Genomic DNA, 55990 nt, shown 5'->3' with positions numbered 1-55990 from the left:
TGCGTGCCCTGGGCGGTCGGTGCGCAGCTCAGGGCGGACGCCCGTACGACGGTGGCCGCGTCCTCGCCCTTGGCGACGGCGAGGACCACGGCGGACGGGGCGTACAGGCTCGCGGGCTGTGCCTCGGCGATGCCGGTGGCGCCGGCCAGGGAGAGGAGGGCGGCGGCGGAGACAGCAGCGGTGCGGTAGCGCACGACAGTACTCACTTTCAATTCGAAGGGTGGATGCAGCATTTGGCTGCGGTGTGTCGGCTTGACGCTCCCGAGTCTCTCCGGTGTGAAGGCGGCGCGCACATCGGTGACCGATTTACGGACACCCTGTTCGAACACAGGCGACCGAATGGTCGTTCTGGCTGCTCAGGTGGGCCGTGTCCCTTCGCAACCGGGTGCGGACGGAGGGTGATACCGGGCGAGGCGTGCCGATGGCAGGCCGTTGACCTGCCATCGGCCGCGCGGGGTTCACCGAACGGCCATCCAGGCTGACCGGATACTGCCGTTCCGTATCCGTGGGCCCGGGGTCGGTCACCGGTTGCAGCGCCGGGGGTGGGCTTCGATAGTGGGAGAGGCCGGTGCGCCGCTGGCACTGGACCACAGGCAGGCCGGCGGCGGTTCATTGGAACCAGGGCGTGAAGTCGTCCTCAGGCCCGGTCACCGGTGTCTTCACCTCCCTCACAGCCTCACGAGAGGGGCACTCCCATGCGCAATCGCACCCACGCGCGCCGGCTTCTGACGGTGCCGACCGTCGTTCTCACCGGGAGCCTCGTCCTGTTGCCCGATGCCGCGGTCGCACAGGCAACAGCGGCCGCCTCCCCGGCCCGGATATCGGGAACCTTCCAGCTCGTGAACGCGCAGACCGGCAAGTGTGCGACGGTCGCGGGCGGGGTCTCCGCCGCCAACAACCTCGAACTGGTCCAGTACACCTGCGACACACACCCCTCGCGCCGCTGGCGCATCCCCGCCTCGAGCAGCACCTCCCAGCAGATCATCAACCTGCAGACCGGCAAGTGTGCGACGGTCGCGGGCGGGGTCTCCGCCGCCAACAACCTGGAACTGGTCCAGTTCACCTGCGACACACACCCCTCGCGCCGCTGGCGCATCACCAACGGCGACAGCTCCGGCTCCTTCCAGCTCGTGAACGCTCAGACGGGCAAGTGCGCGACCGTAGCGGGCGGAGTCTCGCGGGAGAACAACGTCCCACTGGTCCAGTTCACATGTGACACGCACCCGTCACGCCGCTGGGTGCTGCGCACCGGAGTGCCCATCGACTGAGGCGGCTTCAGCGGCACAGGGCCGTGTCCACGAGACTCTCGACACGCTTCGTGGTTGCGGAGTCCGGCGGAACGATGGTTATCGCGACGCTGGCGGCGCGGCCCCCGTCGGTGACTCCGCCCCGGGTCTCGTATCCCGTGATGTCGCCACCGTGGCCCCAGTAGACACCGCCGCACGACAACGGCCTGCTCATGAGCCCCAGTCCGTAGCCGGCGCCGGTGTCCCCGATGGGGACGGTGGTGCGCATCTCGGCGAGCTGGGCCGCCGGGAGGAGGCGGCCGGCCAGGAGTGCGGTGAGGAACCGGTTGACGTCGGAGTTGGTGGAGATCAACTGGCCCGCCGCCCAGCCCACCGAAGGGTCCATCTCCGTGACGTCGCGCGGAGGCGTGTCTGCTGAATCCTTGTGGTAACCCCGGGGATGGGGCTCGCGGATGGCCATGTCGCCCGGGGCGGGGAAGTAGGTGTGGCGCAGTCCGATGGGTTGGATGACGCGCTTGTCCATCTCCTCGGCGAGGGGGCGGCCGGTGACCTTCTGGACGATCAGGCCGGCCAGCACGTAGTTCGTGTTGCTGTACCCCCAGCTCGTCCCGGGGGCGAAGTCGGCCTTGCGCCGGAAAGCGATGTCCAGGAGGTCGCGGGGGTCGAGGTACCGGTGCTGACGGATGTCGTCGTCGACGAGTGCTTCGTAATCGGGAAGTCCGCTGGTGTGCTGCAGGAGCTGCCGGACGGTGATGTGGCGCCCGTCGAACCCCTCCCCGCGAACGAGGCCCGGCAGGTAGCCGTCGATCGTGGTGTCCAGGCCGATCTTCCCTTCACCGACCAGTTGCAGCACGACCACCGCGGTGAACACCTTGGTGGTGCTGCCGATCCTGACCTGGCCGTCGTCAGGCACCTTCGACCCGGAGGCCAGGTCACCCACCCCTGCGGTGTAGGTGCGGCTACGGCCCTCACGGTCCTTGACACTCGCCAATGCGGCGGGCAGGCCGTCGGCGCGCACCAGGGCGTTCAGGCCCTGCTGGACGCTGTCCGGGCGGCCGGCGGCGAACGCGGCGGGCGGCGCCAGGGCCCCCAGGGCCATAACGCCGACGGTCACCGCGGCCGCTGCCGACAGGGCTCCACGCCGCCCGCTCTGCTGCCGTGCGGAAGACCGAAACATCTGCGCTACCTGCTCAGCCATGGCTCAACTCCTCTGGAATCGTGGAACCGTCGGGAAGCCGAGGCATCCTCCGGTCAACTGCTCACGGCACGATGGTGACTTCCGGGGCCTCGGACGCACATCACGGGAAAGCGGGAGAACGTACTCCCCCGATCGGGGGAGGTCGCCGGTGAGCTGCCCGGCCATACTGGCCGACTATGATCAAGGGCATCCGGCCGCTGCTGCGCGGCTCCACGTACTCGGGCATGCTGTTCGCCTACTGCGGCGCGGTGGCGAGCCTTCCGCTCCTGCCCTTCGCCTTGCTGCCGCTAGCGGCGTGGCGATCCGCTCCGGAGGGAGTGCAGACCGCTCTGGTCCTGCTGTTCTGGGCGGCACTCATCGGCGTGGTCGGGCTGGCCCGCATCACACGACGGGCGCTGATCGCGTCCGCCCGCCGGCTGTTGAGCGTGCCGCTGCCGGATCCCGTGGCCGTGCGTCGGCCGGCAAACTCCGGCGCTGACCGTTGGCGGACCCCTCTCTGGCTGCTGCTGCACGTCGTACTGGGGTGGACCGGGGCCCTGGTGAGCGGTGTGCTGTTCCTGTCGGGACTGGTCCTTCCGGGGGGTTGGCTCGGCGCCGATGTGGGGCTGAGTCTGTTCGGCTGGTCGGTGCGGGCGGAGGGAGGCTGGCAGAGCTGGGTGGTGGCGCTCGGGTGCCTGCTCCTGGCGGCGACCGTGTGCGCAGTGGTGACGAACGTCCTCCGGTGGTTGGCGCCCAGACTGCTGGGGCCGTCATCGGCCGAGCGGCTCGCGCTGGCGGCGGAGAGGGAGCTGCAGTTGGCCGAACGCAACCGACTCGCACACGAGTTGCACGACTCCATAGGACACACGCTGACGGCGACCACGATCCAGGCCGCGGTGGCGGGTGAGGTGCTCTCCGCCGACCCGATGGCGGCGCGGGCCGCCCTGCGCAGCATCGAGGAGTCGGCCCGGGCCGCGCTGGAGGACCTGGACTACGTCCTGGGCGTGCTGCGCGAGGAGAAGGCGCAGACAGCGCCGACCCGCACCTTGGCCGACCTGCCCGAGCTGCTCGACCGGTTGCGGCACGCGGGCGCGGTGGTGGAGCCGGAACTGTCGGGCGAGTTGGCGCGGGTGCAGGGGACCCTTTCCCGGGCGGCGTACCGGATACTGCAGGAGGGCTTGACCAACGCGTTGCGGCACGGGGCGGGCGGGCCGATCGGGGTCCGCGTGGCGGCCGCCGAGGACGGACTGGAACTCAGTGTCGTCAACCGGACGGAGGCCGGCGCGGGCCCGCGCCCGGGTGCCTTCCCGACGTCCGGGCACGGCTTGCCCGGGCTGGCCGAGCGCGTACGGCTGCTGCAGGGCGAGATCGACGCCGGCCCGGACGGTCCGCAGCTCTGGCGGTTGGCGGTCCGGCTGCCGGTACGGTGGTCGGCATGATCGGCTCTGACGCACGCGCAGCCGCCACGCCCGGCCCGGAAGCGGGCGCCGCCATCGTGACGGGTGCTGCCGCCAGGACCGACACCGGCGCCCCCAGCCCCACCGGCCCACCCGTCACGCTCCTGATCGCGGACGACGACGAGGTCACCCGCAGCGGTCTGTGCACGCTGCTCGCGGCGCAGCCGGGGATCGCGGTGGTCGGTGAGGCCGCCGACGGCGTCGAGGCGGTCGAACAGGGGAGGCGGCTGCGGCCGGACGTGGTCCTGATGGATGTGCGGATGCCGCGTTGCAACGGGATCGAGGCCACCCGGCGGCTGCTGGCCGAGTCGGATGAACCGCCGAAGGTGGTGGTGATCACCACCTTCGAGAACGACGACTACGTCACCGCCGCGCTCAGCGCCGGAGCCAGCGGCTTCGTGCTCAAGCGCCTTCCGGTCCGTCAGATCACGGAAGCGGTACGGGTGGTGGCCGCGGGCGAGGCGATCCTCTTTCCGACGGCCCTGCGCCGTATGGTCGCAGCCCGCCCACTTCACTCCTCGAAGGCGTTGCCCAAGGCTGCGCTGACGGGGCGGGAGGAGGGGGTGCTGCGGTTGATGGCCACCGGCCTGTCCAACCCGGAGATCGCGGAGTCGCTGACGGTGAGCCTGGAGACGGTGAAGACGCACGTCGGGAACGTACTCACCAAGCTGGGCGCGCAGAATCGGACCCACGCGGTGGTGATCGCGTACGAGTCGGGTCTGGTGGTGCCGGGGTTCACCGGCTGACACGACCTGAGCTCGCCCGAGTCCGGCTCTCCACCTGCTGCCCACGGCCACCCACGAACGCGCCGTCCGGCGCCGTGAGGGAGGCCGATCGGCCCCTGAGAACGTGTCGCCGCGCCGCTTACCGCTCCCGGCATGGAACCGTTTCCGCATGACCGAAGGCTCGACACCTCACATCTCGCCGGCGCGGATCACCGTACTGGGCGTTCAACCCGGCACCCCGCCGTTTCGCATCGTGGAGGTCGACGGAGAGTTCATCGGCAGGGCGATGTCGATGACGGACGTGCTGTTGCTCGCCGCGGAGATGGGGATCGTGATCCACGACCTCGACGACCTGGACGTGGTGCGGTGGGTAGGAGGCGGCAAGTTCACCTGGACCCCGCACTAGTTGCCCGCAACATGGACCGGACCGGCCGGTCCGGCCGGTCCGGCGGCCCGGCTTGCCCGCGAACCGTCCGCGCTCAGTACGTATGTCCCACGTGCGCGAGTGCCTGCTTGAGCAGTACCCCCTGCCCGCCGGGCATTTCGCTCTGCACGGCTTGGGAGGCCGCCTCCTGCGGACTGAACCAGACCAGGTCGAGCGCGTCCTGACGCGGGCGGCAGTCGCCGCTCACCGGCACGATGTAGGCCAAGGACACTGCGTGCTGGCGCGGGTCGTGGTACGAGGTGACGCCCGCCGTGGGGAAGTACTCCGCGACCGTGAACGGCTGGAGGGAGGCGGGAACGCGGGGCAGGGCCACCGGCCCGAGGTCCTTCTCCAGGTGGCGCAGCAGCGCGTCACGGACCCGCTCGTGGTGCAGGACCCGGCCGGACACCAGGGTCCGGCTGACCGTTCCGTCCGGACCGATGCGCAGCAGCAGTCCGATGCTGGTGACTTCGCCGCTGTCGTCCACGCGTACGGGCACGGCCTCCACGTACAGAATCGGCATCCGGGCCCGGGCCGTTTCCAGCTCGTCGGTGGTCAGCCAGCCGGGCGTGGTCTCGGTCGTGTCAGACATTGTTTGAGCATACTTTCCGGGTGGGGTGCTCGCAGGAATGCGGGCCGGTTCGGATACGGGAGTTTCGGGCGATCATGCCGATGCCTTCGTCCGCGAGGTGCTGCTGGACTGCGTCGATGTCGCCGTCCGTTTCCGGCAGCCGCGGGCACGAGTCGATGCGGTCACCGATCGGCTGCGCGCGTCCGGGGGCAGCCCGCGCACTCCGGCAACGAGCTCTTCGGCAGTTCTACTTGGCACGTCCGGATCTTCTCAGGGCGCAGGACGACGGGCTCCGCCGGGTCGGCACCGGTGTCGACGAGTGCCGGGCGGTGCTCATGTCGCTGCCCGGATGCCGAGGGCGTTCGGAGCAGGCCAGGCCGGCGGTGGCTTCTTCACCCCACGGCTCGCGCATCACGGGCGAGCAGCAGGCCTCCGCCGCCTGCCGCCCTCTTCGCCGAGGGCGCCGGGGTGGTCGCCGCGGCCGCCGCCCCGGTCGGGCGGGCTCGGTGACGGGCCCGGCCCGTGGTCAGTCGTCCAGGGCGTCCAGCACCTTGCCCAGGTCCACGAACTTGAAGCCCGTGGCGGTGCGCGGGCCGTCCTCGGGGGCGTCGTGACCGTCCTGGACCACCAGGAGGCCCCGGGGGAAGGCGCGGCCGAGGGGCTGGTTCAGGGCCGCGGCCCCGTCGCACTCCTCCGAGCCGTCGAGGTCCCGCGAGCGTGCGGTGATCCGTACGCCGCCCTCGTACTCGTGGTCGTCCTTGCGCTCACGGTCGTAGAAGGCGAACGTGTTGTCGCCCTGGCTCGACGCCATGAGGTAGCCGTCACCGTCGCCTTCGTCGACGATGGTCAGCCCCTCCACGTCCGCGGACAGGCGGCGGCCGCCGAAGCCCGGGTCGGAGCCCGGCGTGCACTCCTCGGTCTCCTCGTCGTACGTGGCCGGGACACCGTACTCGCGGACCCGGTCCACCAGCACCGGCACCGAGGTCAGATCGGCCCGCATCCGCCAGATGCCGACGTCCTCCTGGCCGGCGTACAGGGTGCCGTCGGCGGGGTCGACGACCATGCCCTCGACCTGGGGCCGCTCGCCCGGCTCGCCGCAAGGGCTCCAGGACGCGCCGTTCGGCAGGCGGAAGGAGGAGGGCAGGTCCAGGGTCCGCACCAGGCGGTAACCGACCGTGCCGCCGGGGGCGGCGGTCAGTTCGAGCAGGGCGATCCTGGTCTCGTGGCGGCGGCTGACCAGGGCGTAGGAGCGGCCGGTGGCCCGGTCCGTCCAGGTCGCCAGACCGTACGCGGTGCGCTGGTCGTTGATCTCCTCCGGCGAGGCGGAGAAGACCGGGGGAACGGTCGGCGCGGTGACGTCGGTCAGCGGGCCGCCGGGGCGGTCGCGGTCGATGCTGTAGAACCGGAGCCGGTCGTTGCCGCGGTCGGTGACGACGGCGAGATCCGCCCGGCCGCCGGACAGGCGCATCCGGTGGACCAGGTCGACGTTGTTGAACCGGCCCGGCGAGTCCTCGGGACCCTGCCCGCTCGGCGCGGGCAGCGCCTGAACCTCACGCGCGCCGAGGTATACACCCGCAGCCCGCCCTCCTTGGCGGTGGCGACGACCAGGCTACGGCCGGGGTCGGCGCTGTTGCGCCAGATGGCGGGGTCGTCGGCGTTCGCGTTGCCGCCCTCCTCGTCGTCGAACAGCGTGGCGGTCTCCGCCACCGGGGTGACGGCGGGCAGCGGGCCGCTCTTGCGGCCCTGTGCCGTGGCGGGGGCGGCCGCGGTGAGGCCGGCGAGGACGGCGAGCGCTGCGGTCAGTGCGAGGGCGGCCGCGGCGGGGCGAGTGGGGCGATCGGGACGATGAGGATCCACCGGGAGTCTCCAACGGTTGGTCAGACACGGGTGCGGACATGGGGCATGGCGGCTGAAGACTGGAGCCCTCGCGTTAAGGACTCGTCGTCGCCAGGCGACGGTCAGTCATGCACGACATGAATACGACGTGTCCGCGCGCCGCTCGCTGCCCTCGCCCCTCTTTCACCCACCGTCGCGCGGCAGCGCCGTCCCGCGTGCGATGTGTCCCTGGCCCAGCGCCAGCACGCTCAGCCCGAACATCAGGACCCCGAGGGGCACATGGACCGACGGTATGTGCGCGATGCCCAACACCACCTGCACCGAGGCGAGTACGAGGAAGCCCGACGAGTACAGGATGGGGCGGGGAGAGCCGCCGCCCGGCCGCCAGGCCAAGACCGCGGCGAGTACGTACACCATCGACGCGCCGTACATCACGCGCGCGCCGACGCCGTGCAGCACCTCGCCGTGGGACGAGGACAGCAGCAGTCCGGCGGTGACGGCCTGGAAGAAGACGGCCAAGGTCTGCAGGGCGATCGCGACCTGCACGAACGTGAGTCTGCGGTGGTGCGCCGTCGTCGTTGCGGCCATGAGTCGGTCCCCTCTTCTGCCTTGCGGCGATGGATCGGTAGTGTCTCGCTGGTCCGACGACGTGGGCCCGCGAAATGTGAGGCAGAGCCCCGACCTCACCATCCGGTGCGCTGTTTCGTCGAAGTCGCGACAGCGGAAACGGACGAGAAGAACCGAAGAACCAGGGAGCGGTCGAGGCCATGAGCAACCCATCCGAGTCGGGGCACGACCCGTCCGAGCCGAACCTGAGCGCGCTCGTCGGCGAGCGGCGGCATCTGATCAACCTCGCCTACCGGCTGCTCGGTTCGCTGAGCGAGGCCGAGGACGCCGTACAGGAGACCTACATGCGCTGGTACGCGATGTCACGCGCACGGCAGGAGGCCATCGAAGCGCCCGGTGCCTGGCTGACGACGGTGGTCACCCGCATCTGCCTGGACCAGCTCGGCTCGGCCCGGGCACGGCGCGAGCGCTACGTCGGCGCGTGGATACCCGAGCCGCTGCCCGACCGTACGGAGTGGCACGGCGGGCCGGTCGGCGGCAGCGGGACCGAGCCGGCCGACCCGGCCGACCGGGTCACCCTGGACGAGTCGGTGAGCATGGCCTTCCTCGTCGTACTGGAGTCGATGACGCCGGCCGAACGCGTCGCGTTCATCCTGCACGACGTCTTCCGGTACCCCTTCGCGGAGGTCGCCGAAATCGTCGGCCGGACGCCGGCAGCCTGCCGGCAGTTGGCATCCTCGGCCCGACGACGTATTCGCGCCGAGCGGGCTCCGGCGGCCGCGACGGGTGACCATGCCGCTGTCGTGCGGAATTTCAAAGAGGCGTGGGAGGCGAAGGACATCGAGGCCCTCGTCGACCTCCTCGACCCCGATGCCACGATGATCGCCGACGGCGGCGGACTGGTCGGTACCGCCCTGCGCCCGGTCGAGGGCAGCGAGCGCATCGCCGAGTACCTGATCCACATCGCCGCCAAGGCCCCCGGGCTGAAGCTGCTGGAGCGGACGGTCAACGGCCGGCCCGGCCTCGTGGCCCAGCACACCGGCGTCACCGTCACCGTGGCGGCGTTCGACCTGACCGGCGGCCGCGTCACTCGTATCTGGGCGGTCCGCAACCCGGAGAAACTCCGGCCGTGGACCGGGAGCCGGGCTCCCCGCGACGCGTAGGTCCGGTTCCAGGGGCACTTGCCCACCGCCGCCCGGAGCCCGCACGGGCGCGCACGGTCACCCCGGCTCAGCCCTGCTCCCGGACTCCCCACGGGGAGCCGTACGCGGTCAGCAGGTCCAGGAACGGGCGCGGCGGAAGGGCCTCCGGGCCGAGCACGCCGGCCTCCGTCCACACCCCGCCCGCCATGAGCTCGAGCGCCACGACCGGGTTGACCGCGGTCTGCCACAGCACGGCCTGGGAACCGTACTCGCGCATCGACCACTGGTTGTCCACCACGTGGTACAGATACACCTCGCGCGGCCTGCCGTCCTTGGTGCCCTTCACCCATGTGCCCGCGCAGGTCTTGCCGGCCATGCGCTCGCCCAGCGTGGCCGGGTCGGGCAGGCACGCGGCGACCACGTCGCGCGGGGAGACCCGGGCCGGGGCGCCGTCCGCGCCGCGCACCGTGACCGGTTCGGTCGAGTCCAGGCCCAGCGCGTGCAGGGTCTTCAGCTTGGCGATGAAGTCCTCGCCCAGTCCGTACTTGAAGGTGACCCGCCGCGCTTCGACCCAGCGCGGGACCAGCAGCACCTCCTCGTGTTCGACGTTGACGCATTCGACCGCGCCGATGCCCTCGGGGAAGTCGAACACCTCCGGCTCGCTGAACGGTTCGGTGGTGAACCAGCCGCGGTCCCGCTCGTAGACCACCGGCGGGTTCAGGCACTCCTCGATCGTCGTCCAGATGTTGAACGACGGGGCGAAGGCGTAGCCCTCGACGGTCAGGTTCGCCCCGTCGCGGATGCCGATCTCCTCGATCTCGTCGAACAGCTCGTCAGCCGCGTACCGGGCGAAGACGTCCGACAGGCCGGGTTCCACGCCCATGCCGACCAGCGCCAAACGGCCCGACTCCTCCCACGCCTCGGCCCGCGCGAACTGCTCGTCGCCGAGCTTGACGCCGCACTCCGCATACGGCCGGCCGGGGTGCGGCCGGGACAGCGACATCGCCATGTCGACGTAGTGGCTGTCCGCCGCGAGGGCCGCCTCGAACAGCGGCATCACGAACCGCGGATCGGTGGCGTTCAGCAGAACGTCGCACCGCTCCTCGGCGAGGAGTGCGGCGACCGCCGCCTCGTCGGAGGCGTCGATGCGGCGCGCGACGAACCGGCCGGCGCCTGCGCCGAGCGCCGCCACGGCCGCCTCGGCGCGGGCGAGGTCGTAGTCGGCGACCACGAAGTGGTCGAAGAAGTCCCTGCGGGCCGCGATCCGGGTGATCGCGGTACCGACGCCACCGGCGCCCACAAGCAGAACACGCATGACGAAACCCTCTCTCGGTGAGGTCCGCGCAGGTCCGCGCCTCATGGGAGGGATCAAAGACGGGGTGGCAAGATAAGGTCAATGGTGTTGGCATAAGGCCCCGCGGCCGCCGGTCCGGCGGCGACCGCACGTCCGCGGCAGAGGAAGGCGCCCGATGGCGAAGCAGGTGGTCCCCGAGGACGCCCGCAGGCGGCGACGACCCACCCGGCAGGGCACCGTCCTGTCCGAACGGCTGATCGTCGACACCGCCCTGCGCATGTTGCGCGAGCACGGCAGCGCCGGGCTGTCCGCCCGCCGGCTGGGCGCCGCCCTCGGCGCGGACCCCAGCACCCTCTACCGGTACTTCGACGGGATGGACGGCCTCACCCTCGCCATCGGCGAGGAGCTGATCGGCCGGGCCCTCGACGGCTGGCAAGCCACCGGCGAGTGGCGCCGTGACCTGCGGGAACTCGGCCTGCGCATCCACGGGGCCTACCTCGCCCACCCGCAGGCCGCCGTACTGACCGCCGGCCGCGTGACGGGCAGGCCCCGCGAGATCGCCGCCGACGAGGCCGTCCTCGGCATCCTGCGCACGGCAGGCTTTCCCGACCCGGAGGCGGTCCTGATCTACCACGCCTTCATCGACCAGAGCCTGGCCTTCGCGGCCCTCGACGCCGGCGCCCTCGCCCTGACCGAGAGCTCCCGGACCTCCGACGAGCAGCAGTGGGAGTCCACGTACGCCCAGCTGCCGGCCGAGCGGTACCCGCACATCGCGGCCACCCGGCGGCTGCTCGCCGCCCGGATGAACCACAGCGCCTACCCGGTCGCCCTGGACATGCTCCTCGCAAGCGCAGAGGCCAGGCTCCAGACGGTGCGAACCCGCTGAGGACCAGGCACGACTCGGCGCCGCGGACCCCGGGCGGCGCGTCGAGGTGCGCGGGGTTTGGCCGCTGGCGAGACTGGACCCATGACGACAAAGGCGGTACTCGAGGGCGGGCCGGAAGATCTGCCGGAGCGGGTCGTACCGGTCAGCGCGCCGGGCGAAGACCTGAAGATCGCGCATCGCGGTGGATACGAACACTTCAAAGCCACGTCGCGGTTCCAGGACGGCACGGAAGGCCGCTTGCCCGTCTACGAATGGTGGGAGCGCACGGAAATCGCCGAGTAGCCGCCCGCGACCGGCATGGACAAGTTGCTCGAAGAGGCGCACCGGCTGCTGCCCGGCATCATCGACGTGCGCCGCACCCTCCACCGGGAACCGGAACTCGGCCTGCACCTGCCGCTCACCCAACAGACCGTCCTCGAGGCCCTGACGAGCCTGCCCCTGCGGATCACCGCGGGGGAGCGGCTCAGCTCGGTGGTCGCCACCCTCGACGGCGCGCAACCCGGCCGGACCATTCTGCTGCGCGCCGACATGGACGCCCTGCCCCAACAGGAGGACACCGGCCTGGACTACGCCTCCCGGATCCCCAGCGCGATGCACGCCTGCGGCCACGACCTGCACACCGCCATGCTCATCGGCGCCGCCCGCCTCCTCTGCGCCCGCCGCGGGCAGATCCGCGGGCGCGTGGTGTTCATGTTCCAGCCCGCCGAGGAACGGGGAGGCGGCGCCCCGTACATGATCGAGGAAGGCGTCCTGGACACCCCGGACGGCCGCGGCGTGGACGCGGCGTTCGCGCTCCACGTCATGACCCGCTTCGCGACCGGCACCGTGCACCTGCGGCCGGGCCCGATGTTCGCCGCATCCGACCTGATCCAGATCACCGTACGAGGCCGTGGCGGACACGCCTCGGCACCGCACCTCGCCCTCGACCCGGTCCCCGTCGCGTGCGAAATCGTCCAAGCCCTGCAGACGGCCGTGACGCGCACCGTCAACGTCTTCGACCCGGCGGTGGTCACCATCACCCGCATCCAGGCCGGCACGACCACCAACATCATCCCCGAGACCGCGGAACTGTACGGCACCTGCCGCACGTTGACGTCCGGGTCCGGTCTGCGGATGCGCGCCGTGATCGAGCGCGTGGCTCGTAACGTGGCCGCTGCGCACGGCGCCGAAGCGGACATCGGGCCGGCCGGGGGCTACCCCTCCGTGCGCAACGACCCGGCCTTCACCGACACGGTCCGCGAGGCCGCGACCGACCTCCTGGGCACCGGCCCGGTACGGCACTTGAGCGACCCCGTCATGGCCTCCGAAGACTTCTCCTACGTCCTGGAACGCGTCCCGGGGGCCATGGCCCTGCTCGGAGCCCGCCCACCCGTGGTCCCGGCCGACCGTGCCCCGGACTGCCACTCCAACCGCGTCGTGTTCGACGAGAACGCCATGGCCACCGGTATGGCCCTCCATACAGCCGTGGCGCTGCGGTACCTCGCGGACTGAGCGTGCCCCTGCCTCCTACTCGAAGCCTCCTACTCGAAGGGCACATTGATGCAGGCGAGCCGCGCCCCGGCCGTGCCCGCCGTACCGGGGTCCGTGTGGGTGGCGTGTTCGTGGATCACCACGGAGCGGGCCTGACCGTCGCGGTACCGCCATGCCGTGGTGGACGCCGAGGACCCGTCGCCGTGGCCGTCGGTGGTGATGTCGAGCCACGTCTCGTTGCGGGGATTGGCGTACGCGGGGTTCGTCGAGGGCTGCTTGGGGTCCACGGTGTTCTGGTAGTGCGGCCCGGAGTCGTTGGGCTTGCTGCCGCAAGGCTTCTGGTGTACGTGGGCGCCGAACGTCCGGTTCGCCGCCACGCCGTGGAGCCGCAGGTCCACGTGGGTGCCGTCGCCCTCGACCCGCTCGGTGACCGTGACCTTGCTGCCGTCCGGCACCGCTTTGGTGTCGAAGGTGACCGCCTGGTGCGTGGGCCGGCCGTCGGCTGCCCGGAACGACTCCTCCACCGTCACGTCCTGGCCGGCGACCATGCCCAAGGGCAGGACGACAGCCAGGGAGGCCGTGATCGCTGAAACGAGCAAGGACATCTTCCGCTCCTCTTCACCACGGGTTCTCGCTGGGGCTCCCCCTTCGCCCGCGTTCCAGCCATGTGCGTGCCGGATCACCAAGCGCTACACGGCCCGGCTCTCAAGATCGTCCGGATGTGTCGGCCAGCGCTTCCAAGAACCATGTTCGCGCACCTCGCAGTCTTACGCAGGGCGCCTCCGGGGTGTCGGCCTGCTTTTGCCTGATCAGCCCCCTGATCCGGCGGCGCGGCGAGGGTGGCTCGGCGGCACCTGGAGGGCCCGGAGCGGATCGACGGCGTGCCCCAGGCTCAGGCCCGGTCGAACGGCCTTCCTCCGCTTCGAGGCGGTCCACGCCCGCGGGCGCGGGCTCTAGGCCGTCGGCGCCGTCGGCACCGGGTCTGCCTCGGCAACGCCGCCCAGTGCGCCCAGTTCCGCGGCCGCCTCTGACCTGCGGGGGCTGTTGAGGCCGGCGAGGCCGTCGTGGGCGGCGAGCAGGACCTGCCGGGCTTCGCCGCCGCGGGCCAGTCCGCGCAGGACGATCCCGAGGTCGAGGCGGACCGGTTCGCTCCAGGCGGGCATCTGCGCGGACTGGAAGTAGGCCAGGGCCTGCCGCAGGGGTGCCTCTGCCTCCTCGAGCCGGCCAAGTGCCGCAAGGTCGTTGCCGATCTGGTGGCGGGCACTGGCCAGGTAGAGCTTGGCGAGCTCGGGTTGCCGGCCGGGTACCCCGGCGAGGCAGACCGTCTCGATGCGCCGGTGGATGGCCAGGGCCTCCTCGGGGCGACCGTAATGCCGCAGGTTGTGGCCCAGCGTGTTCAGTACGGTCAATTCGGCGAGGCGTGCCTGGTCGGAGCTCTCGGAGTGCAGGAGCGAAGCCGCCTCGCGGAGCCGGTCGAGGGACTCCTCCCGGTGGCCGATGCGGTGCAGCGCCGCCGCCCCGTAGCCCAGTGCCCAGCCGGTCTGGAGCCCGTCGCCGATCTCGCGCGCCGCCTCGAGCGCCGCGTCCGCGGTGGCGAGGGCGGCGTGGTAGTCGTGCAGGCAGAGGTTGTGGGCCCAGGCCAGGTAGTTGAGCTGGACGGCTTCGTCCTGCCTGCTGCCCAGGGCGCGGGCCGCGTCGACGCCGTGGCGGAACACCTGCGCCCATTCCTCCCAGTGCTGGGTCAGGTCGGAGAACCAGTGCATGGCCTGCGCCGCGTCGAGGACGTCCCGGTGCCGTCCGGTCTCAGCGGCCCGGCGCAGTGCGGCGAGCCACTCGTCCCGCTCGGACTCCAACCACGCGCGGGCAGCGCCACGATCGGCGGGGGCGCTCGCGGGATCGGGATCGGCGCAGGGCGCTTCGCCGTGGTGGTCCGCATCGAAGCGGAGGGCCGCCGCGGTGGCCCGGCGGAGCATCCATCCGGCGGCGCGGTCCCGGGCTGCCTCGCAGACCCTGGGATCGTCCTCTGCGGCCAGCCGCTCGGCGGCGAACAGCTTGAGCAGGTCGTGGAAGCGGTAGCGTTCGGCGGCCGGCTCGGGTTGGAGGAGCCCGGCGTCGACGAGTTCCTCCGCGCATGCCGCCGCCCGGCCCGTCGGCATTCCGGCGAGCAGGCCTGCCGCTTCGGGGCCGAATCCCGGACCGGACGCCAGGGCGGCACGCCGGAACAGCTTCCTGGCGGCCGGTGGCAGCCGCTCGTACGACAGGGCGAACGCGGCCCGTATCCGCAGGCCCCCGGCCTGAAGCCCGTCCAGTCGGCGGCCCGTGGCGGCGAGTTGGGCGGTCAGCTTCGCGAGGCGTTCGCCGGGGCGGGCGGCCAGGCGCTGACCGGCGATGCGGACGGCCAAGGGCAGGTGCCCGCAGAGTTCCGCGAGGTCACGGGCTGCCTGTGCCTCCTCGCGTACGCGCTCGGGGCCGAGGATCCGCGTCAGCAGTTCCACCGCCTCCTCGCGGCGCAGCGGGGCCAGGTGCGTACGGTGCACTGCTGCGAGACCGGCCAGGCCGTGGCGGCTGGTGACCAGGGTCAGCGAGGAACCGGTGCCGGGGAGCAGGGGGCAAACCTGGTCCTCGTCCGCCGCGTTGTCCAGCAGAAGCAGCACGTGTTTGTCGGCGAGCACGGACCGCAGCAGCCCCGCCCGGTCGTCCGTTCCGGCCGGAATCGCCTGCCCGGCGACGCCGAGCGCCCGCAGCAGCCGGGCGAGCGCGTCCCGGGGCGTGACCGGCTCCGGGTCCATCCCGCGCAGGTCGAGGGCGTACTGCCCGTCCGGGAAGTACGGGGCCAGCCGGTGGGCGGCGTGGACGGCGAAGGAGGTCTTGCCGAGCCCGGGTTGCCCCGAGATGACGCTCACCGCGGGGTGGGCGGGATCGATGTCACGGGCGAAGGTGCGCAGGGCGTCCAGGGCGGGGCCGCGGGCGGTGAAGTCGCCGAGGTCGCGGGGGAGGGCCAAAGTGTGCTGGCCCGGAGGGCGTTGAGCCTGGGGCTGGTGAGCCTCGGGATCGTGGGCCGGGGGATGGTCGGCCGCCGCTCCGGTCGCCGACCGCGATGCGGTCCGCGAGTCGGTCCGCGAGTCGGTCCGCGATTCGGTCCGCGGGGCGCGGGTACGGGGGCGCGGACGGCCGGGGCGGGCCGCCTCCTCTAACGCGGAGGCAGCGGTGGGGTCGAGGCCGAGCCCGTCCGCCAAGGCCTGTACGGTGCGCCGCTGCGGACCGCGGGTCCGCCCGCGTTCCAGGTCCGCGAGGGCGCGGACGCTCACGCCCGAGGTGTGCGCCAACCCCTCCTGGCTGAGCCCGGCTTGACGGCGCAGCCCCAGCAGCAGCCGCGCGAAATCCCCGCTGGCCGGCCGTCCGTCCGGAGTGTGCATCGTGTCCTCGGCCATGGCTCGGGGTCCCCCGGTCGGTATGGCGCAGCCTGATGAACTGCTTCCCGGCAGAAGTATGCCGGTCGGTAATCCTGCAGGTGAAACCGCCTGGAACGGCCCCGTTCATCGTGATCGACTCGGTCCGGTCCGGGGCGGTTGCCCCGGGCGGGGGGCCGGCGGCGGGCCCGTCGGGTGTCCGGAGCCGGCGGGGGCCGGGGTCAACGAACCGGTGCGGTCACCGAAGACCGCGAGCGATACGACCAAGTCGAACCACGTCGAGGGAACACACATGCCTGCGCACGAGAACCGCATCACCTCATCCGTCCTCTCCCGGCGCCGGGTTCTGGCCGCCGGGGCGCTGACCGCGGCCGCGGTGGCCCAGAACGCCTTCGCCCCGTCCAAGGCTTCTGCGGCCGCCCCGCCGGCCATCTTCTACTCCCCGCACCAGGACGACGAGGCCATCGGCATGGCCGGATCGATCCTGGAGCACAAGGCGGCGGGCCGGCCGGTCTACCTGGTGCTGGTGAGCCGGGGCGAGAACGACCAGCTGGCCAGGCTGATGAACGTCGGCGACTGCGGTCTGAAGGGCAAGTGCGCGGCTCCCGGCCACTGGCACGACCTGCAGTGGCCCACGGACGGCGCGAGCATGATCGTGCCCGCGCGGACGGCCGAGTTCACGGCCTCGGCCAAGGTGCTCGGCGTGGACAAGGTCATCAACTTCAACCTCGTCGACAGTGCCCACGGCGATGCCACGTACGGCAAGTTCGTGGACGCGGTCACGTCGAAGGTCAGGTCGCTGGCCAAGAAGTACCCCGGCGCCTCGCACAAGTTCTCGGCAGGCTGGCTGGACGTGACGGCCACCCACAAGGCCTGCAGTGACGCGGCCTACCGCCTGATGAACGACGGGACCATCAGCGACGTGCGCTTCAACCACATCTACGCGTACGACCGTCCGTACGGGGAGCGCGCCGACGGCGCCTCCCACGTGCTGCAGATCCCCGCCCCGCACATGACGCGCAAGAAGAACTCGATCTACTGCTACAACACCTGGGACCCGAACCGGAACCTCTACGCCCTCGGCTACCACAGCGCCTACGAGAAGCTGGAGGCGGCGCACGGCGACCCCCGCGAGTTCGTGTACACCCTCCCGTCCGGCTACCGCCCCGGCAAGATGTGACCGGTCCGCCGGTCCGCCGGTCCGCCGGTCCGCCGGTTCGTTCCTCGGACCGGCGGTGCCGAGTGGCCTGCTATCGGGAGAAGTAGGCCTTGACGCTGACGGCTGGGCCACCGGAGAACTTCTGCACGGCTGCCTTGGCGTCTCCCGACACAGTGACAGAAGAGGTGGCCCCGGCCGGAACCGTGGTCAGCCCGCCGATCGGGACCACCTCGACCACCTGCTGGGCCGATCGCGGGAGCGGCCGGCACGGCCCCCGCGGCCGCCGCGGCCTCGCCGGCCCGGCGGCGCGGGCGCGGCCGCCCGCCGGGTGCACCAGCTCCACCCCGTGGTCGCGCAGCTCCTTCCCGCGGAACGGGCGGCGCACGGCAGCATCCGTTGGCATCATGGTCGCGCCGGGGAGGTCCTGACGGGGTGGGGTGGCGGCGCTGTGGTCGGTACGGGGGAGTACGAACGCGAGCTGCTGCAGGGTGAACTCGCCGAGCAGGTGGCCCTGCTCGCGGACCGGGCCGGAGCGGACTCCGCGGCCTCGCTGATCCGCCGCACGGCCCGCCGCGCGCAGTCCCCGCGGGCCCGGATCTGCGTCATCGGCGGCAGCAACGTCGGCAAGTCCCGCCTCGTCAACGAGCTGGTCGGTACGGCCTGCCTGCCGGTGTCGGTACACCCCACGGACGGCCCGCCCGTCCTCGTGCGCCCGTTCACCGCCGAACCCGCCGAGCCCGCCGAGCCCGCCGGAGTCTGGGCTCCCCGGGCCCCCGAGGAGGTCGGCACCGAGGCCCCGGGCCCGGCCGGACTGCGTACCGTACGCGTCGAGGTGCCCTCCGCTTCCTGGCCGGCCCGTGCCGGAGTGGAAATCGTCGACACCCCCGGCTGGGAGGGCTGGTCCGGGGTGCGGCAGCCCGACACCGCAGCCCTCGCCAGGATCGTCGGCGACTGCGACGTGGTGGTCGTCGTCACCGAGGCGCGCCGCGCGATGCTCGCCACCGAACAGGCCCGGATCAAGGCGCTCGCCGCCGCTCCGCACAGCCCTCCGCTCGCCGTCGTCGTCACCAAGCTCGCCGAGGTCGAGGACGAGGCGGCCGACATCCTGCGACGCGTCAACCACCTCGTCGCAGTCCTGGCCCCCGAGGCCCTGGTACTGCCCGGACCGGCCCCCGCGCCCGGTACGGCGCAGGAGCCCGGGGAACCCGACGGCATCGCCCCGCTCCGTGCGGCCCTGGGCCGGCTGGCCGGCATCCGGCTGCGCCGCGCGCTGCGGACCATCCGCCGGCTGCACCTCCTCGCGGCCACCTGCGGCCTGGTCGAGGAGGCCGCCGCGCGGGCGCTCACGGACGTGCACCGGACCGACCCCGTCAGAACGCGGGCCGCACAGATCTGGCACACGGCCCACGAGAGCGCCCGCTTCCACTGGATCGTGCTCAGCGCCGACGCGGGGGAGTGGCGCGCCTCGCTCGTCCAGACGATCGCCGCCGAGGCGCGCAGGAGGCGTGCCGCCGCGGCGCGCGAACTCGCCGCGCGCTTCTCCCAGATGCTGGAGACGCCCGAGGAGCAGCACTTCATCCGCCTCCACGCGATCCCGTACACCTCTGAAGCCTTGCAGCAGTTCGAGGCGTGGATCACCGGGACCGTCGACCGGGTGCTCGAAGAGGACACTCGCCGGCTGCGCGCCGTCCTGCTCCGCAACAGGCCCGGCGAGGAACTGTTCCAGGGACTGGCCGCTCCCCGTGCCGGGGGGGTCGTGCCGGCCGCGGCACTGCCGGGTGTTGCCGACGCCGCGGCCGCCGCGGAGTCGCAGAACGCCACAGGCTGGGACGCCTCCTGGCTGCCGGAGTTCGTCGGCACCGCCATCGAGAGCGTACTGACTCCCGTCTCCACCGAGGTCGTGGCTCAGATCGCGGGAGCGGCCGGCACGGCCCTGGTCACGGAGGCGCTCGAGCACGGGCAGGCCGAGCGCCGTGAACGCGCCATCGACGATCTGGAACGCATCGTCGAGGCGGCCTTCACGGAGCAGGTGGCGCGCACCGAAGCCCGCGTCGGGCAGGTGTACGACCGACTGCTGAGCCAGGCGCGGGACCGCGACGAGCAGTGGTGGCGGCTGCACACGACGGCCGTCGCCGCGCAGCCCGAGTCCCTCGACCACTGGCGTTCACTGCAGAGCACGGCGCGGTCGCTGAGCCGCTCCGTACACGCCCACCTCTCTCCCCTGGAAGGGACCTGATGGCGCACGAGAACCGGCAGTTACCGGGCGGCCAGGAATCACCGGCCGCCCAGTTCCGCGGCTGGAGCGACAACATCGGAACACTGCGGTCGTACTACCAGCGCCTGCAGCACGTGGCCGGCGAGGCCGCGGCGGTCATCGCCCCGCCCGGCGGCGCGGGCGCGGCACTGGACCTGGGTATCAACGGGGCGGTCTTCGAGCGCGAGACCTTCCGCATCATGGTGCTCGGGGAGTTCAGCAGCGGCAAGAGCACCCTGATCAACGCCTTGCTGGGGAAGCGGCTGCTGCCCACCAAGGCCAATCCGGCCACCGCCTTCACCACCGTCCTGCGCTGGGGCGAGACCGAACGGGCCTGGCTCTACCGGGACGCGGACCGGCAGGGCGTCGAGACGGCCGTCACGACGGAGGAGTTCAAGCGGGAGGTCTCCCTCCAGATCGACGCGTACGGCGCACCCCGCACCCCCTCGTTCGCGCTGGCCGTCGTCGAGCAGCCGCTGGAGCTGCTGCGCAGATCGGTCGAGATCGTGGACTCGGCCGGGATCAACGAGAGTTCCGACCGCGAGCTGGTGACCCTCCGGTACCTGGAGGAGGTGGACGCCGTCGTGTTCGTCACCGACGCGGGACGGCCGTTCACCCTCCACGAGACCGAGAACTACCTCACCCGGGTCCGGAAGCTCGGGCACCGCGACATCTTCTTCGTGGTCAACCAGTTCGACCGGATCGAGGAGGAGGAACGGGCGGAGGTGATGAGCCGCTGCCGCAACGCGGTCGCCGAGCTCAGCGGGGAATCCGGTTCCACAGCCGCCGCCAACGTCTTCTTCATCAGCGCCCTCCAGGCCCTGCGGTCGCGGATCGACGGAGACGCCGAAGCCCTGAAGGCATCGGGGATCGGGCGGCTGGAGTCCGCCCTCGAGGTCTTCTGCATGCGCGACGCGGCCCGGGTGAAGTTCGTACGTCTCGCCGAGTTCCTGCGCCACAACGCCGTCAACCTGCGGGTGCGGTTGCACGACGAGGGCGCGGTCCTGATGAAGTCGACGGCGGAGCTGCGCGAGCTCCTCGACCGCAGCCAGTCCACCCAGGACCAGCTGCGCGCCAGCGCCGACGCGATCCGCGACATCGTCGGCGGCAAGATCCTCGACATCGAGAACGAACTGCAGCTGAAGTTCAGCGCGTTCCTGATCGACGTCAGCCGCGAGATCGGCGACTGGCACGTCACGAGCGGCCCGGGACGCCTGAGCCGAGCCGTCCGGTCCTTCACCAAGGGCGGCCGCGTCGCAGCCCAGCACGAGCTGATGGACGCGTACACCGTCAGGCTCCAGGAACGCATGCAGGTCTTCTGCACCCAGGATCTCGACCAGCTCATCGAGCAGCGGCAGGCCGATCTGGTGCGCCAGCTCGAACCGCTGATCAGGGCGCACGCCACCCTCCTCGACAAGCTCCGCGCGGAACTCACCGGCAACACGCAGTCCATCCGGGACCAGAACGACCTGCTCTACACGCTCGCCATTGCGGCGGGGAAGGGCCACGGGCGCGACGGGCGCCGCCACCATGACGACGTGCCGCTGCTGTTCCGCCCCAGCTCACTCATGGCGATCGGCGCGGGGAGCGGTGCGGCGGTGGTCGGCGGGACGGCCGCCGCCGCAGCGGCCGGCCTGGTCAGCCTGGCCCTTCCACCGGTCGGCGTGGCCCTTGCCATCGGCGCGGCCGTGGGACCGCTGCTGGCCTCGGGAGCGGTCATCTTCGCCAACGGCAAGCTGCAATCGCGCGCGGCGGAGGAATTCTCCGACCACGTGAAGGACTCGGCAGGCCTGACCGCCCGCCAGTACGCGGACAGCCGTGCCGCCGACCTGCGCGCCGTGTGGGGCGGGATCAGCGAAACGCTCCACATCCAGCTCCAGGACCTCATCGGCATCGTCCAGCGCAACATCGAGGAGTCCCGCTTGGACGAGCAGGCCAAGGCGGGCATGCGCGATCAGCTGTACGCGTACGAGCAGCGGATCACCGATGTGGAGCAGCACATCGCGACCTTCCTGCAGCCGTTCGTCTCCGAGGCGGAGCGGGATCAGGTGTAGCCGCCGGCGCCGTCAGGGGATTTCGTAGGCCTGGGCGCGGGCGTGCGCCGGCGGCTCCTGCAGCAGCCCCCGTACCGCTTCCCCCGAGGCGCACGGCGCCCAGCGGCATGTGCGGCGACCCGGTCCCGAGAGCGCCGCAGCGCATCGACAGCCGCGGCGACCGACTCCAGGGACCAAGGGCGCCCCAACGACTTCACCGCCGCCAGAACCTCCTCCCTGCTCGGAGCGTACGTTCGCCGGTGCTCACCTGGGCCGGGCGCTCGCGACGCCGTTCTCCTCGACGTAGCGCACGAACTCGGCCACGAGTCTGCGTGAGGCCTCCTCCATGGCCGAACGGGTCATGCCCGCCGCGTGCGGCGAGAGCGTGCAGTGCGGGTTGTCCCTGAGGGGGGAGGCGAATCCGGCGCCCTCTGCCTCGAAGACGTCGACCGCCGCGTGCCACGGGCCCGATCCCGGGTCCCGAAGGGCGCGGTCGAGGTCCGCTTCGCGGACCACGCTCGCCCGGGCGGTGTTGACCAGGACCGATCCCGGCCGCATCAACCGGAGTTCCTCGGCCCCGATGAGGCCGTTCGTCTCGGCCGTGGCCGGCACGTGTACACGGTCGCCGCCGCCCAGGAGCCCTGCTGCAGGGCCTGTGCCCGCCGGGACACACCACGCAGGGCGTCGAGCATGAGGGCCAGGGTCAGTTCGGCGACGGCCCCGGCGTTGGCCCCGGGGGTGGTACGCAGAGCAACGCCGAGACGTCGCGCCGCCGCGGTGTCGAACGTGTCGGAGCCCGCCGCGGCGCGGCCGACGAGTACCAGACGGTGCCGAAGGGAGTCCGAGGTGGCCCGCTCGAGCACGGCCTCGGTGAGGGGGATGCCGGCCCGGCACTTCAGGGCTCCGTGGCCGAGGCCGCCGTCCTCCGGCTGCCGGGCCAGTTCCTCCTCCGCGAACCCGTCGAAGTCCAGGGTGCGCCACCGCTGCGCGATGCGCGATCGCAATGCGGGATCGGCCACCGGGCGGATGTTGACCGTCGGTTCGAAGCCGAGGCGGCTGAGGTCCGCCAGCTCGGTCAGCGCCGTCGTACCCGATGGGTAGGCACGAACCAGGGGCTCACGAACCCCCACCGGCCCGTACCGCGCTGCGCGCCATGCCGGGGCCGGATCCGGGGTCGGGGGACGGCTCCGTCCGTCCTCGGCCGGTTCGGGAATTGTCACCGTCGTGTCTCAGGGGCCGTACGACAGAACTCGGCCGGGAGGAGCTCCGTGTCTCCAGTGTCCTCGTTCTGGAACCCGCCGGGGTGAGCGAACCGATCGAACCACCAAGGGGATTCCGATGTTCCGTACTCGTCCGTGCCGCTTTCCTCGCCGTTCTCGCGACCGCCGGCGTACTCCTGCTCTCCGCCGGCAACGGCAACGGCAACGGCAACGGCAACGGCAACGACGGGGCGGCAGACACCGCTGCTTCCCCGAGCGCCTCCGTGGCCGAACTCACCTTCCAGAACGGCACCGCTCAGCAGAACAACGCCCGGCCGAACACGGGCGACCTCGCGCCGGACGCCGCTCCTGCCGCGGTTCCCGAGAAGCCGGTGGCCCGCTCGGGCCGCCATCGGTTCCCGGCCGTGAAGTCCCTCCGCTTCGGCGGCTGAGCCGGGCGCATCGGGGCGGGTGGACGAAGCACCGCCGGTCCACCCACCCCCGCTGATCCTCCTCTTCCGACTTCCGTCCGACGCCCGGCAGTTCCGGGCGCCGCGGCCCCACACCCCGAGGAACGTCACCATGAACGTGCATTTCACCCGCCCCTGGGGCGCGGTACGCCCGGGCGTCCTGGCCGTCCTGCTCATCGCCCTGGCCGTCCTCGCCGTGACGACCGCCTGCTCCGGGCCGGTCGATACGCTCAGGCGGGCCGTACCCGGCTTCTCCAATCCCGTCGTCCCCGGTCTCTGGACTCCGCAGCGCATGGCCGAAGCCGCCGGATACGACACGCCCGTGGCGGACGGGCTCGGTGCCGACCTGGGGGAGACCGACCCCGAACCGGCCCCTGTTCGGGCAGCTGCCGAGCGTGCCCCGTACCGCGCGAGTGCGCCCGCGCTGGGGAAGGTCTTCTTCGACGGGCCGGACGGGCCGAGCGTCTGCTCCGGCACCGCCGTCGAGGACCCGGACCGGCCGGGCCGCTCCAGCCTGGTGTGGACGGCGGGTCACTGTGTCCACGGCGGCGCGGGCGGCACCTGGCACCGAAACATCGTCTTCGTCCCCTCCTACAACGACCGGGGTCTCACCGGCGCGTCCCGCCGCGCGGCCGGGGCGGCCGACGTTGCTCCCCTGGGCACGTGGTGGGCCGACCGGGCCGGGACCTCCGAGCAATGGCTCGTGGAGGGCGCCGCCACCGGCGGCGCCGGTGCGTCCGGCGACTTCGCGGTGCTGCACGTGGCCCGGCAGGACACCCGCACGTCGCTCCAGGTGGCGACCGGGGCGGCCGTACCGGTCTGGTTCGATGCGCCGCCGACGCCCGCGATCCCGGCGATGAAGGCTTGGGGCTACCCGGCCGCCGCCCCCTTCGACGGGCAGCGGATGTTCGCCTGCCAGGACCGCCCCGGACGGCTGTCCCTGCGCCGCGACCGGCCGTCGCTGTACCGCATCGGCTGCACGATGACCGGCGGCTCCTCCGGTGGTGGCTGGTTCGCCCAGCGTCCCGACGGCACCCTCGCCCTCGTGAGCAACACCTCCATCGGCCCGGCCTCGTCCACCTGGCTGGCGGGGCCTCGACTGGGCGGAAAGGCCCGAGCCGTGTACGCCTCGGTCGCGAAGGACGGCCCGGCAGCATGAGAGGCCTGGACGGCGTGGTGCAAGCCGTCGCCTCCGCCCTTACCGTGCTCCTCTGAGCGTGCTGGTCGGCTGACTGCCGGGGGCAGCCGCGGCCGGCCGCGGGGGGTCCGGCTCGGGGTTCTCGAGAACGGGCCGGGACCACGGGGCATCGAAGCCGTCGGACTCCGGCCGTAGCCCGAGCTCGCGGAGCTGGTTGACCGCCACCATCGTGTTGAACATCGAGTTCGGGTTGGCGCCGCCGCCTCCCAGCTCAGCGACGGTTTCCCCGTAGCGGGCGGTGAAGGAGCTCGGCCGGACCCGCCTGTTCTCCCCGGTCATACCGAGTGCCGCCGCCTGCAGGGCGGTGGCCTGCTCCAGCAGCGTGTCCAGGTAGCGCACCGCCTCGGCCCCACGGCGCACGGCGAAGGTGTGCCCGTCGGTGAGGAGTGAGGCTTCTCCCTCCTCGAAGAGGAGCGCGACGGCGCCGAGCGTGGTCTGGATCTTGAGCTGATCGGCGTCGGCCATGGCACCGCAGGGTCCGTTGCCCTCGTCGGACAGGTGAAGGACGCCGCAGTCCCTCAGGTGCACGATCACATGCCCGGCGCAGTGGCCCTGGCTGCGCAGCACGCGGACCGCGCCGTCGGCGAACGTCCAGCCGATGAACCGCAGTGAGCCGATCCGGATCCGCTCCATCGGGCGTTCCTCGTAGGTCCGGGTCGTGGCGCCGAAGGGCCGCATCGGATGGAAGAGCGACACCAGCTCGTCAGCGGCCAGTGCGGGCGCGGGCAGCGCCGCCGCCCCGGCGATGCGCTCGAGGGCCCGGCCCCAGTACGACGCCGGGGCCCGCATCTGGTCGAGGTCGAGGGCGGGGACGTAGTGTTCGACCGGCACACCCAGTTCGTCGGCCAGGTCGTTGTTGGCGACGTGGTCAGGATGGCCGTGCGTGGTCAGCACCAAGGCCCGGGACCAGGGCCTGACCCGCTCCGTCGCCTCCCGCAAAGCCGTGCGGAAGGCCGGGGTGACCCCGGTGTCGACGAGCACGAGGGTGTCGCCGACCCGGTGCACGAGGGCATTGGCGACGTCCGGCTGGTCCTGCTCAAGGTCCAGTTCCTGCCCGAGGACCAGCACGGTCCTGTCGTCGATCTCGATCCGGTCACCGAGCGCGGTCACGGTCATGGATCCTCCCGCGGTCTCGTCGGGTCCTGCTCGACTCGTCCTCGGTGAGCCTGCCGCCCACCGGCGATGTCGGCCACGAGCCCCCTGCCGACGAGCGTACGCCGCACCGGCCGACGCCGCCGTGTCACCCGGCGTCGGCCGCCACCCCGCGGCGTGCACCCACTGGGCTCCTCACCCCGCGGCTCCGCCGGATTTCCGGTCCGCCTTCCCGGCTCTGGCGCCCTGCCGCCCCTCCTTCCGCGCCGCCCCGGCGGCCGAGTCGATCCGCGAGCGATATCCCTCCTCTGGTTCCGACGCTTCCAGGTGCACCGTCCACGCCCACAGGACGACCGCCGCCTGCAGGAAGCAGCCCGCCATGCCCGGGACCGCGTCGACGCCATCGGACCGGGATTCCGCGTCCGTCCCGAAGAAGGCCGGAGGGCCGTCGACGATCACGCTCACCCCTCAGGTGAGGAACGCGTCGAACGTGAGGAGGGCCAGCCAGTACGGCTCGCACGGCGTTCGCCAGGCGGCCGCGCAGCGTGCGCAGCAGGAGCAGGCGCCGCAGTCCCCCCGGCCCTGGCCCTCCCCGGTGGCGGCGCGCCGCAGCCTCGAACTTGCGCACCGAGGCATGGCAATCGTCGAGCCAGCGGCCCGGCTCCGGCTGTGAGTCCGGGCCCTGGGGCGGGGCCGGCTTCTCGGCCTCGATCCAGCTGGTGATGCGACCCCGCTACCTGCCACGAGGGGCTCCAGCACCACCTCGCAGGCGGCGGTCGAGGCCGGCCGGACCCGGTCCGTACGTGGGGCCGTCAGGAGACGAGGGGGGCGGCTTCCTCTTCGGCCAGCTTGATCGTGCACAGGCCGCCGCGCTCGGTCTTCACATCCGTCACCTTGAGCTGGGTGCCGGGCGCGAGGATGTATTCCTCTTCGCCGGTGAACGCGGAGAAGCTCCGGATCCCCACCGCCCGGGCGGGCGTCACCTCGAACAGCGTCCGCTTGCCGCGGCTGCCCAGGAAGGACCGGGCCACGCTCAGCTCGGAGGTGCACGAGGACACGCCCCACCAGGTCACCGTCCCCCCGACCGGATACTGCGCCCGCAGGTCCAGCGACACACCGCGCCAGAGCGGCCGGGTGTGGGCGGGCAGGCCCGAGACCGCCGAGAACAGCAGCCGCAGGTACGCGAGGTAGGGCACGACCTTGGTCCGGTCCGGGGAGCGGAGGACGGCGTTGATTTCGCGGTAGAAGGCGGACTCGCAGGTGTAGAGGTAGAGCGCGGCGATGGCGTCGGCGGACATGCTGCCGGCCGTCTCGTCCGCCCGCCGCTTGCCGAACTCGTGGGACCGGTCGATCTGCCGGCCGAGCCCGGGCAGCACCTCGGCGACCGGCGCGACGGCTTCCTGAAAGTCCATCAGTGGGGTGTCGAACACACCGGTGATCGCCGGGAGGACGAGCCCCTCGTCCTTTACGCCGGTGAGCCGATCCAGGTACAGCTGGTGCAGTTCCATGGTCGACGCGATGAAGGCCCCCATGCGTGCCGCGACGTCCCCGTCCGCACCGCCGGCCCCCGCCGCACCCTCGTTCCACCCCTTGCTGGGCAGCCAGTCGATCTCCTCGGCGCCCAGCGACGCGAGAGCCGCGTTCACCGTGGCGAAGTGGTCGCCCTCGCAGAAGACGTCGCCCTGGGCCGCCGGGTTGGGGTGATCGATGTGCCGGACCTCGACGTCCGGGTACTTCTTCTGGAGGCGCAGGACGACCTTCTTCAGGCTGCGGGCGTGGGCCCCCCACCAGGCGAACACGACCCCGCGATCCTCCTCGTCGGCGTCCTGTTTGGCCTTGAGGATCTCCTCGACGATCCGTTCGGCAACGGGCCGCCAGAACGCCGTGTGCCGGTCGGCCCCCATCGCTCCGTCGCCGCTGGCCGTCAGCGAGGCGTTCAGCAGCAGCACGCCCTGCGTGAGCATCGCCTGGAACCACTCCGGCGGCTGGACCGTGTCCCGCTCCTTCAACAGGGCGCGGACGTCGGCTATGGGCGTCTTCTTGGCGATGCCGTACTTCCACATCGCGGCCGCCTTGATGATGCAGCGGATGCTGACGACCCTGCCGAACTGGCTGTCCTTCCAGTCGTTGAAGGTGTTGTCGAACATGGCTATCCCGGTGGCGCTCTCCGGCCGCGGGTACGGGTTCTGGCCGAAGACGACGACCTTCCACTTGTGCGGCGGGTTCGGCTTGAGCGCCTGGAAGGTCAGCTCGCGGACCGGGACGACCTCCGGGCTGCGGCCCTGGCCGATGAAGCGGGCCGCATCCGGCTGCGCTTCGATGACGGGCTTCAGGAACGGAAGCCAGGCTTCACCGCCACCCTTGAAGAGTTCGGTGAGGCCCAGCGGGTCGTTGGCATCGGGCTGGGCCGCGGGGGTGGTGGCGTCGGTCATGGGGGAAGGGCTCCCGGTTGTCGTATCTGACGGATGGAGGTGGCCGGCGGGCTGAGCGGCGGTGTGCGCGGGATCAGCGGCGAAAGGAATGCCCTTTCGGCGGCACGATGCGCACCCGCTCCGTGACCGGTGCGTTCTCGATGCCGTCGAGCTGCGCGGTGATCGTGGCGCGCAGCTGGTCGTCGTCCTCGAAGCAGTGGTCGTGGAAGAGCGTGTAGCCGGTCCACATCAGATTGGCGCACACCCGGGCCGGCACCCGGCCGGTCTGCGCGCCCATTCCGACCAGCGCCACCGAGCGGATGCTGCCCGGCACCTGACGGTTCTGCCGGTGCACGGCCTGGAACGCTGCGGCGCACGCCAGGGCCACGTTGAGCGTGTCCTTCACGTTCTGCGAGGACTGCACCATCGTCGGCGTCGATATCAGGTACCGCGGGACGGTCGCACCGGACGGGACGCACACGGCGCTGCCCACCGGGAGGGTCCCGGCGAACCGGTCGCGGATCGCCCGCTGCACGCGCAGCTGGATGCCGGCTCCGAGGTGCCGCTTGATGACGGCGTCGACCCCGCCGTCCATCCGGCCCCGGGAGTTGGTCGGGGTGACCCACGCGTCGACGTCCTCGTCGAGGATCGAGCCCCTGCGGATCTCGATCCCGGGGGTGTCCGCGAACGCCGCCCGCCACGCCTCCACCACACGCTCGTTGACATCGGTCAGCACCACCCTGAGCACGGGCTCCACACGGTTCTCGGTCATCGTCCACTCCTGTCGGGAAACGGCCCTTCCAACACCCCCGAAGCTATCGGCCACCACTGACAACACCCCTGCACGAACGGGACGATGACGCCCGGGACGACGACCCGAGAGGCGGTCTTGGACCGAGAGTTCTTCGTCGGTGGTGGCTGATGCACTCGTACGAGGGGAGACGACTCCCCGTTCCCCGGAAACCTCAAGATGAGCGAGCGGGTTCGAGGAACAGCGACGGCGTGCCAGCAAGGAGCACCGCGGCGCCGGTGATTGTTCCCCATCCGGCGTGGGACAGGCTGGACCAGACGACCCATGGGCAGCTGAGGGCAAAGAGCGCCGGCGTCACCGGCTAGAGCGGCACCCCGGTACTCGGAAACAGGAGTCGATCGTTCGCGGCGAGCCGGAGAGAGGCTTCGCCGGACCCCGCCGCCGCCCTCGCCGGAGCGCCGCGGTGAAGAGGGCCGGCCGGGGGTATTCCGTTCGCTCGTACGGCCCCCCTTCGTGGGCGCCGACGGGCACGGAATGAATACCGCACTAGTGTCTGCCGGCGAAAGACACCAGCGCCGGGGGTGATCCCGGAAGTCCCTGACAGGGCATCGGTCGCCGCTTTCATCCGGAGCACGGTGATGCATTCCCGCGTACTGCGCTACAGGAGGTCGTGGTGTCGGGTATCGCAGTACCAGGGGTACCAGGGGTACCAGGGCAGCGCGCCGCGAGGCGCAGCCACGCGCCCGGGATGGTCGTCCCGAGCGCCGTGGCCCGGGCGAGCCTCCGTCCGGTCAGGGGCAACGATGGCGACCGCGGCAAGCCCCGCCCGGCCGGGCTGCTCGACGGGTGAATGCCGGCCGCGTCAGAGCTTCCGCACCACGGGACGGCATGCGCGAACTCACCTTCACGGCTTCGAGGAAACTCACGGTGGGGGGATTCCTCTGGGCGTCCTTGATCCAGATCTTCGTCGTGAACAATTTGATCGCCTTCCAGCGCGTAGGGGGGCGAGAGCGACCGGGACGGCGGTCTGTACGCAGCGACGGTCTGTACGCAGCGAGGTAGGGTGCCGGGCGGCGATGGCCAGGGGCGTCTCCCGGGGGCAGCCGGGTGGGCAGGATCCGGAATGGACGGCCCGCGCTGTACGCCGCCTCCGTTTCGCCGACACAGACAAGGTGACCATGTTCGATCCGGTGCAGGAGAATCCGTACCCCGACACCCACACCCTCGGCGAAGGCCCCGAGCCGCACCCGCTGCTGCAGCCGGTGCTGGGGCTGGTGGGCCGCTGGCACGGTCGGGGCCAGGGTCAGTACCCCACGCTGGAACGGGACTTCCGCTACGCGCAGGAGGTCGTCTTCAGCCACGACGGGCGCCCCTTCCTGCGCTACGAGGCACGCGCCTGGCTGGTCGACGAGTCCGGGGCTCCCGTCCGGCCTGCCGGACGGGAGGCCGGCTGGTGGCGGGTGACGCCGGACGCGGACCTGGAGGTCGTCCTCGCCCACGCCACCGGGATCGTCGAGACGTACGTCGGCACGGTGGCCGGTACGGAGATCGAGATCGGGACGAAGGACGTGGCGCTCACCCCGATGGCCAAGGAGGTCACCGGGACGCGGCGCCGCTACAGCCTCGACGGCGACCTGCTGACGGTGGTGCACGACATGGCGGCCGTGGGCCAGCCGCTCCAGCACCACCTGACCACGCGGCTGCGGCGCCGATCTTCCTGACGGCCCGGGAGACGGCCGGAGCCGGCCCCGCGCCCGCCGGGCAGCGCCGGGACGGACGCGCGACGGGGCCGGTGCCGGGCGGTCAGGCGGAGGAGCCGCTGTCGACGACCAGGTCGTGGCCGACCACGGAGCCCGCCGCGGAGGAGGCGAGGTAGAGGACCGCGGCCGCCACTTCCTCTGCCTCCGCGACGCGGCCGAGCGGGTTCTCGTCCTTGACCCGCTCGGCGCGGTCGGCCTCCGTCTCGCCCGCCCGCAGGGACATGGGCGCGGCGGAGGCTCCCGGGCTGACCGCGTTGATGCGCACGCCGTCGCGGACGTGGTCCAGGGCGGCTGCGCGGGTCAGCGCCGAGACTGCGGCCTTGGAGGTGATGTACGCGGCGGCGTTCGGGATGCGGGAGTGGGCGCCCAGGTTCGAGGAGATGTTGACGATGGCACCGCCGCCGTTCTCCCGCATGTGGGCGATCTCGTGCTTCATGGCCAGGTAGACGCCGGTGACGTTGGTCCGCAGTACGGCGTCCCAGTCCTCCTCGGCGATGTCGCCGGCGGGCACCGTGCCGCGGAGTATCCCCGCGTTGTTGACGGCGACGTCGAGCGTTCCGAAGAGTGCGACGGTCTTCCGGACGAGCGCGGCCAGTTGGGCGGAGTCGGTGACGTCGGCGGTGACCGCCTCGGCCGTACCGCCGGCCGCCCGGACGAGGCGTACGGTCTCGTCGAGCGAGGCCGCGGTCCGGCCTGCGGCGACGACTCGTGCGCCTTCGGCGGCGAAGGCGAGGGCGATGGCCCGGCCGAGGCCGGATCCGGCGCCCGTGACGAGGACGGACGAGTTGGTGAAGCGGGTCATTGCGGTGGCTCCTTGTACGGGTTCAGCGATCCCCATGTTCTCCCCCTTGATATTTGACCGATCGTTCCATTTTTTGGGCACGCGAAAAGGAGCCGGGCGGCTCCTCCGCGGGCATCGCGGTCAGTGCGGATCGGATCGGCTCGGTGCGGACCGGTTCGGTTCAGTCCAGCAGGGACAGCGCCTGCTCGGCCGCGTCCCGTACGCGGGCCGGGTCGGCCGAGGCCTTCCCGACGACCCGCACCCCCTGCAGCAGGACCAGCAGCATCCGCGCCAGAGCGCGCGGATCGCGCTCCGGCGGCAGTTCGCCCTGCGCCTGCGCCCGGACGAACGCCGCGTGCAGCAGCGTCTCCAGCCGGTCCCAGCTCGACTCCACCCGGCGGGCCGCCGCGGAGTCGCGAGCGCCCAGTTCGGCGGCGGTGTTGGTGACGAAGCAGCCGTTCAGCCGCTCCTGCGGCGATGCGGCCTCGGCGGCGAAGCGGCGCACCACGGCCCGCACCGCCGGCAGGGCCGGTCCCGGCCCCGACAGGTCGGCGAAGAGCCGCGGGTCGGCGGACTGCGCGTACCGGTCCAGCGCCTTGAGGTAGAGCTCGTGCTTGCTGCCGAACGTTGCGTAGATGCTCGCCCGGCCGATGCCGAGGTGCTCGACGAGGTCCGCCATCGACGTCGCTTCGTAGCCGCGCCGCCAGAACAGCTCGAGGGCCGACTGGAGCGCGGCGTCCGGATCGAATTCCTTGGTCCTGGCCATGAACAAGATCATAAAGGTATCTGGAACGATCGGTCAAAAACTTCTTCCCAGTGAAGGCTCCTGAGACCCGAGTGGGTTCGCGCAGAACTCAGCGCCCTCTCGGACAGCTGACTGCAGGAGTGTCGTGGGTGAGCGCGCAGATCATCTGCGCGCCGCGGCCATTGTCGGGGTAGGTGGCGATCAGCTCCGCCGTGAAGTCCTTCCACTGGCGGGCGATGTCCTGTGCAGCCAGCTCGGTGGCCCGCTGAAAGTTGCCGTTGCCCGAGCGCCGGGCGGCTTCGGTGTCCTTGTTGAGGGCGCGGTTGTGCTCGATGCGTCCGGTGCAGTCGGCGGTCTTGACGCCCGTCGACTCGAAGTCCGGGTAGCAGCCGGTGGCCAGGTCCTCGGGAATCAGGCCGGCGGCTTCCTTGGTCCAGTCGGCGTCTTTCATGGAGCTGTAGCGGCGGATGTCCAGGAACGGCGCGATGCCCGAGCGGTTCAGCCCGGGTGGGTTGTCCGTGCCGACTGGGCCCGCGTCGGCCTTGTCGGACCAGTTGCTGTGCGAGTAGAAGTCCTCGATCGGATGCCAGCCGCGGCCGAGCTGTTCGAGGACGTTGCACTTGGCGCGTCCCGCGCTCTCGCTCCATGTGCAGGGCGAGCCCAGATCGCTCTGGCGCGCGATGACCCTGCCCTGGGAGTCGACCAGTCCGTCGGCGTATCGGACGGCAGCGCGCAGGCGGGCGACGGAGCCGCGGATGCAGGCGAGCAGCTCGGCGTTCGCCTCGTCGCGGGTGCGGGGGTACGCGGGCGTGAAGCGCGGGGCGAGGAAGTCGGCGTTGTCGCAGTGCAGGATGCCGAGCTTGAAGTAGTCGCCCTGGTCGTCGGCCACGATCGCCCCGGCGCGCGAGTCGGCCATCGCCGTCAACGACCCGGGCTCCCATGTCAGGGCGGCGCGAGTGATCTTCTCGTGATTGCCGCCGGAGAACGCCTGCGCCGGACCGGGCGGCAGCAGGAGCAGACACACTCCGCAGACGGACGCAGTGGCGGACAGTCGCCGGACGTGTACGGAGGCATGCACCACGCGACCTCCAGAAAACATTGCAATGTTGAATGAATGGTACCAATTGGTCCTGGAGGGGGCCGCCGCCGACGAGTGATGCGGCGAGCCGGTGAGGCTCGTATGCTCGAAGTGATCGAAATGACGGACTTGGAGACCCTCGGGGCCCTGGCGGCCGGCCCCGAAAGCCGTCGGGCCGGTCAGGGGGCAGACCGTAGACCGCGTGCTCGGCGGAATCGTGGCTTCCTGCACGCGCTCACCCGGGAAGGGGATCAACCATGTGTCGGTGGCTCGCGTATTCGGGAACCCCGCTCGTCCTTGAAACGATCCTGTACAAGCCCGCACACTCCCTGATCGATCAGGGCCTCCACTCCCGCCTCGGTGTCGAGACGACCAACGGTGACGGATTCGGCATCGGCTGGTACGCGGAGAACTCGGACAACCCCGTCCCCGCGGTGGTACGTGACATCGGCCCGGTGTGGAGCAACCGCAACCTGCGTGAGATCGCGCAGCACGTCAGGTCCGGACTGCTCTTTGCTCACATACGAGCCTCGACGGGCACGCCGGTGCAACAGACGAACTGCCACCCCTTCCGCCACGGCCGCTGGATGTGGATGCACAACGGCTCCATCGCCGAATTCCACACGCTGCGCAGGGAACTCTGCATGGCGGTGGACCCCGAGCTGTACGCCGACCTCGAGGGGTCCACGGACTCGGAGGTCATGTTCTTCCTCGCACTGACCTTCGGGCTGGACACCGACCCCCCGGGCGCGGTGGCCCGGATGGCGGGCCTGGTGGAGCGCGTCGGCCACGAACACGGCATCGCTGCGCCCCTGCAGATGACGGTCGCTGTGACCGACGGCTCGGCGGTCTGGGCCTTCCGTTACGCCAGTGAGGGCATCGCCCGGTCGCTCTTCTACAGCACCAAGGTCGAATCGCTGCGCGCGCTGCACCCCGACATGCCCCTCCTGCACGGCTTGTCGGACGAGACCCGCCTCATCGTGTCCGAGCCGCTGGGTGACCTGCCGGGGGCCTGGAACGAGGTACCCGAACACTGCTACGGAGTGGTGCGGGCGGGAGGGGACGAACTGAGCCCGTTCGCCCCGTTGGCCATGTGAAGCACCGCCCGCTACGGCGATCCCCCTTCAGATCGATCCCTTCAGACAGACACGTGTGTGCGTGACTCGTGATGCTTGTGGCAGAGAAGGCGATCGAGCGCGTCTCACTGGTCACGGACACCTCGAGGCGATCCGGATCCGGCCCACCGCCGTTGGTGATGCGCACGGCCCGCTTCGCTTCCGCCAGGATGCCCGACACCCGCAGGCCGGTCACCCCGGTGAACTCGACCCAGAAGCGCAGGGTGTTGTATGCCGACGCGGTCCACTCCGGCTTGGGGTGTTCCGGCAGCTGCGGCGTCTCGAAGCCGAAGGTCACCGAGGTGCCGCGCTCGTCGATGTGGACATGGAAGAAGTGGCAGGTGTCCAGGTCGGGCGCCGCCGATGCGCCGTACAGGTCCCGCAGTTCCGGCCAGTCGCTCGAAGCAGTCATCTCACACACGCTCGTAGAAGGTGTTGACGTAGGCCGGAGGAAGCGTCGGGTAGAGGCGGGTTTCGAGCGGACGGGTGAAGGACCGCGAGCCGCTGTCACCCTGGCCGGGAGCAGCGCGGCGGCTCCGCCGAGGGCGCCGACGGCGGTGCCCAGCATGGTCCAGGCCCTGACGCAGGTGGCGACGGTACGTGCCGTACGGAAGGCCGAGGCGGCGGGCGGCGGCCTCCTGGGTGGGCGCGCCGGAGAAGTAGCCGGCCGTGAGGGCCTCGCGGGCGCGCACTCCGCGCGGGTCACGGGCGAGGTCGTCGACGGCCCTGCGCAGCAGGGCACGCAGCTCCCTGACAGGGTCGTCGAAGTCAGCCACGAGACGGGTGCGCAGCAGGGCGCAGGCGGCGAAGGCGCCGGCGTCGCGCCAGTGCGCCAGCGCTTCACGTACGGCCTGGTCGAACGCGGTACGCGAGAAGGGCGATGGCCCGGCGGTCGGCACAGGCGGGTCGGTGGCGGATATGAAGCGTTGGAGCCACGTCTCCACGGGTATTCGACGCCAGTCGACGCCGAACAGTCCGTAGGTGTGATCACCGACCCGTGGGCGGGCCCCCGTGTCGCTGAGGGTGCCCTTGACGCGCTCGCCCCAGCCGTCACCCTGAGGCCCCGCCCCTCTCACCGGATGCTTCCGAGATCCCCGTCGTCGGGGTTGCCGTCGGCCAGGAGAGTGGTCCCTCCGCCGCGCTCGAACCGGCCGTCGGGACCCATCCGGGCCAAGAGGTGGTTCGTCGTGGACCTCGATGTGGCCGCCGCGGACCAGGGAGCGCAGGCGGGTGATGTGCCGGGCGGTGGAGGCCCGGTCTGGCTGGGCGGGGGCCGCCCTCTCGAGACGTGGTCGAGTGGGCGTCAGGGCGGTATGGAATGAGGATCATTGGAGTTGTCCGGATATATCAGCGCTCGGAGCCCCGGTCCCCGGCCGGTGGACGGCCGTTGTCGCCGTTCACGGCAACGAGTGATCGTCGCTCTCTGGTGACGGGGCGCTCCTGCGTGTAGCGTCAGCGGCAGCTGTCGTGGTTCGCAGTCCCTGCCCGCGCCCTGGCGTGGGCGTTTTGCTGTGCAGTGCCGGACCAGGGCGATCACCTCCGGGGCCGCGCGGTGCGGACCCGACATCGACTGAGAGGGCAAGACCATGGCCAGCGGAACCGTGAAGTGGTTCAACTCCGAAAAGGGCTTCGGCTTCATCGCGCAGGACGGCGGCGGCCCCGACGTCTTCGCGCACTACTCCAACATCAACTCCAGCGGCTACCGTGAGCTCCAGGAGGGTCAGGCCGTGACCTTCGACATCACGCAGGGCCAGAAGGGCCCGCAGGCGGAGAACATCACCGCTGCCTGATCCGCGAAGCCCGGATCCACTTCCCGCCCCCGGAGCATGCGCTCCGGGGGCGCGGTGGCTTCGGGGGGGCCGGCGCGGAGCCGCCCGTCGAGGCGCCACACCCATCGGCGACGGAGAACGGCCGAACTCCTGCGGAATCCGGCTGCCGTTCGCCTGGTGTATTCGCCGCCGTCACGTCAGGCTCCCTCTCCGGTACCCCGGGCAGGCTGTTCTGGGGGCGCTCAAGCACTCGCCGATCAAAGCAGAGGTCCCTCTCGCCATGGCAGAACTGAACCGCCGCCGCTTCCTCCAGCTCACCGGCGGCGCCGCCGCCCTGACCCTGCTCAACGAGAGCATCGCGCGCGCCGCCTCGATCCCCGCGCAGGGGACGACCGGCACCATCGCCGATGTCGAGCACATCGTGGTCCTGATGCAGGAGAATCGTTCCTTCGACCACTACTTCGGTGCGCTGCGCGGGGTCCGTGGCTTCGGTGACCCGCGTCCGGTGACTCTGCCGAGCGGCAAGTCCGTCTGGCACCAGACCGACAACGCGGGCAAGGAGACGCTGCCGTTCCGGCCGTCGTCCGACGACCTCGGCATGGAGTACCTCCAAGGCCTCAACCACGACTGGGCGGGCGGCCAGAGCGCCTTCAACAAAGGCAAGTACGACAACTGGGTGCCCGCCAAGACGCCGGCCACCATGGCCCACCTGACGCGCGAGGACATTCCGTTCCACTACGCGCTCGCCGACGCGTTCACCATCTGCGACGCCTACCACTGCTCGTTCATCGGCTCGACCGACCCCAACCGCTACTACCTCTGGTCGGGCCACACCGGCAACGACGGCAAGGGAGGCGGCCCGGTCCTCGACAACGCCGAGGCCGGCTACGGCTGGACCACCTACCCCGAGCGCCTCGAGGCGGCCGGCATCTCCTGGAAGGTCTACCAGGACATCGGCAACGGCCTCGACGCCGCCGGTTCCTGGGGCTGGATCAACGACGCCTTCCGCGGCAACTACGGCGACAACTCGCTGCTCTACTTCAACAACTACCGCAACGCGCAGCCCGGCAACCCGCTGTACGACAAGGCCCGCACCGGCACCGACGCCAGGACCGGCGAGGGCTTCTTCGACAAGCTGCGCGCCGACGTCACCGCCGGGACCCTGCCGCAGATCTCCTGGATCGCCGCCCCCGAGGCGTTCAGCGAGCACTCGAACTGGCCGGCCAACTTCGGCGCCTGGTACATCGCGCAGGTGCTGGACGCGCTGACGTCCAACCCCGACGTGTGGGCCCGTACCGCGCTGTTCATCACCTACGACGAGAACGACGGCTTCTTCGACCACGTCGTCCCGCCGTACGCCCCCGCGGACGCCAACCAGGGCCTGTCGACCGTGCCGACCGCGCTCGACGTCTTCCCCGGCAAGGCCGGCTACGTCGCCGGTCCGTACGGTCTGGGCCCGCGCGTGCCCATGCTCGTGGTCTCGCCGTGGAGTACCGGCGGGTACTCCTGCTCCGAGACCTTCGACCACACCTCCGTCATCCGATTCATGGAGAAGCGCTTCGGTGTGCAGGAGCCCAACATCTCGCCCTGGCGCCGAGCCGTCTGCGGTGACTTGACCTCCGCCTTCGACTTCGCCCGTACGGACACCGGTACGGTCCGGCTGCCCGACACCGGCCGCTGGGAACCTCAGGACCGCGAGCGCCACCCCGACTTCCGGGCCACCCCACCGGCCGTGGCGACCATGCCGCGCCAGGAGAGGGGCCTGTGCCCCACCCGTCCGCTGAAGTACGCCCCGTACGTGGACGGCACCGCACTCACCGACGAGGGCAAGTTCCGGCTGACGTTCAGCGGCGGCCCGGACCTGGGCGCGCAGTTCTACGTCACCTCCGCCAACCGGACCGACGCACCCTGGACGTACACCACCGAGGCCGGCAAGTCGATCGCGGACGCCTGGAACACCCGCTACTCGGCCGGTGTCACCGACCTGACCGTCCACGGCCCCAACGGCTTCCTCCGCGGCTTCCGCAACCCCGGCACCACCCCCGGGCCCGAGGTCACCGCCCGCCACAACGCCGCCACGGGCAACCTGGACATCACCCTCACCAACGCCGGAGCCTCGACCGCGACGCTCACGGTCACCAACGCGTACGGCGGAGGGCCGAAGCGCCTCACGGTCGCCAAGGGCGCCACCGTCACGTACACCGTGCCCCTGAAGAACACGCGACGCTGGTACGACGTCACGGTCACCGCATCCGAAGTCCCCGACTTCCGGCGCCGGTTCGCCGGCAAGGTCGAAACGGGCGCAGCCGGCCTCTCGGACCCGGCGATCCTGACGGACCAGTCCTCCTGACCCGAGCCCCGATCCGCGGAACCCTCCGCGGAGCGGGGCCACGGCCGGGTGGGCCGGCGACGGGGCGGCCGCCGGTCCCTGCGGGGCCTTGCCGGTGTCGCAGAGTGCCTGGCGGTACGGCGTCGAGAGGGCTCCGTCGAGAGCGGGCCGAGCGGGCCGGGGTCTCCCGCCGCCCGCCCTCCTATGCTTCTGCCATGGAGGCACTGGCCGTACGGCTCTCGGGACTTGATCCGTACGTCGACGGCGCACTCCGCATCGTCGCGTTCTACGACACGCTGATGCGCCGGCGGGTGGACCTGCCGGCGCTGGCCCGCGCCTCGGCGGGCCTGGCCGAGTGCGTTGCCGGGATACGGCTCCACGGCACGGAGCGGGCGATCCGCGTCGCGCCCGACGGCACCGGGGCCTTCGCCCCGCCCACGAGTCCGTCCGGCACGGCGGCGGTCCTCCTGGACGAGGAGGAGATCGGCACGGTGTGGCTGGAGCGGCCCGGCCCGGCCAACCCGCTCGACGAGGTGCTGCTGGACCGGCTCGCCCTCGCCGTCGCGGCGGCCGTCGAACGGTACGGTCCGGCCCGGACCACGATGGCGGACCCCGCGCTCGTCGAACTGGCGATCAGCGCCGACGGTGACGAGGCGGCCAGGGCCCGGGCGCTGCGGCTCCTGGGTTTCACCGCCGGTCTGCCGGTCCGTGTCCTCGCCGTACGTTCACCGCGGCTGCCGCTCGACCAGGTGGGCGGGCTCGTCTGCCCGGGCCGCCCGGTGAAGGCGGCGCAGATCGGCGGCGTAGGGGTCGTGCTGGCCGCCGCCGTCGACCGGGACCGGCTCCCGGCGGGCGTGCGCGCGGGGATCGGCGCCGCCGAGAGCCCCGACCGGTCGTGGCGGGAGGCCCGCACCGCCCTGCGCTTCGCCACACCGCGCGAACCCGTCGTCCACTACGCCGACCTGGGCGCGCTGGCCCTCCTCGCCGAGGTACCCCGGGCGGCTTTGCGTGAGAACCCCGATGTCGCCGCGCTCGCCCGCGTGGCCGGAAACCCCGAGGACCTGGAGACGCTGGACGCCTACTGCGCCGCCGGGTCGCTGCGCCGGGCTGCCGACGTGCTCCACCTGCACCACAGCAGCGTCGCGCGCCGGATCGAACAGATCGGCAAGGCGCTCGCCATCGACCTCAGCGGCCCCGCGGGGCTGGCGCGGGCCGGCCTCGCCCTCGCCGCCCGGCGGCTGCTCGATGACGAGGCGTCGCTGTGAAAGTGCCGGTCACAGCCGCTCGTTGAGGACGACGCGGATACGGCGGTCACCGCTGTCCCGAGGGGCACATCGTGTCGTGTCCGGACGGCGCGTTGCAGAATGTCCGGTTATCGATCCTCGGTGGGGAACACAACGCGCCTTCCCGTCAGTTCACCGAAGCGAACAGGGGCGAGCCCGCACGACTCGTCCTGGACCGGTAGACCACTGGCAAGGAGAAACCGTGCGCATACTCTTCACCGGCCCGGCCGCGGCCGGCCACCTCTTCCCGATGATCCCGACGGCACAGGCACTGCGCGCCGCCGGCCACGAGGTGCTGTTCGCGAGCTCGCAGCCGCTGAACCGGCTCCGCGAGGCAGGTTTTCCGATCGTCGAGATCGGTGACGGACGTACCATCCGGGACATGATCGAGCAGTCCGCCGACGAGGAGGTGCGCTACGTCGCTCCCGAATTGTCCTCGGACGAGATCCTCGACAGGGCGGCCCGCGGGTTCGCGATGATCTCCCGCCCCACCGTGGAGGGCCTGCTGGAGGTCGCCGACAGCTGGGGCGCCGACTTGCTGGTCTACGACTCCTTCCAGGCCTCCGCCCCGTTGGTCGCGGCCAAGCTCAAGATACCGTCGGTGATCCAGAACTTCGGCGTCACCTCAGGCCTCGACATGGTCCGCCGGATCGCCGCCAACTTCACCGAGGCGTACGAGACGTACCGGGTGGCCGGTCCCGCCGAGCCCACCGCGCTGGACATCGTCCCCTCCTCGCTCGGCGGCGACCCGGGCGGCCTGCGGATGCGCTACATCCCCTACAACGGCGGCGGCACCGTCCCTGCCGAGCTGCTCCGCCGCGGCAACCGCCCGCGTATCGCCGTCACCCTGGGCACCGTGCTCACCGAGATGGACGGCGTCCGCGCCATCGTCCGCCTGATCGAGGCCGCCGCCTCGGTGGACGCCGAGTTCCTGCTCGCCGTCGGCGACGCTGACCTCACCCCGCTCGGCACCCTCCCGGACAACGTTCGTGCGCTGCCCTGGGTTCCGCTGGCCGAGCTGCTGACCGCCTCCGACGCGCTGATCCACCACGGCGGCTCCGGCACCCTGCTCACCGCCCTGCAGGCCGGCCTGCCCCAGCTCCTGCTCCCGCAGGGCGCCGACCACTTCATCAACGCCGACGCCCTCACCGCGACCGGCGCCGCCCTGCGCTCCGCCTCCGAGGACGTCGACGCCGCGCTCCTCACCCGTCTGATCACCGACCCGTCCCTGCGCGAGGCCGCCGCCCGCCTCCAGGCGGAGAACGCCGCCCTGCCGACCCCGGCCGAAACCGTGCCCGCCCTGGAGGCCCTGGCCGCCTCGTAGGGGTCGAGGAAGACTCGGACGGGGCCACGCACAGAGCAGGGCCTCTTGGCAGCTGCACCTCGAAGGCTGTGTACGCCAACGGGCCGGCCAAGAGGCCCCGCTGTTCCCCTCTTACGCTCGAGGCATCGCCGAGCGCGGCAATCGCTGCGGCGGGTCCTGCAACCCGATGTGGCTCAGGCCGGTGTGCAGGCCGGTCCGAGCGCCGAGGGGCTGCGAGTGTTTCGCGGTGTCGACGGAGCCGGGTCCGTGGAGGGTGAGCTCGAAGTCCTGGCGCCTCTTGGCATTCAGCGCCAGCGGCAGGTGGATACGCCCGTCCCCGGCCCTGCGCCGTATCTCGGTGCGGCTGAGACCGAGCCCGACGACGAGCAGTCGTTCGACGCGGACCGGCACGGGCAGCTCGAAGCTGACCACCACCTTGAGCGGTGCCGGGTCGTCGAGTGCGTAGAGGGGCGTGCGGGTCTCCAGGTCCCAGGTACCGGTCCAGTCGAGGAGGTATCCGTTCTTCGCGGCGAGCGACGCACTCATCGTCAACTCCCGCACTACGGCCGCATCGTTGGTCTCGTACGCCATCCGGCGCGCGGGATCCAGCGACGAGACGTGGACGCGTTCGTGGACGGGCACCTTCGAGGTCCGGTCGCACGCTGCACAGTTCAGGAGCAGCCAGACGTCGAGGAGCTTGCCGTTCGCGTTGACGCGGATCTTGCCCGAGGGCCGGTGACGCGTGCCGGAGCAGTCCGGGCAGGGTCGTACGACGCTGGGCAGGGCGGACTGACGCACGGCCCACAGGGCCTTGCGGTCGGTATTCATGGATGTGGTTGCTTTCAGGACTCAGCAGGAGCTCTCGCAGGCCGGGCCGCGGCTCCTGGATCTGACGGATGCACACGAGAGCGCGACTCATCACCTCGGGGCCGAGTCGTCAGGCTCCGAGGTCGATCGCGCGACAGGTTGGCTGTTGCCACGTGGCAGCCGTTACAGGTCCATGCGGGCGAGCATGATCGAGGCCACGGCCCGCGGGCAACTCCTTTTCCGCTGGATCGTGGATGCGGTGCTTCGCCCGCCTGATGCAAAGTCGCCGCCCGACGGCCGGCCGCCACCCAGCCGAAGCCGGCGGCCATCTCCTGGCGCGTCGGCGGAACTTGGCATGCCGCCGGCGTGCCGGTCAGGCGGCGCGGCAGAGCCCTGCTGCGACGCCGGACGGTGCTGCGGCGCGGGGCGCGGTCGCCCGTACGGGACGGGCGGTGCGGACCGTGGCCGCGGCCTGCGAGCGGTTCCGTGCGAAGACGACGAGGCGCAGCACCGCGAACCGCGCGGCACCGGCGATTGCCGAGGCGGACAGATAGACGACCTGCTCGAGCACCGCGCCGGGTGACGCCGCCAGTTGGTGCAGGACGAGCATCGCCAGGCAGGTCACCGCATAGGCGGCTGCCGCGGACCCGGCCGACTGGGCATGCTGGCGCCAGGTCGCGCGCCCGCCTGCGCCGAAGGAGAACCGGGCGTGCAGCTCGGTGGTGAGGAGCGTGGAAACCGCCGTGACCAGGGCGTTCGCCAGGCCCCAGGGAATCCAGACGGCGAGGGCCGCCACGGCGAAGCTGGAGGCGAGCCCCACTCCGCCGCCACACAGCGCGAAGCGGGCGAAGGCGGTGACGGCGCCGGGCGCCGACGGCTGCTCGCTCTGCGCTGTCTCCATGATCCGACCCCCCTGAGAAGCCTTCGGCCCGTTGTTTCTCATGTGAGAAACGCTACGTTGCATTCATGGTTCGAGCAACAGATTTGTTGCGCAGGATCGGCATTATGGCAGGTAGATTGAGGAAAATCGTTGCAATTACCTTGAATCTAATGCAACAATGACCGCTCGGATTGTTGCAATGGGTTGGTGGTGAACGCTATGCCGGACTTCGGCAGGCACCCGATCGGCGCGCGTGGCGATGAGTACGGGCTCTGGCGCCGGTCTACCCTTCAGATCCATCGTCCGGGAGGAGTGGCAGATGACCGATACGAGGACCATCGACCTCGGACCACAGACCCGGATCGTGGCCCGTCTCGCGGCGGCCGTCCCGGACGCCGCGCTCGCCGACCGGACGCCCTGTCCCGACTATGCGGTCAGTGACCTGCTGGGTCACCTCGCGGGCCTCGCCGTCGCTTTCCGCGACGCCGCCCGCAAGGACCTGGGCCCCACGACGGACACGGCCCCCGGCTCAGCCGCGCTCTCCCTGCCCGCCGGCTGGCGGGAGGGCCTGCCCAGAGCGCTCGGCGAACTGGCCGAAGCCTGGCAGGATCCGGCGGCCTGGAGCGGCATGACCCGCGCGGGCGGCGTGGACCTGCCCGGCGAAATCGCCGGCGTGGTGGCTGTCGACGAACTGGTGCTGCACGGATGGGACCTGGCTCGGGCCACCGGGCAGGAGTACGTACCCGATCAGGCCGCGCTGCGCGCCTCGCATGCGTTCCTGCTGGCGGCTGCAGAAGACGGGGACCGTGGCGACGGCATCTTCGGGCCGATCGTGCCCGTACCGGACGACGCCCCGCTGCTGGACCGGGCGGTCGGGCTCAGCGGGCGTGATCGGGGCTGGACGCCGCCGACGTTCCCGTGACCTTCTCCGTGCCCCGGCCCCGCCGGGGCACAGAACGCCCCGCTCTCAGCTCTGGCATTGCTTCGTGGCTGCGGGAGACCAGCCGCTCCAGGCAGCGCCGTCGGCGCGGGCATGTACGCGGATCTCGACCTTCACGGGGCCGCACACCCGGGTCGTGCTTCCCACTTCGACAGGGCCGATGGCCTCGCCGGCCCGGACGTAGGCACGGCCGCTGCCCACTTTCTCCCAGTGGCCGCCATCGACGACACGGAAGAACGCCTCATAGGAGACGTTCAGCCCCTTTGCTCCAGTGTTACGCGCCTTGATGTACGCCGTGATGTCTCGAGTGGGGAACCGGCCGGCAGATCCCCGCTGGGCACTGATGCAGCCGTTGACCGCCACTCGGCCGGTCGAGGTGCCTCCGCCGCAAGCGATTGCCGCAGCGTGAGCGTTGGCCGGGATCGTCAGCACGGTCAGCGCGGCTGCGCCCAGGACCGTTCCGGTACGCGTCAGATGCAATGTCTCATTCCTCTTCTCGAGCCGCCTTGTCTGTAGAGACCATCGCTCGTCCTGAGGCGCGACGAGCAGCGTTTCCCTGGCCTTTTCGCCCAATTGGGTGCAGATGATTCCGATCGGCGAGCGTCACCTGACCCCGGGCGGAGCCGCCGCGCGCGCTGGGCGAGCCGCTCCGGTGGTGGCCAGCGGCACCTCCGCCCACACCTGCTTTCCGCCGCTGAGCGGTACCGAGCCCCACGACGCCGTCGTCGCCTCGACGATGAGGATTCCGCGGCCACCCGTCGCCGACCAGTCCACGCTCGCCGGCTTGACCGGGCTGCGGGGCGAGGTGTCGTTCACGGCGATCCGCAGCCGGTCCGCGGACAGCGTGAGATCCAGCTGCACCTCTCCCTGCGTATGGGCGATCGCATTGGTGACCAGCTCGGAGACCACCAGCAGGGCGACGTCGAGTTCCTCCTCCACGCCCCACGAGCGCAGCGTGCGCGCGGCGAAACGGCGAGCGTGCTGGACGGCGTTGGGGAGCCGCCAGACGGTCCAGTTGGTCCGCGTCGGCCGGGCGCGGGTGCCGTCGTAGCGCAGGAGCAGCAGCGCCACGTCGTCGTCCCGCCGGTTGACCCCCGCGAGCAGTTCGTCGGCCATCATCCCCGGGTCGGCCGGGTCCGCCATGGCCAGCGCCTCGCACACCCGGCGCATGCCGTCCTCCAGACGGACGTTGGACGACTCGACCATGCCGTCCGTCAGCAGGGCGAGCACGGCCCCCGGGACCAAGCCGACCTCCGTCATGGGGAATGCGGTGTCCGTGACCACTCCCATCGGCGGTCCTCCTTCGACCGTCATCTCCGCGGTAGTGCCGTCCGGGTTGCGCAGGATCGGCTGCGGGTGGCCGGCGCGGACGAACCAGGCGATGCCCTCCTCCATGTCCAGGTCCACGTACAGACAGGTGGCGAACAGATCCGTCTCCATGCCGACGAGCAGCCGGTTGGCCCGGGCGATGACCACATCGGGCGGGTGGCGCTCCACTGCGTAGGCCCGCACGGCGGTCCGCATCTGGCCCATGATGGTCGCAGCCCCGGCGCTGTGCCCCTGCACATCGCCGATGACGAGCGCCACGTGGCCGTCGCCGAGCGGGATCACGTCGTACCAGTCGCCGCCCACCTCGAGCCCCACGGTCGCGGGGAGATACCGGGCGACGGCCACCCCGCCGGGCAACGAAGGGAGTTTGCGCGGCAGCAGGCTGCGCTGGAGCATGGTGGCGAGTTCATGGCCGGCGTCCAGCGCGTGCGCGCGCGTCAGCGCCTGCCCCACCAGCCCCGCGGTGGCGGTGAGCAGGGACCGCTCCTCCGGTCCGAACCGGTGCTGCCCGTCCCACCCCACGAGGCAGACCCCGACCATCCGGCCGTCCGCCGGCAGCGGCAGGACCGCGAGCCCGCCGGGCCCGATCCCCGCGAGCGCGGGTTCGAGGTCCGCACCCGGCGGCCACAGGCTCACATGGCCCTCCCGCAGCACGCTCTGCAGCGTGGGCAGGTCGTGCATCGAGGCGTCCGGCCACTCGGACCGCCATTCCGAACGCCACATGTCCGGCCATGCCTGCGGGTCGGGAGGATCGAGGACGGTGACCACGAGCCGGTCGGCCTCCAGTTCCGCGACCGCCACCCGGCTCGCGTCCAGCGGCCCGCGCAGGGAGTTGACCACTATTTGGCTGACGTCCCTGATGGTCGTCGCGCCGGCCAGCTGGGCGGACAGCCGCTGCACGATGGAGACTTCGTCGGCGCTGGGGCGCAGGTAGGAGGCGTCGGCCACCACGCCGAGGACCCGTACGGGGGTGCCGTCGTCGTCGGTGATCACCCGGCACCGCAGGCCCAGCCAGCGCAGTTCACCCCCCGGCCGGCGGATGCGGAACGCCAGCTGCTGCGGACCCGACGTCAGCCTGTCGGGCTCGACGACGGCCATCAGCGCAGGGACGTCGTCCGGTGCGGCACTCTCGAGCAGCGTCTCCACCTTGCCGTCGAACTGGTCGGGCGGGATGCCGAGCATCTCCAGCACGCGCGCGTGCGCCTCCATGCGGCCGGTGTCGAGTTCCAGGATGAACGCGCCGCCCCGGAGCGGGACCAGAGTGTGTCCCCGCAGGGGGCGGCGCGGGGCCGGGCGCCCGGGCGCATGGGCGGCCACCGATGCGAGTCCGGCGGCGACCTGGTCGGCGTACAGCTCCAGCAGGCTCCGGCGGTCGTTGCTGAACCCGTCGGGGACGTCACCGGCGACGATCAGACAGCCCAGCTCCTGGGAGCCGTGCCCGAGCGGCAGGGCGCCGAGCGAGAGCCTGGCCGGAGACGCCTTGACGGAGTCGTCCCGTACCCGGCCGGGGAAGTGGTGCGGGTCCTCCTCGACGTACGCTGCGAGTTCCTTCGGGTTCAGCCACAGCGGGCGGCCCGAGCGGTAGGCCTCGGCGGCGGGGGAGTGCCCGTCCACGGAGAGGACCGCCGGCAGGCCGTACAGCATGGCGCGGTTTCCGGTCAGCTCGGCCAGATGGAGTTCCTCGCGGCCGTCGGCGAGCACGTAGACAGCGGCCAGCTCAGCCCCGCAGAACGCAAAGCGCTGCCTCGTCACGGTCTGTAACGCCTTTCTGCGAGAGCAGCCGCGGTCGACCGCCCTCCCTCCATGCTGTCGCGCCCTACACGTTCAGGGCGAGTCGGGAGCGGACAGAGGGGGCATGACCGGTCTCAGCGGAACGCGGCGACATTGCGGCCGGCCCAGTCCGCGAAGGGGCGCGGCGCGCGGCCGAGGATCCGCTGCACGTCCGGGCTGACGCGCAGCTCGGCCGGATTCGGGGAGCCGAGGACGTCCAGGGTGTCCTCGGCGAGTTCCACCGGCATGCTCTGGGCCATGGCTGCCTTGGCCTCGTCGCGGGTGAGGTCGTGGAACCGCACCGGCGAGCCCAGCGCGGCGGCGATGGCCTCCGCCTGCTGCCGAGGGGTGATCCTCTCCGGGCCGGTCAGCTCGTACACACCGCCGGTGTGGCGGTGATCCAGCAGGCAGGCGGCGGCGACCTCGGCGATGTCCGCCGGGTCGATGACCGGTACCCCGATGTCACCGAAGGGCGCGGCGACGACCCTCTGCGCGCGGACGGACTCGGCCCACCACAGGGCGTTGGAGGCGAAGCCTCCCGGCCGCAGGACGGCCCAGTCCAGGCCGGACTCCCGCAGTACGTCCTCCACCGCGCGCAGCGCGATCCGCGTCGGGCCGAAGGGTCTGGTGGCCACGCCCTGCGAGGAGAGCAGTACGACCCGGCGGACCCCGCCGGCCGCGGCTTGGCGGATGACGTCGGCCGGGCTGGCTCCTGCGGCGTGCAAGCCGCCGGACAGCAGCAGAAACAGCGCCTTCGCCCCGGCCAGCGCGGGCTCGAGGCCGGCCGGCTCGGCCAGGTCTGCCGCCACGTGGCGGACACCGTCCGGCACGGCCGCCGCGTGCCGCGACACCGCCGTCACCCGTCGGCCCGCCTCGGCCAGCGCCCGCGTCAGCGGCCGCCCCACATTCCCGGTAGCCCCGGTCACCACGATCATGATCAGCTCCTCGCCCGATGTGCTCCGTGGGCGTTGACGCTAGGAGAGGGGCTAACTTTTGGTAAGGACATACCTGGAGGTAAGCTCATCACATGGAGGAAGGCGCGCAGCTCACACGACCCGAGGCGGCCCGGCGGTATGAGGTGTTTCACACCGACTGCCCCGCGCGCGATGTGGTCGACCATGTGACCAGCAGATGGGGCATCTGGGTGTTGATCTCCTTGCGGAGCAACGACCTCAGGTTCTACGAGCTGCGCGAGAGCATCCGGGGCATCAGCGAGAAGATGCTCGCCCAGACCCTGCGCTCGCTGGTTCAGGACGGCCTGGTCTGGCGGGAGGTCGAACCGACGACACCGCCCCGGGTCACGTACGGACTGACCGAGTTCGGCCGGGACATCAGCGAACCGCTGACAGAGCTGTTCGACCGGATCACGCGGCGGCTGCCGCCCCGCAGCGCGGGATAACGGGGCGGTTGCCGTCGGCGCCGGCGCGTCAGACGGTGCCCTGCGTTGCCCCGGGCCGCTTCTTCTGCGCGTCCACCGCGGCCCGCTCCAACACCGCCGTGCGCTCGATGACCGTGCTCGCCTTGATCCCGTCGTGCCCCCTGACCTGCACGCCCCGGCCGCCGAGGTAGCCGTACGTCGAGCGGTCGAAGACCCACTCGGTGCGCTCGCCCCGCTGCTCGTCGAGCCGGGCCAGCGCGACGCCGTCGCGGGTCGGCGCGCTCGCGGCGTCAGCTCCGCTCGGGGGCGAAGTCACGGCGTGCCGGGCAGCCGGACCGTGACGAGCAGACCGCCGGCGGGGCGGGGGACGAGGTCGAGGGTTCCGTCGTGGGCGCGGACGACGCTGTGCACGATGGCCAGGCCGAGGCCGACTCCGGCGTGCTCGTCGGTGCGTACGCGTTCCGTCCCGCGCTGGAAGGGTTCGGTGAGGGTCGGTACCAGTTCCGGCGGGAGCCGACTGCCGGTGTTCTCGACCCGCAGCACGCTCGTGTCGCCCTGCGCCTCGGTATGGACGGTCACGGTGCCGCCGGCGGGGAGGTTGTGGACGACGGCGTTCTGGACGAGGTTCGTCACCATCCGCAGCAGGAGCTCCGCGGAGCCGCTGGTCCGCGCCGCCCCACCGGTGACGTCGAGCGTGATCCGCCGCCGTTCGGCGAAGGGAAGCAGAGTTTCGGCGGCTTCTTCGGCGAGGAGGGAGAGGTCGACGCTCTCGCGGGTGAAGTTTCCGCTGTCGCCTCGGCTGAGCAGCAGGAGGGCCTCGGTGAGGTCGATCGCCCGCGCATTGACAGCGTGCAGGCGTTCGATGAGTTCGTCCCGGTCCCGCGCGGGGTCCTTGCGGGCGACGTCGAGGAGCGTACGCGAGATGGCCAGCGGCGTGCGCAGCTCGTGGGAGGCGTTGGCGGCGAACCTCTGCTGCTCGGCGACGTGGGACTCGAGTTGTCGGAGCATCGAGTCGAACGCGTCGGAGAGTGTACGGAATTCGTCTTGGCGGCCCTTCATACGGATCCGGTGGGACAGCGACCCGTTCTCCGCCCTCCGTGCCGCGTCCGTGATCTGTGTGAGGGGGGCGAGCATCCGGCCGGCGAGGATCCATCCTCCGACGAGGCCGAACACGAGCAGGAAGGCCATCGCCACGGCCGCGGCGGGGGCGAAGGTGTGCACGAGGAGGTAGCGGTTGGGCGAGATACCGAGAAGGCCCTGAGAGTTGTCGGGTACGTAGCGCAGCAGGAACACCCACACCACGGTCAGCAGGAGAGCCCCGGCGACGGCGAGGAATCCGGCGTAGCTGAGGGTGAGTTTCAGACGGGCGCTGAGCCCTGGGCGTCTATGCATGCGTACTGCCGGGGCCGAAGTCGTCCTTGCCGGGGGCGGTGGTGTCCGTACCGGTGTCGATCCGGTAGCCGACGCCGGGCACCGTGGCGATGATCCATGGTTCGCCGAGCCGCTTGCGCAGTGCGGAGACGGTGATGCGTACGGCGTTGGTGAGGGGGTCGGCGTTCTCGTCCCAGGCCCGTTCCAGCAGCTCTTCGGCGCTGACGACCCCGCCCTCGGCGGCGACGAGGACTTCCAGCACGGCGAACTGTTTGCGGGTGAGCGCGACGTAGCGTCCCTCGCGGAAGACCTCCCGGCGGAAGGGGTCGAGCCGCAGGCCCGCGATCTCGCTGACCGGGGGCCGGGCGTACGCGCGCCTGCGGTCCAGCGCCCTCAGCCGCAGGACGAGTTCCCGCAGCTCGAACGGTTTGGTGAGGTAGTCGTCGGCGCCGAGTCCGAACCCGGAAGCCTTGTCGTCGATCCGGTCGGCAGCGGTGAGCATGAGGATCGGGATGCCGCTGCCGGAGGCGACGATGCGCCGGGCGACCTCGTCGCCGGAGGGACCGGGGATGTCGCGGTCGAGGACCGCGAGGTCGTAGGAGTGGACGCTGAGCAGTTCCAGGGCGGAGTCGCCGTCGCCGGCGATGTCGGCGGCGATCGCCTCAAGCCGCAGGCCGTCACGGACGCCTTCGGCCAGGTAGGGCTCGTCCTCCACGATCAGTACGCGCATGTCCGAAGCCTAAGCAGCAGAACATATCGCCGACGTATGCAGAGACATGTGCAAATACGGGGCACACCGGACACGCGACTCAGCCTGCCTGCGCCGGGGCGGGGTGAGGCCGGTCCGCCGGCGCTTCCGCCGTAGTACGCCACCAGCGGCGCGACGCCAGCGCGGCCAGTACGGCGCCGGCGGCGTTGACCAGGACGTCGTCCACGGAGGACACCCGGTCCAGCTGCAGTACGTACTGTGCGGTTTCGACCAGGACCGAGCAGCCCGCCCCGAGCGCCAGGATCCGCGGCAAGGATGCCAGCGCCGCGAACCGCATCGGGGCGAAGAACCCGAGCGACGCGAAGACCAGCAGGTTGCCGACGATCCCGAGCGATCCCATCGCGACCAGGTCCCGCAGCGGCACCAGGCTCACCCGGGCGGGGGCGATGCCGGGGGCGGCGCCCGGCATCATGGTCAGCCACAGGAACGGCACCGTCCCGTGGACCATGCCCACCTCGGCCAGCGACATCCGCCACGCCCATGTGACGCCGGCGGCACGCCGCCGGCGCGCCAGAGCCCACACCACGAGCACGGCCAACGGCAGCGCGACCAACGTCATGAGCACCACACCGTTGAACGTGTCGTAGCAGCCGTGCCACTGCCCGGCCATGCACCGCGGAGCGGACATCATGAGCGGCCCCCGCACGACGAACACGGCGCACGCCATCCCGGTGACCACCAGGCTGAGGGGCAGGATCCTGCGCGTACGGCGGGGCTGTGCCGCCGTGGCTGCGTTGTGCTTCATGCCCCCATGGGAGACGGAGGGCCGTTGCGGTGGTGTATCCGATTTTCGATACGCCCGCGATACCCGCGATACCCGCGATACCCGCGATACCCACGATCTCCGGCAGGCAGGATGCCCTCCCGCCCCCTGCCCGGGTGGTGGTGAGCGAGTCCGGCAAACACCGTATCCCTGTGCCGTATTCCCGGACCGGGAGAGCCGGGCGAACCTGTGAGTCATCCACGAGGATTCGTGAGGAATGCACCTAGGTGGCGGTGCCGAATTCCCGTAACTTATTTCTCGTACCTGACAGCCAAACGGGAGGAACTTCCATGATCTCGACCGTCAAGACCAACGTCATCTGCGCAGTCGTTCACAACCGTGCCGTCGTCCACAACCGCGCGGTGGTGCACAACCGTGCGGTCGTCCACAACCGTTCGGTCGCCAAGTGACGCTGACCTTCTGAGGTCGCTCGACCACGGTCCCGGGTTCCCCCCGGGACCGTGGCACTTTGCACCAGGAGTCAGTTTCTATGGGGGCTGATATGTCGGCGGACGACACCGCTTTGGAAATCGTGGACGTTGAGATATACGACCTCGAGCAGGACTTGTGCTTTCTCGCCACCCCGAACGGTGGGCAGTTCTACATATCCGCCCCCACCTCCGAGTTTCGTGCATGGTTGGCACGCTGCGACGGAACCAGGTCCCGCAGCGAACTGCTGGCGGGAATGGCCTCCGAATACGCCGAGGTGGTCGACGTCCTGCAGCACGACGGCTGCCTGCGTCCGGCCGGAGCCGCCCTCGATTCCGAGCGGGCGGCGCGAGTGGCGGGCACCACGGTCCTCATCACCGGCGCGCCGGAGCTCACCGCCCCCCTCGCCCACGCCTTGAGCACCACCGGCTACGCACACGTCGGGCCGGCCCCGGAAGACCTGTCCCTCGTCGACGTCCGCGACACCGTGCTCGTCGCCGCATTCTCCCACCCCGCCCACCGCGAACTGAGCCGTATCGACGAGCTGTGTGCCCGGTCCGGCCTGCGCTGGCTGCCCTTGCGCCATGAACGCGGCCGGGCCGTCCTCGGTCCTGCCATCACACCCGGGGCCACGGCGGACTTCGCGGACGTACTGGACCGCCGGCTCAGCGCGGCCCACGACCCGCGGGTCGTCGAGGCCATGCGGACGGCGTCGCAGCCGGACGGCCACCGGCTCCGCGACGGCGACGTCCGCTGGACATCCGCACAGCTCGGCACGTACCTGGAGCGCTGGGTCGCGGGCGAGGCCACCGTCGAGGAGGTCGAGCTCGATCCGCGCCGGCTCGACCGGATCGAGCGCACCATCCTGCCGGTTCCGACCCGGCCGCGGCCGGTGGTGCGCGGCGACGCCGAGGCCGACCTGCTCGTCGACGACCAAGTCGGCGTGGTGACCGGTGTCCAGGAGCTGGCGCCCTTGCCGGGCATGCCGGCGCAGCTGCGGGTGTGCGCGGTGGACGTCGCCGACATGCGGCGCGTCGCGGACTGGCCCAACGACCGGCAGGCGTTCGGCACGTCCTGGTCCGATTTCGACGCCGCCCGTCGCAGTGCCGTCGGCGAGGCGGTCGAACGCTACTGCGGCAGCCGCCTGCCCCAGGAGCGGCTCCGCTACGGCAGCCACGCCCGGCTGCGCAGGGCCGGCGTGCCCGTGCTCGACCCGCGTCGGCTGCACCTGTATTCGCAGCGGCAGTACCGCAGCGAGGGCTTCCCCTTCGCGCCGCTGACCGTGGACGCTGAGTGCGCCTGGGTCGAGGGCCGCTCGTGGACGACCGGCGAGCCGGTGTGGGTGCCCGCCTTCCTGGTCGCCCACGGAGAGCACGACCCGGTTGCCTACTCCGATCCGCTCGTGGCAGGCGTGGCCTGCGGCGTCAGCGAGGAGCACGCCGTCACCTCGGGACTCGAAGAGGTGATCGAGCGGGACACCACCATGCTGTGGTGGGCCAACGCCGCCCGCCTTCCCCGGCTGCCGATTCCCGACCGGATCCGCGATCTGGTCGCCGACAGCCTGGACGCCTACGACATCAGCCTGATCCATCTGGACAACGAGTTCGACGTCCCGGTGCTCGCCGCGGTCGTACGCGACCGGGCCGCCGGGTGGCTGGGCATCGGCTTCGCCACCCGGCCCGACCCGCAGGAGGCGGCGCAGAAGGCACTCGCCGAGGGGTTCACCCTGCACCACACCTGCCGCTTCCTGGACGACGACAAGATGCTGGCGGACGGCCGGGCGGACCTGCCGCACCTGGGCAACCTCAAGCCGCACCGCGCCGACCGGCGCTATCTCGACTCCTACCGGCCCGACTTCAGCGACGTCCGGGACCTGCTGTGCCAGCAGCAGGTCCACCTCGATCCGCGGGCGGCGGAGCGGGTCGCACCCTGGGTACGGGACCTCCCCACCCGCCCCTGGGACGGACTGCCCGCGCTCAGGCAGCGGAGCCTCGAGGCGTACCGCGAACGGGTCGAGGCCCGCGGCTTCGAGGTGATCAGCGTCGACCTGACGACCTGTGACGCCGAAGCGGCCGGGTTCAGTGCCGCCCACACGATCGTGCCCGGCCTCGTGTCGAACTTCCCCGCCGGCATGCCGATGTGGGGCGACGGCAGGATCGGCCGCGCGGGCGTCCGGCTCGGCTGGCGGTCGCAGCCGCTGGCCGAGGAGGAGTTCAACGTCTTTCCACTACCCCACGCGTGAGGGACAACCGATGGCTGTCATCGACACACTCGGCCTGCCGAACACCAAAGGCCGCAAGCCTCTGATCGTCGCGCAAATCGTCGATGCTCTGGGCACCGGGCTCTTCCTCCCGTTCGCCGTCGTGTACTTCCACGCGGCCAAGGGCATCCCACTGACCACGGTCGGCCTGATGCTGTCCGTCGGCGCGCTGCTCTCGCTGCCGGCGGGGCCGCTGGGGGGCCCGCTGATCGACCGGATCGGGCCGCGGCGCGTGCTGATCGCGAGCAACCTGATCCGTGTACTGACCTTCACCGCCTACGTGTTCACCGACACCCCCTGGCAGCTGGTCGTACTGGTCACGGTCACCCTGTGGGGCGACAGTCTGTTCCGGCCCGCGGTCGCGGCGCTCGTGGCGCAGGTGGCCGACGACGGGCACAGGGCGCGCTGGTACGCGATGGACCGGTCCCTGCGCAACGTCGGGATCGGCGTCGGCGGTCTGGTGGGCAGCACGCTGGTCGGCTGGGGCGGCACCTCGGGCTACACCGCCGTGGTGGTGCTGAACGCCGTGTCGTTCCTCCTCGCGGCCGGGCTGGTCGCGAGCTGGCGCCGGACCGCCGTGCTGCCTCCGGTCGGCGGCGGCGGCCCGGCTCCGGCCGGGGATGCTCCGGGGCAGCCCCGAGGCGGGTACCGGGAGGTGCTCGCGGACCGGGCCTTTCTCGGCGTCCTGGCCACCGTATGCGTGTTCGCGCTGTGCGACCTCGCGCTGACCATGCTGCTGAGCGCCTACGTGATCGAGGCGCGCGGGTTGCCGGCGTGGCAGCCGGGGATGCTGTTCGCGATCAACACCGTCATGGTGATGCTGGCCCAGACCGCAGTGGCCAGGGCGGTCGAGCGGTACCGGCGGACCAGAGTGCTGCAGGTGGCGTCCGTTCTGTGGATGGTGTCCTTCGCGCTGTTCGCGGCGGTGTCCGGCGAGCACGTCGGACTGGCCTTCGGCGGGCTCGTCCTGGGCATGGTCGTCTTCACGGTCGCCGAGCTGCTCCAGGCCCCGACCAGCAGTGCGCTGACCGTGGCGATCGCCGCAGGGCACCTCCGCGGCCGGTACCTCGGGCTGGAGGAGCTGATGTGGAGCCTGGCCCGGGTGATGGCGCCGACGGTGTTCACCTGGTTGCTGGCACGGGGAGCGGGCCTGCCCTGGTTCGCGCTGTGCCTCTGCTGCCTCGCGGCGGTCGTGGTGCTGCAGCGACTCCACCGTGTGCTGCCGGCGCACGTCCAGCGGGAGACCGTCCATGGCTGAGCGTGGAACCGAGGTCCGCCGCCCGGAGGAGTTCCGCGACGTCTACCACCGGGTCTACCGCCAGCCGCCCTACCACGAGGACGCGGCGGCCGCAGACGGCTTCGCCCGAGAGCTGGCCGGCCATGCTGAGCTGCCCGGCTTCTGCGTGACCACCGTCCTGGAGGGCGGTGTACTCGGCGGTTTCGCCTACGGCGTGCACCGCGAGGAGGGATGGTGGCATCCGCGCGCCGCCGCGCCCGCCCCGCTGTGGCTGCGCCGGCCGCTGTTCTACGTCTACGAGCTCGCGGTCGTACGGGAGTTGCGCGGCCGCGGGCACGGGCGCGAGCTGCTGGACCTGCTACTGGCAGACCGCTCCGAGCCGTTCGCCGTACTCGCCGCGTCGAGCAGGGCGTCGGCGCGCGAGATGTACCGGCGGTGGGGCTGGACGAAGGCCGGCGAACTCACGGGGCCACCGCACGGTGTGGATCTCCTCGCACTCCCTCTGACGCCGTTGCCGTGACCGGGCGCCCCTCACCGGTGTCCCGGTGGGGTGGCCGTTGATCAGCCGGCATCCCGGCGTCCACGCCGGCGCCCCCGACCCGCAGGAGCGCGACGCGCTCCCCTTCGGCGTGTCCGCATCCGGGAGTCGTCCGTCAGGGCCGGGCGTGCCGTGGCGCGCCGCTCCGCGCCGGTGGTACGCGTAAGGGAAGCCGATCGGCGAGCGCGACTTGACACAGGCAATGGCTCGTTCGACGTCCGAAACACGTTGCGTGCAAGGGTGTTCGGTATGCCCACGAATCCCGGGGCTCGCCCGCTCGGCACCCTGGACGGCATCACGCAAACATTTCGTACGCGCACGCTATCGCTGCATCGTCTCAATTGATCGGGGGATTCGAATGAGTGTCGATGTGATGGTCTACGATGATCTTGCCCTGTCTCGATGTGCGCTCACGGCACTGCTGGAACAGGATCCGGAGATCAGAGTCGTGGGATCGGTGGACAACAGGTATGCCGCGCTTGAGTTCGCCGAACTGAATCGACCCGATGTCGTGGTCATCAGTTTCGAAGGCCGGGACGAGGAAACGGTCGATATCGCCGAGAAGATCGCCATCCTTCCCAAG

52 protein-coding genes and 2 pseudogenes (2 of these 54 running past the window's edge) are annotated in these 55990 nt (G+C 71.3%); 25 read left to right on the top strand and 29 right to left on the bottom strand.

From position 1 onward, the window contains the following. Positions 1-206, bottom strand: the start of a protein-coding gene (locus IF09_RS0126640) for an SSI family serine proteinase inhibitor (protein ID WP_234321158.1). 226 nt of this gene lie to the left of the window's left edge; 206 of the gene's 432 nt are visible here — the first part of the coding sequence; it begins with the start codon at positions 204-206; its stop codon lies beyond the left edge, outside the window. 489 nt (positions 207-695) lie between these two features. On the opposite strand from IF09_RS0126640, the gene IF09_RS0126635 reads away from it, so the two are divergent. After that, the gene (locus IF09_RS0126635; RefSeq protein WP_030299782.1) at positions 696-1268 is read left to right on the top strand and encodes an RICIN domain-containing protein; all 573 of its coding nucleotides are present in this window, start codon (positions 696-698) and stop codon (positions 1266-1268) included. 7 nt (positions 1269-1275) lie between these two features. On the opposite strand, the gene IF09_RS0126630 is transcribed toward IF09_RS0126635, so the two are convergent. Next, the gene (locus IF09_RS0126630) at positions 1276-2445 is read right to left on the bottom strand and encodes a serine hydrolase domain-containing protein (RefSeq protein ID WP_030299781.1); all 1170 of its coding nucleotides are present in this window, start codon (positions 2443-2445) and stop codon (positions 1276-1278) included. A gap of 176 nt (positions 2446-2621) precedes the next feature. Between IF09_RS0126630 and IF09_RS0126625 the strand changes: the two genes are divergently transcribed. From IF09_RS0126625 to IF09_RS0126615, 3 genes are all read left to right on the top strand, one after another. Beyond that, a complete protein-coding gene (locus tag IF09_RS0126625) occupies positions 2622-3863 on the top strand; it encodes a sensor histidine kinase (RefSeq protein WP_030299780.1) in 1242 nt (413 codons plus the stop codon). Beyond that, on the top strand, positions 3851-4627 hold the full coding sequence (locus tag IF09_RS0126620) for a response regulator transcription factor (RefSeq protein ID WP_030299779.1): 777 nt from the start codon (positions 3851-3853) through the stop codon (positions 4625-4627). Before IF09_RS0126625 ends, IF09_RS0126620 begins: the two co-directional genes overlap by 13 nt. 148 nt (positions 4628-4775) lie before the next feature. Continuing rightward, positions 4776-5012, top strand: coding sequence for a hypothetical protein (locus IF09_RS0126615; RefSeq protein ID WP_030299778.1), 237 nt, complete (start codon positions 4776-4778; stop codon positions 5010-5012). 73 nt (positions 5013-5085) lie between these two features. Here the strand turns inward: IF09_RS0126615 and IF09_RS0126610 are convergent, their stop codons facing one another. From IF09_RS0126610 to IF09_RS0126600, 3 genes and pseudogenes are all read right to left on the bottom strand, one after another. Next, the gene (locus IF09_RS0126610; RefSeq protein WP_030299777.1) at positions 5086-5622 is read right to left on the bottom strand and encodes an NUDIX hydrolase family protein; all 537 of its coding nucleotides are present in this window, start codon (positions 5620-5622) and stop codon (positions 5086-5088) included. 505 nt (positions 5623-6127) lie between these two features. Continuing rightward, positions 6128-7458 (bottom strand): annotated as a pseudogene (locus IF09_RS48050) (phytase). A gap of 162 nt (positions 7459-7620) precedes the next feature. Next, entirely contained in the window at positions 7621-8025 is a 405-nt protein-coding gene (locus IF09_RS0126600; protein WP_037636042.1) for a hypothetical protein, read from the bottom strand. A 179-nt stretch (positions 8026-8204) separates the two neighbouring features. Between IF09_RS0126600 and sigJ the strand changes: the two genes are divergently transcribed. Continuing rightward, positions 8205-9167 carry an RNA polymerase sigma factor SigJ gene (gene sigJ, locus IF09_RS0126595; protein ID WP_030299775.1) on the top strand — a complete coding sequence of 321 codons (963 nt, stop codon included), beginning with the start codon at positions 8205-8207 and terminating at the stop codon, positions 9165-9167. Positions 9168-9234: 67 nt separating this feature from the next. Here sigJ and IF09_RS0126590 read toward each other — a convergent pair whose 3' ends face one another. Beyond that, complete coding sequence (locus IF09_RS0126590; protein WP_030299774.1) at positions 9235-10461, bottom strand: saccharopine dehydrogenase family protein; 1227 nt, start codon at positions 10459-10461, stop codon at positions 9235-9237. 154 nt (positions 10462-10615) lie between these two features. On the opposite strand from IF09_RS0126590, the gene IF09_RS0126585 reads away from it, so the two are divergent. From IF09_RS0126585 to IF09_RS0126575, 3 genes are all read left to right on the top strand, one after another. Beyond that, entirely contained in the window at positions 10616-11326 is a 711-nt protein-coding gene (locus IF09_RS0126585; RefSeq protein WP_030299773.1) for a TetR/AcrR family transcriptional regulator, read from the top strand. Positions 11327-11407: 81 nt separating this feature from the next. Continuing rightward, the gene (locus IF09_RS0126580) at positions 11408-11608 is read left to right on the top strand and encodes a DUF5988 family protein (RefSeq protein ID WP_030299772.1); all 201 of its coding nucleotides are present in this window, start codon (positions 11408-11410) and stop codon (positions 11606-11608) included. 15 nt (positions 11609-11623) lie between these two features. Beyond that, complete coding sequence (locus IF09_RS0126575) at positions 11624-12817, top strand: M20 metallopeptidase family protein (RefSeq protein WP_030299771.1); 1194 nt, start codon at positions 11624-11626, stop codon at positions 12815-12817. 29 nt (positions 12818-12846) lie between these two features. Here IF09_RS0126575 and IF09_RS0126570 read toward each other — a convergent pair whose 3' ends face one another. Both IF09_RS0126570 and IF09_RS0126565 read right to left on the bottom strand, forming a co-directional pair. Next, complete coding sequence (locus IF09_RS0126570) at positions 12847-13401, bottom strand: superoxide dismutase family protein (protein ID WP_030299770.1); 555 nt, start codon at positions 13399-13401, stop codon at positions 12847-12849. Positions 13402-13749: 348 nt separating this feature from the next. Beyond that, on the bottom strand, positions 13750-16227 hold the full coding sequence (locus IF09_RS0126565; protein WP_234321157.1) for an ATP-binding protein: 2478 nt from the start codon (positions 16225-16227) through the stop codon (positions 13750-13752). A gap of 271 nt (positions 16228-16498) precedes the next feature. On the opposite strand from IF09_RS0126565, the gene IF09_RS0126560 reads away from it, so the two are divergent. Then, entirely contained in the window at positions 16499-17386 is an 888-nt protein-coding gene (locus tag IF09_RS0126560) for a PIG-L deacetylase family protein (RefSeq protein WP_030299768.1), read from the top strand. A gap of 70 nt (positions 17387-17456) precedes the next feature. On the opposite strand, the gene IF09_RS45865 is transcribed toward IF09_RS0126560, so the two are convergent. Beyond that, positions 17457-17750 (bottom strand): hypothetical protein, encoded by a 294-nt coding sequence (locus IF09_RS45865; RefSeq protein ID WP_030299767.1) that lies wholly within the window; start codon positions 17748-17750, stop codon positions 17457-17459. Between the two features lie 63 nt (positions 17751-17813). On the opposite strand from IF09_RS45865, the gene IF09_RS0126550 reads away from it, so the two are divergent. Together IF09_RS0126550 and IF09_RS0126545 are read left to right on the top strand one after the other, a co-directional pair. Then, complete coding sequence (locus IF09_RS0126550) at positions 17814-19601, top strand: dynamin family protein (RefSeq protein ID WP_030299766.1); 1788 nt, start codon at positions 17814-17816, stop codon at positions 19599-19601. Further along, entirely contained in the window at positions 19601-21673 is a 2073-nt protein-coding gene (locus tag IF09_RS0126545) for a dynamin family protein (RefSeq protein ID WP_030299765.1), read from the top strand. Before IF09_RS0126550 ends, IF09_RS0126545 begins: the two co-directional genes overlap by 1 nt. A 243-nt stretch (positions 21674-21916) precedes the next feature. Here IF09_RS0126545 and IF09_RS0126535 read toward each other — a convergent pair whose 3' ends face one another. Both IF09_RS0126535 and IF09_RS41995 read right to left on the bottom strand, forming a co-directional pair. Beyond that, positions 21917-22210: an NAD(P)-dependent oxidoreductase gene (locus IF09_RS0126535; protein WP_030299764.1), complete on the bottom strand. Its 294-nt coding sequence runs from the start codon at positions 22208-22210 to the stop codon at positions 21917-21919. Beyond that, positions 22210-22782, bottom strand: a complete 573-nt coding sequence (locus tag IF09_RS41995) for a hypothetical protein (RefSeq protein ID WP_030299763.1) — start codon at positions 22780-22782, stop codon at positions 22210-22212. The genes IF09_RS0126535 and IF09_RS41995 overlap by 1 nt, the downstream gene beginning before the upstream one ends. Before the next feature lie 173 nt (positions 22783-22955). On the opposite strand from IF09_RS41995, the gene IF09_RS0126525 reads away from it, so the two are divergent. Both IF09_RS0126525 and IF09_RS0126520 read left to right on the top strand, forming a co-directional pair. Beyond that, entirely contained in the window at positions 22956-23303 is a 348-nt protein-coding gene (locus tag IF09_RS0126525) for a hypothetical protein (protein ID WP_030299762.1), read from the top strand. A gap of 130 nt (positions 23304-23433) precedes the next feature. Further along, positions 23434-24480, top strand: a complete 1047-nt coding sequence (locus IF09_RS0126520; RefSeq protein ID WP_030299761.1) for a trypsin-like serine peptidase — start codon at positions 23434-23436, stop codon at positions 24478-24480. A 39-nt stretch (positions 24481-24519) separates the two neighbouring features. Here IF09_RS0126520 and IF09_RS0126515 read toward each other — a convergent pair whose 3' ends face one another. The 4 genes from IF09_RS0126515 to IF09_RS0126495 form a co-directional block, all read right to left on the bottom strand. Beyond that, the gene (locus IF09_RS0126515) at positions 24520-25635 is read right to left on the bottom strand and encodes an MBL fold metallo-hydrolase (RefSeq protein WP_051832916.1); all 1116 of its coding nucleotides are present in this window, start codon (positions 25633-25635) and stop codon (positions 24520-24522) included. 171 nt (positions 25636-25806) lie between these two features. Beyond that, complete coding sequence (locus tag IF09_RS0126510) at positions 25807-26070, bottom strand: hypothetical protein (protein ID WP_158710061.1); 264 nt, start codon at positions 26068-26070, stop codon at positions 25807-25809. A 353-nt stretch (positions 26071-26423) separates the two neighbouring features. Beyond that, positions 26424-28043 (bottom strand): ADP-ribosyltransferase domain-containing protein, encoded by a 1620-nt coding sequence (locus IF09_RS0126500; protein WP_030299757.1) that lies wholly within the window; start codon positions 28041-28043, stop codon positions 26424-26426. Between the two features lie 73 nt (positions 28044-28116). Further along, positions 28117-28794: a macro domain-containing protein gene (locus IF09_RS0126495; protein ID WP_030299756.1), complete on the bottom strand. Its 678-nt coding sequence runs from the start codon at positions 28792-28794 to the stop codon at positions 28117-28119. A gap of 1157 nt (positions 28795-29951) precedes the next feature. Here IF09_RS0126495 and IF09_RS0126490 point away from each other — a divergent pair. Continuing rightward, complete coding sequence (locus IF09_RS0126490; protein ID WP_030299755.1) at positions 29952-30494, top strand: FABP family protein; 543 nt, start codon at positions 29952-29954, stop codon at positions 30492-30494. Between the two features lie 82 nt (positions 30495-30576). Here IF09_RS0126490 and IF09_RS0126485 read toward each other — a convergent pair whose 3' ends face one another. The 3 genes from IF09_RS0126485 to IF09_RS0126475 form a co-directional block, all read right to left on the bottom strand. Beyond that, the gene (locus tag IF09_RS0126485) at positions 30577-31335 is read right to left on the bottom strand and encodes an SDR family NAD(P)-dependent oxidoreductase (protein ID WP_030299754.1); all 759 of its coding nucleotides are present in this window, start codon (positions 31333-31335) and stop codon (positions 30577-30579) included. A gap of 160 nt (positions 31336-31495) precedes the next feature. After that, the gene (locus tag IF09_RS0126480) at positions 31496-32080 is read right to left on the bottom strand and encodes a TetR/AcrR family transcriptional regulator (protein WP_030299753.1); all 585 of its coding nucleotides are present in this window, start codon (positions 32078-32080) and stop codon (positions 31496-31498) included. Between the two features lie 88 nt (positions 32081-32168). Then, entirely contained in the window at positions 32169-33140 is a 972-nt protein-coding gene (locus IF09_RS0126475; RefSeq protein WP_051832914.1) for a hypothetical protein, read from the bottom strand. Between the two features lie 254 nt (positions 33141-33394). Between IF09_RS0126475 and IF09_RS0126470 the strand changes: the two genes are divergently transcribed. Continuing rightward, complete coding sequence (locus tag IF09_RS0126470; RefSeq protein ID WP_030299751.1) at positions 33395-34234, top strand: class II glutamine amidotransferase; 840 nt, start codon at positions 33395-33397, stop codon at positions 34232-34234. 184 nt (positions 34235-34418) lie between these two features. On the opposite strand, the pseudogene IF09_RS48575 reads toward IF09_RS0126470, so the two are convergent. Then, a pseudogene (locus tag IF09_RS48575) lies at positions 34419-34664 on the bottom strand (Imm50 family immunity protein); the annotation flags it as partial. A gap of 1 nt (position 34665) precedes the next feature. After that, complete coding sequence (locus tag IF09_RS45860) at positions 34666-35328, bottom strand: hypothetical protein (RefSeq protein ID WP_158710059.1); 663 nt, start codon at positions 35326-35328, stop codon at positions 34666-34668. A gap of 510 nt (positions 35329-35838) precedes the next feature. On the opposite strand from IF09_RS45860, the gene IF09_RS0126455 reads away from it, so the two are divergent. The 4 genes from IF09_RS0126455 (at position 35839) to IF09_RS0126440 (ending at position 40957) form a co-directional block, all read left to right on the top strand. Beyond that, positions 35839-36042, top strand: a complete 204-nt coding sequence (locus IF09_RS0126455) for a cold-shock protein (RefSeq protein ID WP_030299749.1) — start codon at positions 35839-35841, stop codon at positions 36040-36042. A 259-nt stretch (positions 36043-36301) separates the two neighbouring features. Continuing rightward, positions 36302-38371 carry a phosphocholine-specific phospholipase C gene (locus IF09_RS0126450; protein ID WP_030299748.1) on the top strand — a complete coding sequence of 690 codons (2070 nt, stop codon included), beginning with the start codon at positions 36302-36304 and terminating at the stop codon, positions 38369-38371. Between the two features lie 194 nt (positions 38372-38565). Continuing rightward, a complete protein-coding gene (locus IF09_RS0126445; protein WP_030299747.1) occupies positions 38566-39615 on the top strand; it encodes a helix-turn-helix domain-containing protein in 1050 nt (349 codons plus the stop codon). A 220-nt stretch (positions 39616-39835) separates the two neighbouring features. Beyond that, entirely contained in the window at positions 39836-40957 is a 1122-nt protein-coding gene (locus IF09_RS0126440) for a nucleotide disphospho-sugar-binding domain-containing protein (RefSeq protein ID WP_030299746.1), read from the top strand. Between the two features lie 111 nt (positions 40958-41068). Here the strand turns inward: IF09_RS0126440 and IF09_RS0126435 are convergent, their stop codons facing one another. Next, positions 41069-41764: a DUF1062 domain-containing protein gene (locus IF09_RS0126435; protein WP_030299745.1), complete on the bottom strand. Its 696-nt coding sequence runs from the start codon at positions 41762-41764 to the stop codon at positions 41069-41071. A gap of 352 nt (positions 41765-42116) precedes the next feature. Continuing rightward, the gene (locus IF09_RS0126430; protein ID WP_030299744.1) at positions 42117-42644 is read right to left on the bottom strand and encodes a hypothetical protein; all 528 of its coding nucleotides are present in this window, start codon (positions 42642-42644) and stop codon (positions 42117-42119) included. A 298-nt stretch (positions 42645-42942) separates the two neighbouring features. Here IF09_RS0126430 and IF09_RS0126425 point away from each other — a divergent pair, with 298 nt between their 5' ends. Beyond that, positions 42943-43545 (top strand): TIGR03086 family metal-binding protein, encoded by a 603-nt coding sequence (locus IF09_RS0126425; protein ID WP_030299743.1) that lies wholly within the window; start codon positions 42943-42945, stop codon positions 43543-43545. Between the two features lie 45 nt (positions 43546-43590). Here IF09_RS0126425 and IF09_RS43480 read toward each other — a convergent pair whose 3' ends face one another. The 3 genes from IF09_RS43480 to IF09_RS0126415 all read right to left on the bottom strand — a co-directional run bounded on the left by IF09_RS43480 (position 43591) and on the right by IF09_RS0126415 (position 47597). Continuing rightward, the gene (locus tag IF09_RS43480; RefSeq protein WP_234321156.1) at positions 43591-44136 is read right to left on the bottom strand and encodes a hypothetical protein; all 546 of its coding nucleotides are present in this window, start codon (positions 44134-44136) and stop codon (positions 43591-43593) included. 30 nt (positions 44137-44166) lie between these two features. Then, entirely contained in the window at positions 44167-46644 is a 2478-nt protein-coding gene (locus IF09_RS0126420; protein WP_030299742.1) for a SpoIIE family protein phosphatase, read from the bottom strand. A gap of 113 nt (positions 46645-46757) precedes the next feature. Then, complete coding sequence (locus IF09_RS0126415; RefSeq protein WP_030299741.1) at positions 46758-47597, bottom strand: SDR family oxidoreductase; 840 nt, start codon at positions 47595-47597, stop codon at positions 46758-46760. A 92-nt stretch (positions 47598-47689) separates the two neighbouring features. Here IF09_RS0126415 and IF09_RS0126410 point away from each other — a divergent pair, with 92 nt between their 5' ends. Next, on the top strand, positions 47690-48061 hold the full coding sequence (locus IF09_RS0126410; protein WP_030299740.1) for a winged helix-turn-helix transcriptional regulator: 372 nt from the start codon (positions 47690-47692) through the stop codon (positions 48059-48061). A gap of 28 nt (positions 48062-48089) precedes the next feature. On the opposite strand, the gene IF09_RS0126405 is transcribed toward IF09_RS0126410, so the two are convergent. From IF09_RS0126405 to IF09_RS0126390, 4 genes are all read right to left on the bottom strand, one after another. Further along, positions 48090-48356, bottom strand: coding sequence for a hypothetical protein (locus IF09_RS0126405; RefSeq protein ID WP_030299739.1), 267 nt, complete (start codon positions 48354-48356; stop codon positions 48090-48092). After that, entirely contained in the window at positions 48353-49432 is a 1080-nt protein-coding gene (locus tag IF09_RS0126400; RefSeq protein WP_030299738.1) for a sensor histidine kinase, read from the bottom strand. Before IF09_RS0126400 ends, IF09_RS0126405 begins: the two co-directional genes overlap by 4 nt. Continuing rightward, a complete protein-coding gene (locus IF09_RS0126395; protein WP_030299737.1) occupies positions 49425-50141 on the bottom strand; it encodes a response regulator transcription factor in 717 nt (238 codons plus the stop codon). Before IF09_RS0126395 ends, IF09_RS0126400 begins: the two co-directional genes overlap by 8 nt. Positions 50142-50220: 79 nt before the next feature. Continuing rightward, positions 50221-50925: a VanZ family protein gene (locus IF09_RS0126390; protein ID WP_030299735.1), complete on the bottom strand. Its 705-nt coding sequence runs from the start codon at positions 50923-50925 to the stop codon at positions 50221-50223. Positions 50926-51628: 703 nt separating this feature from the next. Between IF09_RS0126390 and IF09_RS0126380 the strand changes: the two genes are divergently transcribed. The 4 genes from IF09_RS0126380 to IF09_RS0126365 all read left to right on the top strand — a co-directional run. Continuing rightward, positions 51629-53614 (top strand): YcaO-like family protein, encoded by a 1986-nt coding sequence (locus IF09_RS0126380; RefSeq protein WP_234321155.1) that lies wholly within the window; start codon positions 51629-51631, stop codon positions 53612-53614. Between the two features lie 10 nt (positions 53615-53624). Beyond that, positions 53625-54890: an MDR family MFS transporter gene (locus tag IF09_RS0126375; protein ID WP_030299733.1), complete on the top strand. Its 1266-nt coding sequence runs from the start codon at positions 53625-53627 to the stop codon at positions 54888-54890. Next, positions 54883-55389: a GNAT family N-acetyltransferase gene (locus IF09_RS0126370; RefSeq protein ID WP_030299732.1), complete on the top strand. Its 507-nt coding sequence runs from the start codon at positions 54883-54885 to the stop codon at positions 55387-55389. Before IF09_RS0126375 ends, IF09_RS0126370 begins: the two co-directional genes overlap by 8 nt. Positions 55390-55765: 376 nt before the next feature. Next, positions 55766-55990: the beginning of a response regulator transcription factor gene (locus IF09_RS0126365; protein WP_063607436.1), read on the top strand. It continues 381 nt past the right edge of the window; 225 of the gene's 606 nt are visible here — the first part of the coding sequence; the start codon lies at positions 55766-55768; its stop codon lies beyond the right edge, outside the window.

Origin of the sequence: Streptomyces katrae, from assembly GCF_000717655.1 — a bacterium.
GTDB lineage: Bacteria > Actinomycetota > Actinomycetes > Streptomycetales > Streptomycetaceae > Streptomyces > Streptomyces katrae_B.
This window is presented reverse-complemented; position numbering and strand designations above follow the sequence as displayed.

Bases quoted from the DNA above. Each gene is read 5' to 3' on its own strand.
- IF09_RS0126635 (WP_030299782.1), top strand. From the start codon at position 696: ATGCGCAATCGCACCCACGCGCGCCGGCTTCTGACGGTGCCGACCGTC.
- IF09_RS0126630 (WP_030299781.1), bottom strand. From the start codon at position 2,445: ATGGCTGAGCAGGTAGCGCAGATGTTTCGGTCTTCCGCACGGCAGCAG.
- IF09_RS0126625 (WP_030299780.1), top strand. From the start codon at position 2,622: ATGATCAAGGGCATCCGGCCGCTGCTGCGCGGCTCCACGTACTCGGGC.
- IF09_RS0126615 (WP_030299778.1), top strand. From the start codon at position 4,776: ATGACCGAAGGCTCGACACCTCACATCTCGCCGGCGCGGATCACCGTA.
- IF09_RS0126610 (WP_030299777.1), bottom strand. From the start codon at position 5,622: ATGTCTGACACGACCGAGACCACGCCCGGCTGGCTGACCACCGACGAG.
- IF09_RS0126600 (WP_037636042.1), bottom strand. From the start codon at position 8,025: ATGGCCGCAACGACGACGGCGCACCACCGCAGACTCACGTTCGTGCAG.
- sigJ (WP_030299775.1), top strand. From the start codon at position 8,205: ATGAGCAACCCATCCGAGTCGGGGCACGACCCGTCCGAGCCGAACCTG.
- IF09_RS0126590 (WP_030299774.1), bottom strand. From the start codon at position 10,461: ATGCGTGTTCTGCTTGTGGGCGCCGGTGGCGTCGGTACCGCGATCACC.
- IF09_RS0126585 (WP_030299773.1), top strand. From the start codon at position 10,616: ATGGCGAAGCAGGTGGTCCCCGAGGACGCCCGCAGGCGGCGACGACCC.
- IF09_RS0126580 (WP_030299772.1), top strand. From the start codon at position 11,408: ATGACGACAAAGGCGGTACTCGAGGGCGGGCCGGAAGATCTGCCGGAG.
- IF09_RS0126575 (WP_030299771.1), top strand. From the start codon at position 11,624: ATGGACAAGTTGCTCGAAGAGGCGCACCGGCTGCTGCCCGGCATCATC.
- IF09_RS0126570 (WP_030299770.1), bottom strand. From the start codon at position 13,401: ATGTCCTTGCTCGTTTCAGCGATCACGGCCTCCCTGGCTGTCGTCCTG.
- IF09_RS0126565 (WP_234321157.1), bottom strand. From the start codon at position 16,227: ATGGCCGAGGACACGATGCACACTCCGGACGGACGGCCGGCCAGCGGG.
- IF09_RS0126560 (WP_030299768.1), top strand. From the start codon at position 16,499: ATGCCTGCGCACGAGAACCGCATCACCTCATCCGTCCTCTCCCGGCGC.
- IF09_RS0126545 (WP_030299765.1), top strand. From the start codon at position 19,601: ATGGCGCACGAGAACCGGCAGTTACCGGGCGGCCAGGAATCACCGGCC.
- IF09_RS0126535 (WP_030299764.1), bottom strand. From the start codon at position 22,210: ATGCGGCCGGGATCGGTCCTGGTCAACACCGCCCGGGCGAGCGTGGTC.
- IF09_RS0126520 (WP_030299761.1), top strand. From the start codon at position 23,434: ATGAACGTGCATTTCACCCGCCCCTGGGGCGCGGTACGCCCGGGCGTC.
- IF09_RS0126515 (WP_051832916.1), bottom strand. From the start codon at position 25,635: ATGACCGTGACCGCGCTCGGTGACCGGATCGAGATCGACGACAGGACC.
- IF09_RS0126500 (WP_030299757.1), bottom strand. From the start codon at position 28,043: ATGACCGACGCCACCACCCCCGCGGCCCAGCCCGATGCCAACGACCCG.
- IF09_RS0126495 (WP_030299756.1), bottom strand. From the start codon at position 28,794: ATGACCGAGAACCGTGTGGAGCCCGTGCTCAGGGTGGTGCTGACCGAT.
- IF09_RS0126490 (WP_030299755.1), top strand. From the start codon at position 29,952: ATGTTCGATCCGGTGCAGGAGAATCCGTACCCCGACACCCACACCCTC.
- IF09_RS0126485 (WP_030299754.1), bottom strand. From the start codon at position 31,335: ATGACCCGCTTCACCAACTCGTCCGTCCTCGTCACGGGCGCCGGATCC.
- IF09_RS0126480 (WP_030299753.1), bottom strand. From the start codon at position 32,080: ATGGCCAGGACCAAGGAATTCGATCCGGACGCCGCGCTCCAGTCGGCC.
- IF09_RS0126470 (WP_030299751.1), top strand. From the start codon at position 33,395: ATGTGTCGGTGGCTCGCGTATTCGGGAACCCCGCTCGTCCTTGAAACG.
- IF09_RS0126455 (WP_030299749.1), top strand. From the start codon at position 35,839: ATGGCCAGCGGAACCGTGAAGTGGTTCAACTCCGAAAAGGGCTTCGGC.
- IF09_RS0126450 (WP_030299748.1), top strand. From the start codon at position 36,302: ATGGCAGAACTGAACCGCCGCCGCTTCCTCCAGCTCACCGGCGGCGCC.
- IF09_RS0126445 (WP_030299747.1), top strand. From the start codon at position 38,566: ATGGAGGCACTGGCCGTACGGCTCTCGGGACTTGATCCGTACGTCGAC.
- IF09_RS0126435 (WP_030299745.1), bottom strand. From the start codon at position 41,764: ATGAATACCGACCGCAAGGCCCTGTGGGCCGTGCGTCAGTCCGCCCTG.
- IF09_RS0126430 (WP_030299744.1), bottom strand. From the start codon at position 42,644: ATGGAGACAGCGCAGAGCGAGCAGCCGTCGGCGCCCGGCGCCGTCACC.
- IF09_RS0126425 (WP_030299743.1), top strand. From the start codon at position 42,943: ATGACCGATACGAGGACCATCGACCTCGGACCACAGACCCGGATCGTG.
- IF09_RS0126415 (WP_030299741.1), bottom strand. From the start codon at position 47,597: ATGATCGTGGTGACCGGGGCTACCGGGAATGTGGGGCGGCCGCTGACG.
- IF09_RS0126410 (WP_030299740.1), top strand. From the start codon at position 47,690: ATGGAGGAAGGCGCGCAGCTCACACGACCCGAGGCGGCCCGGCGGTAT.
- IF09_RS0126400 (WP_030299738.1), bottom strand. From the start codon at position 49,432: ATGCATAGACGCCCAGGGCTCAGCGCCCGTCTGAAACTCACCCTCAGC.
- IF09_RS0126395 (WP_030299737.1), bottom strand. From the start codon at position 50,141: ATGCGCGTACTGATCGTGGAGGACGAGCCCTACCTGGCCGAAGGCGTC.
- IF09_RS0126390 (WP_030299735.1), bottom strand. From the start codon at position 50,925: ATGAAGCACAACGCAGCCACGGCGGCACAGCCCCGCCGTACGCGCAGG.
- IF09_RS0126380 (WP_234321155.1), top strand. From the start codon at position 51,629: ATGGCCTCCGAATACGCCGAGGTGGTCGACGTCCTGCAGCACGACGGC.
- IF09_RS0126375 (WP_030299733.1), top strand. From the start codon at position 53,625: ATGGCTGTCATCGACACACTCGGCCTGCCGAACACCAAAGGCCGCAAG.
- IF09_RS0126370 (WP_030299732.1), top strand. From the start codon at position 54,883: ATGGCTGAGCGTGGAACCGAGGTCCGCCGCCCGGAGGAGTTCCGCGAC.